Below are 46679 nucleotides of genomic sequence, written 5' to 3' on the forward strand. Positions count from 1 at the left end.
TCGAGCCCCCCCGCCACCAGTTCGCGTGTCCTGGGGACGTACGCGGGTCAGACCTCCACGACGACCGGGAGGATCATCGGCCTGCGCCGGTAGGTGTCCGAGACCCACTTGCCGAGGGTGCGGCGGATGAGCTGCTGGAGCTGGTGGACCTCCGCGACGCCCTCCTGGGCGGACTTCTCCAGCACCTCCGCGACCTTCGGGAGGACCTCGGCGAAGGCGGAGTCGTCGATGCCCGAGCCGCGGGCCTGGACGTGCGGGCCGCCGGTGATCTTGCCCGTGGTGGAGTCGACCACCACGAAGACCGAGATGATGCCCTCGTCGCCGAGGATCTTGCGGTCCTTCAGCGCGGGCTCGCCCACGTCGCCGACCGAGAGCCCGTCGACGTAGACGTAGCCGGCCTGGACCTTGCCGGAGATCTTGGCCTTGCCCTCGACGAGGTCGACGGTCACGCCGTCCTCGGCGATGACGATCCGGTCGTGCGGCACTCCCGTGAGGGCGCCGAGTTCGGCGTTGGCCCGCAGGTGGCGCCATTCGCCGTGGACCGGCATCAGGTTCCGCGGGCGGCAGATGTTGTAGAAGTACAGCAGCTCGCCGGCCGAGGCGTGGCCCGAGACGTGGACCTTGGCGTTGCCCTTGTGCACGACGTTGGCGCCCCAGCGGGTCAGTCCGTTGATGACCCGGTACACCGCGTTCTCGTTGCCCGGGATCAGCGACGACGCAAGGATCACCGTGTCGCCCTGGACGATGCGGATCTGGTGGTCCCGGTTGGCCATGCGGGACAGGGCCGCCATGGGCTCGCCCTGGGAGCCGGTGCAGACGAGCACGACCTCGTGGTCGGGCAGGTCGTCCAGGGTCTTGACGTCGACCACCAGGCCCGGCGGGACCCTCAGGTAACCCAGGTCCCGGGCGATGCCCATGTTGCGGACCATGGACCGGCCGACGAAGGCGACCCGGCGGCCGTACTCGTGCGCGGCGTCCAGGATCTGCTGGATGCGGTGGACGTGACTGGCGAAGCTGGCCACGATGATCCGCTTGCGGGCGCCGGCGAAGACCTGGCGCAGCACGTTGGAGATGTCCCGCTCGTGCGGGGTGAAGCCGGGGACCTCGGCGTTGGTGGAGTCGGTGAGGAGGAGGTCGATGCCTTCCTCGCTGAGCCGCGCGAACGCGTGGAGGTCGGTCAGGCGGTTGTCCAGCGGCAGCTGGTCCATCTTGAAGTCGCCGGTGTGCACGACCATGCCCGCGGGGGTGCGGATGGCGACCGCGAGGGCGTCCGGGATGGAGTGGTTGACCGCGATGAACTCGCAGTCGAAGGGGCCGACGCGCTCACGCTGTCCTTCCGCGACCTCGAGGGTGTACGGGCGGATGCGGTGCTCCTGGAGCTTGGCCTCGATGAGGGCGAGGGTCAGCTTGGAGCCGATGAGGGGGATGTCCGGCTTCTCGCGCAGGAGGAACGGGACACCGCCGATGTGGTCCTCGTGGCCGTGGGTGAGGACGATGCCCTCGATGTCGTCGAGGCGGTCACGGATGGACGAGAAGTCCGGCAGGATCAGGTCGATTCCGGGCTGCTCCTCCTCGGGGAAGAGCACTCCGCAGTCGACGATCAGCAGGCGGCCGTCGTATTCGAAGACGGTCATGTTGCGGCCGATCTCGCCGAGACCGCCGAGGGGGGTGACCCTCAGACCGCCGTCGGAAAGGCGCGGGGGCGAACCCAGTTCGGGATGCGGATGACTCAAAAGACTCTCCTCAACCACGCGCGCCACGTACCGGTGGGCACGTGGCGCGCGTGACGTTCGTGCAGAAGCAGTTGTCATGGTGGGATGCGGGCACCGGTGTGGCCCGCTTATTCAGTTGTCAGGCCTCGGGTGGTGCGGGGTGGTGCGAAGTCTCGTTGTCAGAGCTGTACCCCGCCGGCGGCAAGATCGATCTTGAGCTGCTCGATCTCCTCGGGCGTGAGCTCGACCATCGGGGACCGCAGCGGCCCTCCGGGCAGGCCCTGGAGGGCGAGCGCGGCCTTGGTGGTCATGACGCCCTGGGTGCGGAACATGCCGGTGTACACCGGGAGCAGCTTCTGGTGGATCTCGGTCGCCTTCTGGACCTCACCGGCGGTGTACGCCTCGACGAGGGCGCGCAGGTCCGGGGTGACGACGTGGCCGACGACCGAGACGAAGCCGACCGCGCCCACCGAGAGCAGGGGCAGGTTCAGCATGTCGTCGCCGGAGTACCAGGCGAGTCCGGAACGCGCGATGGCCCAGCTCGCCCGGCCGAGGTCGCCCTTGGCGTCCTTGTTGGCGACGATCCGCGGGTGCTCGGCGAGGCGGACGATCGTCTCGGTGTTGATCGGGACGCCGCTGCGGCCGGGGATGTCGTAGAGCATGACCGGCAGGCCGGTGGCGTCGGCGACGGCCTTGAAGTGGCGGTACAGGCCCTCCTGCGGGGGCTTGTTGTAGTACGGCGTGACGGTCAGCAGACCGTGCGCGCCGGCCTGCTCGGCGGCGCGGGCCAGTTCGATGCTGTGGCGGGTGTCGTTGGTGCCGACGCCCGCCACGACGTGGGCGCGGTCGCCGACCGCGTCCAGGACCGCGCGTACCAGGTCCGTTTTCTCCGCATCGCTGGTGGTGGGGGACTCGCCGGTGGTGCCGTTGACGATCAGGCCGTCGTTGCCTGCGTCCACCAGGTGGGCGGCGAGCCGCTGCGCGCCGTCGAGGTCGAGTGCGCCGTCCGCCGTGAAGGGCGTGACCATGGCGGTGAGGACCCGCCCGAAGGGGGTCTGCGGAGTCGAGGTCGGAGCCATGGGTAACACGCTACTCGCTGCTCAATGTGGGGGCTGCCCTCGGGGGGCGGGCCGGCGGGTGGTGGCAAAGGTGGAGCCCGGCACTGCCTGCTCGGGGGTTCAAGCAGTGCCGGGTCCGTTTGATCAGGCTAGATGAACTTCTCCAAAGCCCGCAATCCGGACACTTCACACGGCTGAACCGTACATCTGTACCGGCTCGGGCAAGCGATCGCCGGCTACGGCGCGACCCTGCCGTTGGCGTTGAAGGCGGCGTAGGTCAGCGGCATGAGCCTCGCCCACTCGGCCTCCATCTTCTCGCCCACCATCTCGATCTCCCGCTGCGGGAAGGACGGCACCTTGGCCAGCTCGTGCTGGGTGCGCAGACCGAGGAAGTGCATCAGCGAGCGGGCGTTGCAGGTGGCGTACATCGACGAGAACAGGCCGACCGGCAGGACCGAGCGGGCCACCTCGCGGGCGACACCGGCCGCGAGCATCTCCTGGTAGGCCTCGTACGCCTCCCGGTAGGAGTCCGCCATGACCCGGCCGACCAGCTCCTGCTGGGCCTGGGTGCCCTCCACGAACCGGTACTTGCCCGGGCGCCCCTCCTGCACGAGCTTGCGGGACTCGTCCGGAACGTAGAAGACCGGCTCCAGCTCGCGGTAGCGACCGCTCTCCTCGTTGTACGACCAGCCCACGCGGTGCCGCATGAACTCGCGGAAGACGAAGATGGGGGCGCTGATGAAGAAGGTCATCGAGTTGTGCTCGAAGGGGCTGCCGTGCCGGTCGCGCATCAGGTAGTTGATCAGGCCCCTGGAACGCTCGGGGTCCTTGTCCAGCTCGGCCAGGGACTGCTCGCCGAGGGTCGAGACACGGGCCGCGAACAGCACGTCGGCGTCCGACGCGGTCTGCTTGACCAGTTCGACGGTGACATCACTGCGGAAGCTGGGCTTCGGGTCGTCGGCGGGGGTGGCGGTCACGGCTCGGAGGGTCCCTTCCTTCACGTCTGCGGGGCGGCGCCCACTCTACGGCCCGGCCCTGACATCGGGGCGATCGGTGCCGACGCGCGACATCTTCGGTGAAGAACTGCGATTTCGGCGGAACAGGGCACCATTTGGGACACTCGGTCGTCTGTATGGGTGAGACACCTGTATGGGTGAGACCCCTCAGTTCGACCCCCGGAAGGAGTCGTACCCCCGATGCCCCGTCGGCGCGAACCCGTACCGTTCGCCTTCGTCGCCGAAGCCGATCGGTTCCGCAGCAATGTCGCTCCCCCGCCCCGCGAGCGCGCGTCCACCGGCCGAATAGCCGGGCGCTGCCTGCTGGGGCTGACCATCGTCGCCGCGCTCGTGGGCTCCGTGATCCTGGGGACGCCCGCGCTGACCATCAGCCACTCCCCCGCCGAGACGCAGCAGTCCCAGGTCTCCCCCGGGCACTGAGCGAGTACGGGCCCCGCGCCAGCGGGACCGACGGCACCGGCGGCGTCTCCCGGCCCCCGCGGCTGGTGGGCACGGGCACAGGCGGATAGCCTCACCGGGCACAGCCCATGCATGGATTTGAGTGAGGACCAGCCGTGCCCCTGTCCTTCCTGACGGCCGACCGCACCTTCGACGCGGCGGACGACGAAGCGCTGCCGTTCGACAACCGCGAGCGCTGGCGACGTCCCTACCGGCCCGGGCCGTGGCGCGTGGGGGCGGCCGCCCTCCTGCTGCTGCTCGCCTCCTTCGTCCTGCTCGCGGGGGTCGTCACAGCGCTCACCGCCACACTCTCCTCCGCCGGTTTCTGCTTCGTCCTCGCCCTGGTCGTGATCGCCGGCGCGCTGCGGCTGCTGCGCATGGGCGTCTGGGTCGGTGCGCGCGGGCTGCGCCACGTGAGCCTCCTCGTCACCCGTACGACGCCGTGGGCGCAGGTCGCCGGCGTGCGGACCGTGCAGCAGCCGGTGCGCTGGCTGGGGCTGCCGCGCACGGTGCAGGGGCAGGCGCTGGTACTCAGCCGCAAGAGCCGTGCGCAGCAGGGGCTGCCGCCGCTGCTGACCACGCACAACGCCGACTTCCTGGGACGCGCCGAGGCGTTCAACCGGGCGGCGGACGCGGTGGAGGCGTGGGCGGCGGAGAACAGGAAGCGCTGACCCCGGCCGACGGCATGCCGAAGGGGCCCGGTCCGCGTGCGGACCGGGCCCCTTCGCGTTCACGGGGTGTCGTGGGTGTCAGGCGGCCTGCACCGGTTTGCCGTCGTGCAGCGCGATCGCCCGCTGCATCGCCTTGCGGGCACGGGGGGTGTCCCGGGCGTCGTGGTAGGCGACGGCGAGGCGGAACCAGGTGCGCCAGTCGTCGGGCGCCGCCTCCGTCTCGGCCTTGCGCCGGGCGAAGACCCGGTCGGCCGAGTCGCGGTCGACGCGCCCGCTGGGCGTGCGCGCCAGCTCGTCGACGGGCAGGCCCCCTTCGGCGTCGAGTTCGGCGGCGAGCCGGTTGGCCCGGCGGACGAACTGGGTGTTCTTCCACAGGAACCACAGGCCGATCACCGGCAGGATCAGCACGGCGATGCCGAAGGCGACGGTGACGGGTGTGCCGTACTGGATGAGCATGACGCCGCGGCTGCCGACCAGGACGAAGTAGAAGACCAGGACGGCGGCCGTGACGAGGTAGGTGATCTTCGCGCGCATGAGGGGCTTCAGGGGCTCAGTTCAGGTCGAGGAAGTGCTCCAGGCCGACGGTCAGGCCCGGAGTGGTCACCACGCGGCGCGCGCCGAGCAGGATGCCCGGCATGAAGCTGCTGTGGTGGAGCGAGTCGTGGCGGATGGTGAGCGTCTCGCCCTCGCCACCCAGCAGGACCTCCTGGTGGGCGAGCAGTCCGCGCAGGCGCACGGAGTGGACCGGCACCCCGTCGACGGCCGCGCCGCGCGCTCCGTCCAGGGCGGTGACGGTGGCGTCCGGCGCCGGGGCCGAGCCCGCCTCGGCCCGGGCCGCGGCGATGAGCTGTGCGGTGCGGGTGGCGGTGCCGGAGGGGGCGTCGGCCTTGTTCGGGTGGTGCAGCTCGATGACCTCGACCGACTCGAACCAGGGCGCGGCGATCTGCGCGAACTTCATGGTGAGCACGGCGCCGATGGAGAAGTTCGGGGCGATGAGCACACCGGTCTGCGGGGACTGGGCCAGCCAGCCCCGCAGTTGCGCGAGGCGCTCGTCGGTCCAGCCGGTGGTGCCGACAACGGCGTGGATGCCGTGCCGTACGCAGAAGTCGAGGTTGCCCATGACCGACCCGGGGGTGGTCAGTTCGACCGCCACCTGGGCGCCCGCCTCGGCGAGGGTCTCCAGCTTGTCGCCCCGGCCGAGGGCGGCGACCAGTTCCATGTCCTCGGCGGCCTCGACCGCCCGTACCGCCTCGGACCCGATCCGGCCCTTGGCTCCGAGGACCGCCACGCGCAGCTTGCTCATCTCTTGCTTCCTTACCACCGACGGACGGGACAGAGGTTAGGCGACCGCGTCGTCCAGCCGTGCGGCCTGCTTGTCCTTGAGCGGGCCGATGACCGACAGCGACGGGCGCTGTCCCAGGATGTCCCGGGCGACGGAGCGGACCTCGTCCGGGGTGACCGCCGCCATCTTGGTCAGCATGTCGTCGACGGACAGCTGCTCGCCCCAGCACAGTTCACTCTTGCCGATACGGTTCATCAGCGCACCCGTGTCCTCCAAGCCGAGGACGGTGGAGCCCTGGAGCTGGCCGATGGCGCGGCCGATCTCGTCGTCGGTCAGGCCGTTCTCGGCGACGTGGTCGAGTTCGTCCCGGCAGATCCGCAGCACGTCGTGCACCTGGCTCGGGCGGCAGCCGGCGTAGACGCCGAACAGTCCGCAGTCGGCGAAGCCGGAAGTGTAGGAGTACACGCTGTAGGCCAGACCGCGCTTCTCCCGGACCTCCTGGAAGAGGCGGGAGGACATGCCGCCGCCGAGGGCGGTGTTCAGCACGCCCAGGGCCCAGCGCCGGTCGTCGGTGCGGGCGAGTCCGGGCATGCCGAGGACGACGTGCGCCTGCTCCGTCCTGCGGTTCTGCAGCTCGACCCGGCCGGCGGTGCGCAGGGTGCGGCGGCCGTCACGCGGGGCGATGGGGGTGGCCAGGGTGTTCTTGAGGGCGCCGGCCTTTTCGAAGGCGGCGCGGACCTGACGTACGACCTTGGCGTGGTCGATGTTGCCGGCGCAGGCGACCACCAGGTGGGTGGGGTCGTAGTGCTTCTTGTAGAAGCGGCGGATGCGGTCGGCGGTAAGGGCGTTGACCGTGTCGACCGTGCCGAGGACGGGGCGGCCGAGGGGGTTGTCGCCGAACATGGTGTGCGCGAACAGGTCGTGCACACAGTCGCCGGGGTCGTCCTCGGTCATGGCGATCTCTTCGAGGATCGCGCCGCGCTCGACGTCGACGTCCTCCTCGAGGATCAGCGAGCCGGTGAGCATGTCGCAGACGACGTCGATGGCGAGGGGCAGGTCGGTGTCGAGCACGCGCGCGTAGTAGCACGTGTACTCCTTGGCCGTGAACGCGTTCATCTCGCCGCCGACGGCGTCGATCGCGGCGGAGATGTCCAGGGCGGACCGGCGGGACGTGCCCTTGAAGAGCAGGTGCTCCAGGTAGTGCGTGGCGCCGCCCAGCGCGGGAGTCTCGTCGCGGGAGCCGACGTGCGCCCAGATGCCGAAGGTGGCCGAGCGCACGGAGGGCAGCGTCTCGGTGACGACGCGCAGGCCGCCCGGGAGGGTGGTCCTGCGGACGGTGCCGATGCCGTTCTGGCCCTTGATGAGGGTTTGGGTACGGGCGACGGCCCGCGCCTCCGAGGAGGTGCGGGCCGTCGCCTTGAAGCCACGGGACGTCACTTGTCGGCGTCGTCCTTCTTGTCGTTGCCGTCTTCTTCCTCGCCCTCGATCACGGGGACCAGGGAGAGCTTGCCGCGGGAGTCGATCTCGGCGATCTCGACCTGGACCTTGTGGCCCACGCCGAGCACGTCCTCGACGTTCTCCACGCGCTTGCCGCCGGCCAGCTTGCGGATCTGCGAGATGTGCAGCAGACCGTCCTTGCCGGGGAGCAGGGAGACGAACGCGCCGAAGGTGGTCGTCTTCACGACCGTGCCCAGGTAGCGCTCGCCGACCTCGGGCATCGTCGGGTTGGCGATGCCGTTGATCGTGGCGCGGGCGGCCTCGGCGGACGGGCCGTCGGCGGCACCGATGTAGATGGTGCCGTCGTCCTCGATGGTGATCTCGGCGCCCGTGTCCTCCTGGATCTGGTTGATCATCTTGCCCTTGGGGCCGATGACCTCACCGATCTTGTCGACCGGGATCTTCACGGTGATGATCCGCGGCGCGTTCGGGGACATCTCGTCCGGCCTGTCGATCGCTTCCATCATCACGTCGAGGATGTGGAGGCGGGCGTCGCGGGCCTGCTTCAGGGCGGCGGCCAGCACGGAGGCCGGGATGCCGTCCAGCTTGGTGTCGAGCTGGAGCGCGGTGACGAACTCCTTGGTGCCGGCGACCTTGAAGTCCATGTCGCCGAAGGCGTCCTCGGCGCCGAGGATGTCGGTCAGCGTCACGTAGTGCGTCTCGCCGTCGATCTCCTGGGAGATCAGGCCCATGGCGATACCGGCGACCGGGGCCTTGAGCGGCACACCGGCGTTCAGCAGCGACATGGTCGAGGCGCAGACCGAGCCCATCGAGGTCGAGCCGTTGGACCCGAGGGCCTCGGAGACCTGACGGATCGCGTAGGGGAACTCCTCGCGGGCGGGCAGCACCGGCACGAGCGCGCGCTCGGCGAGGGCGCCGTGGCCGATCTCGCGGCGCTTGGGGGAGCCGACGCGGCCGGTCTCACCGGTGGAGTACGGCGGGAAGTTGTAGTTGTGCATGTAGCGCTTGCGGGTCACCGGGGAGAGGGTGTCCAGCTGCTGCTCCATGCGGAGCATGTTCAGGGTGGTGACGCCCAGGATCTGGGTCTCGCCACGCTCGAACAGCGCGGAGCCGTGCACCCGCGGGATGGCCTCGACCTCGGCGGCCAGGGTGCGGATGTCGGTGACACCGCGGCCGTCGATGCGCTTCTTCTCCTTGATGACGCGCTCACGGACCAGGGTCTTGGTCAGCGAGCGGTACGCGGCGGAGATCTCCTTCTCGCGGCCCTCGAACTCGGGCAGCAGCTTCTCGGCGGCCAGCCCCTTGACGCGGTCCAGCTCCGTCTCGCGCTCCTGCTTGCCGGCGATGGTGAGTGCCTGGGCGAGCTCGGGGCGGACGGCGGCGGTGAGCGCCTCCAGGACGTCGTCCTGGTAGTCGAGGAAGATCGGGAACTCGCCGGTCGGCTTGGCGGCCTTGGCGGCGAGGTCCGACTGGGCACGGCAGAGCACCTTGATGAAGGGCTTCGCGGCGTCCAGACCGGCGGCGACGACCTCCTCGGTGGGGGCCTCGACACCGTCCTCGACCAGCTTGATGGTCTTCTCGGTGGCCTCGGCCTCGACCATCATGATCGCGACGTCACCGTCCTCCAGGACACGGCCGGCGACCACCATGTCGAAGACGGCGTCCTCGAGCTCGGTGTGCGTCGGGAACGCGACCCACTGGCCGCGGATCAGCGCGACGCGGACGCCGCCGATCGGGCCGGAGAAGGGCAGGCCGGCCAGCTGGGTGGACGCGGACGCGGCGTTGATCGCCACGACGTCGTACAGGTGGTCGGGGTTGAGCGCCATGACGGTGCAGACGACCTGGATCTCGTTGCGCAGGCCCTTCTTGAAGGACGGGCGCAGCGGGCGGTCGATCAGGCGGCAGGTGAGGATCGCGTCCTCGCTGGGCCGGCCCTCACGGCGGAAGAAGCTGCCGGGGATCTTGCCGGCGGCGTACATCCGCTCCTCGACGTCCACCGTGAGCGGGAAGAAGTCGAGCTGGTCCTTGGGGTTCTTGGAGGCGGTGGTGGCCGACAGCACCATGGTGTCGTCGTCCAGGTACGCCACGGCGGAGCCGGCGGCCTGCTTGGCCAGGCGGCCCGTCTCGAAGCGGATGGTGCGGGTGCCGAAGGTGCCGTTGTCGATCACGGCTTCGGCGTAGTGGGTCTCGTTCTCCACTAGCGTTTTCTCCTCGTCGTCGTCCTCCCGCCCGTGTGGCGGGGGGACGGTGGCGGAGAGGCGCTCCGTCTGGTGCGGGCCGGTCTTCGATCGAAGCACCCGGGGTTCTTCTCCCGGGGGCCACTACCGAGGACCGGCGGCGGCGAGGTGCGCTCCTCCTCGTTCGTCAGGCGCGATGACGTACCGTGCCCTCCTCGGGCAGGCGGTATCACGCCGTGTCATGGGGTACTGCGTCTACTGCGTCGTGCTACCACACTACAAAGCGGCACCGACACTCCGCACGTTCCCGTACGTTCCCGCATCCACTCCGCACGCTCCCGCGCGGTTCCTGGCTCGCGTTCCCGTATGTACGGCAAAGGGAGCGGTCCCCTGTCTCCCGGGAACCGCTCCCCTCACGACGTCTTACTTGGCGCCCGCCGCACCACGGCGGATGCCGAGGCGGTCGACCAGCGCACGGAAGCGCTGGATGTCCTTCTTGGCGAGGTACTGCAGCAGGCGGCGACGCTGACCGACCAGGATCAGCAGGCCCCGGCGGGAGTGGTGGTCGTGCTTGTGGGTCTTGAGGTGCTCGGTCAGGTCGGAGATCCGACGGGACAGCAGAGCGACCTGGACCTCGGGGGAGCCGGTGTCACCCTCCTTGGTACCGAACTCGGTGATGATCTGCTTCTTCGTTGCGGCGTCGAGCGACACTCGTACTCCTCGTGCTCCGTGAGTGGCCTCCGAGTGCCCCCGGTCTTCGTCTCGGGGGACCTTCCGTTACTCGGGAGGCGGGGATCCGCTGGGCGCGGCCTCCAGGACCCGCAGGACTTCCTGCGCGGGCTCCGGGGGTGCGTACACAAACGGCCGTCACACAGGGTACCAGGACACGACGGCCCGTTTTCCCCCGGTTCTCCGACCACGACGAGACAGGCCGGCGGGCCACTAGGGTGAGCCCGGCACCGTAGGGCACGTCTGGAAGGGGTCGCGGCGACATGGCGGAGACGGAAGCGGAGATCAAGGCCCGCAAGGAGCGCGAGCGCGACGAACTCTACGCGCTCGACATCTCCGGTGTGCGGTGGCACTGCGCGCCGGGTACGGAGGAGCACGAGGAGCGCGTCGAGATCGCCTACCTGCCCGACGGCGCCGTCGCCATGCGTTCCTCGCTCGACCCGGACACGGTACTGCGCTACACGGAGGCGGAGTGGCGGGCGTTCGTGCTGGGTGCACGGGACGGTGAGTTCGACCTGGAGCCGGCGCCGCACAACGGGGGTCTCGCTTCCGAGTGAGGGGTGCGCGAACGCGCGAGGGGGCGGCACGTGCGCGTGCCGCCCCCTTTTTTGTGTTTTTCTGTCAGCTTTCCGTCAGCCATGCCGGTCGACCCGTCAGATGTGTGCATCACATGTGCGTCATGTGTGCGCCATAGGCGTGTGGTTGACGGGTCGGGCCTTCAATGGACCGGCCGCACGGGCCGGTTCGTGAGCCCTGGTGCATCGGGTTCAGTGTTCATCTTCTGTACGACCTGGCCACGGTTGTGTCCGGTTTGCTGACGGATGCCTTGCCGCGTACGGCGATTCCGGGCCGGTTGTCGTCAAGTGGGCGGGCACCACGAGACGGACGGGCCTGCCATGGTGAGTCTCCTGGTGATTAGGCTGGTACATGGGGGCGCGATGTCAGAACCCGTGGACCGGACATCGTCGTCACGGGGGGAAGTCGGTGGATCGGACGACCTCGAACGACCAAGGACGACGAGTAATGGTCGCCCCCGCACGGCATTGAGGGTGCTCGACCACACCAGGAGGAACTGTGAGCAGCGATCGGGACGGGATCCGCGGGGGCTGGGCCACGCCCGGCGACGACCAGCCCGACACGGCGTCCTCCATCGAGACGACCGGCGAGTTCACGATCGACTACGCACCGCCCGCCTGGTACACGCAGAACGCGTCGAGCGGTTCGGGATCGGGGTCCGGGGCGGAATCCGGGGCAGGGCAGGGGGCCAACGCGGGTGGTGCGGCCCCCGGGGGTCCTTCCTCCGATGCGCCGGCTTCTCCGGGCGGTCCCCTGCGGCCCGCTGGCCCGAGCGGTCCGGTGCCCGGGCTGACTCCGCCGCCGCACGCCACCGCGACGCCCGGCGCTCCCTTCACGCCTCCTCCGCCCGCGCCGGGTGCGCCCTTCACTTCGCCGGCTCCCGCGCCGGGGGCGCCCTTCACTCCGCCGGCTCCCGCGCCGGGCGCGCCCTTCACGCCTCCCCCGCCGCCGGTGGGGAGCCCGATCGCGGTGCCGAAGCTGCCGGTGGGGAGCGGGTTCGAGCCGCAGGGGGCGGCCTCGCCGGACACGGATCCGGCCGGTGCCGGGTCCCCGACGGCGGTGCCGAACATTCCGGTGGGCGGGTTCCCGTCGCCGGGAGCCCGGACGGCGCGGCCGCAGGGTGAGCAGGGGGCGGGTGCCGGAGTCGGTGACCTCGAGAGCGGTGCCACCATGCGGATCTCCGCCGTCGCCGTGCGGCGGGAGGTGACGGAGGCGGCCGAGGAACAGGGGGAGGCGTCCGGCGCCGAGGGCCGGGAGGACGAGTCGGCCGCGGCGACGGACACGGAGCCCGGGGCCGAGACGGCCGAGGCCGAGACCGCGGTTGACGAGGCCGACAAGGCGGACGACGACGCCGGGGAGTCCGGGGCCGGAGAGTCCGGGTCGAGCGACGTGGCCGAGGTGTCCGGGCTTCGAGGCGGAGCCGACGCGGAAGCGGAAGCGGGAGCGGCCGAGGAGGTCGACTCGGCCGACGTGGACACTGCTCCGGCAGACTCCGCCGCCGAGGTGGACGACGAGGACCAGGTGACGGAGACGGCATCCGCCGCATCCACATCCACGGAATCCGGGGAATCCAAGGAAACCAAGGAAACCAAGGAATCGGACGAGGCTGAGGCGGAGGCTGAGGAGGCGGAGCTCGAGGGTGCCCCGGACGCCTCGGCGTCCGACGTCGAGCCGGCCGACGGGGCGCCCGAGGACTCCGCTGCCGCGATCTCCCTGCCTGTCCCCGCCGAACCCCGGGACGCCGCTCTCGAGGACTCCACGCCCACCGCGGAACCGCAGGACGCGGAACCACGGGACGCCGCCCCTCAAGATGCGGAGCCGCAGGACGCCGTTCCGCAGGAGTCCGCACCCGAGGACTCGGAGCCGCAGGACGAGGCTCCTCAGGACGCCGTGGCCCGGGCCTCGGCGGCCCAGGACATGGTGTCCCAGGAAGTCGCCCCGGCCCCGGCCGCCGAGGCTTCGCAGGGCGCGCCCGCCGCCTGGGCTCCGCCGCCGGTCCCGCAGGGTCCGGTGCCGCCCCTTCCGCCGTCCTACCGGCCCGCCGCGCCCACGGCGGCGGCCCAGTGGCCCAACGAGCCGCAGTCGGCCGCTCCGCAGGGGCAGCCGCACGTGCCGGCCCAGCAGCCGCCCTTCCAGCCGCAGGCACCTCAGCCGGCCCCCGCCGCCTGGAATCCCCCCGCCGCGCCGACACCGCCGCCCCCGGCGGCCCCGCAGCAGGGTTACGGCTTCCCGTACCCCGGCGCGCAGCAACCGCCTGCCCAGCAGCCGGCGCCCGGCCCCACCGCGCCCCCGGCCAACCCCCAAGCCGGATACGGCTTCCCCCCACCCGGCACCCCCGGCGCACAACCCTCGCCGGCGAGCCGGCCGCCGGTCGGCCCCACCACGTCCCCCGCCAACCCCCAACAGCCCGGTTACGGCTTCCCCCCACCCGGCGCGCAGCAACCGCCTGCCCAGCAGCCGGCGCCCGGCCCCACCGCGCCCCCGGCCAACCCCCAAGCCGGATACGGCTTCCCCCCACCCGGCACCCCCGGCGCACAACCCTCGCCGACGGGCCAGCCGCCGGTTCCGGGTTCGGTGGTCGCGGAGCAGCCGCACGGCTACGGATTCCCCCAGGCGCAGGCCGCCGCGCCCGGTGTCCCCAACCCGCCCGCGCAGCCCGACGGGTACGGCTTCCCGCAGCCGCCCGCACAGCCCGACGGCGCTCAGCCCCAGCCGCCGGCCGCCCCGCAGCAGCCCGTGGATCCCCGTCTCGGGGCCAGTTGGCCGCAGCCGATACAGCACGACCAGCGGCAGCCGATCAACCCTGGGGCGGCGCCGCTCGGTTACACGGCGGCCGTGGAACTGTCCTCCGACCGGCTGCTCAACAACAAGAAGCAGAAGGCCCGCAGCACTCGGCCCGCTGGTCCCGGGCCGCGGTTCCGGATCGGCGGGAAGAAGGAGGAGGCCGAGCGGCAGCGGAAGCTGGACCTGATCCGTACGCCGGTGCTGTCCTGCTACCGCATCGCGGTCATCAGCCTCAAGGGCGGCGTCGGCAAGACGACCACCACCACCGCGCTCGGCTCCACGCTCGCCACCGAGCGGCAGGACAAGATCCTCGCCATCGACGCCAACCCGGACGCCGGCACGCTCGGCCGCCGGGTGCGCCGGGAGACCGGGGCCACCATCCGTGACCTCGTCCAGGCGATCCCGTACATCAACTCCTACATGGACATCCGGCGGTTCACGTCCCAGGCGCCCTCGGGCCTCGAGATCATCGCCAACGACGTCGATCCGGCCGTGTCCACGACGTTCAACGACGAGGACTACCGCCGCGCGATCGACGTGCTCGGCAAGCAGTACCCGATCATCCTCACCGACTCCGGCACGGGTCTGCTCTACAGCGCCATGCGCGGTGTGCTCGACCTCGCCGACCAGCTCATCATCATCTCCACGCCGTCCGTGGACGGTGCCAGCAGTGCCAGTACGACGCTGGACTGGCTGTCGGCGCACGGGTACGCCGATCTCGTCGCCCGTTCCCTCACCGTGATCTCAGGGGTGCGCGAGACCGGCAAGATGATCAAGGTGGAGGACATCGTCGCGCACTTCGAGACCCGGTGCCGCGGCGTCGTCGTGGTGCCCTTCGACGAGCATCTCTCCGCCGGCGCCGAGGTCGACCTCGACATGATGCGGCCGAAGGTGCGGGAGGCGTACTTCAACCTCGCGGCGATGGTCGCGGAGGACTTCGTCCGGCACCAGCAGGCGCACGGGTTGTGGACCTCCGACGGCAACCCGCCGCCGGTCGCGGCCCCGCCCATGCCGGGCCAGCCGATCCCGAACCAGCCGTACCCCGGTCAGCCGTATCCCGGTCAGCCGGTTCCGGGACAACCCGTCCCCGGCCAGGCCGCCCCCGGGCAACCGGTTCCGGGCCAGCCCGGCGTCGGCCAGGCCTACCCCGGGCAGCCCGTCCCCGGTCAGCCTGCCCCCGGTCAGCCGTACCCGGGCCAGCCGCAGCCCTATCCCGGCCAGCCCGGCCAGCCCATTCAGCCGGGCCAGTCCGAGCAGCCCTACCCCCAGGCTCCTCACCACCCCCAGTACCCGCAGCACCCGCAGTACCCGCAGTACCCGCAAGGGCAGACCCCGCCTCCTCCCCCGCCCCACCAGTAGCTCGGCCGCACCGCTCAAGGGCCCGCGTCGTCTCCCACGGCGCGGGCCTTCGCGTGTTCGCAGTCAGAACCGGTCGAATTCCGCCGCCACGCCCTCACCAGCGAGGCTTCAGTGGTCTCAACCAATGGGAGCAAGATCGCGGTCAAGTCGTTATTTCCGCAGGCCACATGGGGTTTGACATACCGTTGACGCGCGCAGACTGGCGCTGGTAGACACTCACTTCATTCCGACGGCGTCACCCGATCAAGCCCGTTCAAGCCCGCCCGGCAGGAGGCGCAAACCGTCTTCTGCGTGCGACGACGCGAGGTCACCGAGCCATGAAGACACATGATCAGCACGGCAGAGGACGTACCGGCCCCCGCCTGAAGGGGATACGGCTTCTGGCCGCGGGCGCCGCCGCGCTCGTCCTCACGGCCGGGCTCGCGTCCCCGCTCGCTCCGGCCTCGACGCAGGCCCACGCCGCGGAGAGCGCGCAGAGCACCAAGGACACCAAGGGCAAGAAGGTCCTCACGGTCGCCGTCGCGCAGAGCGTCGACTCGCTCAGCCCGTTCCTGGCGGAACGCCTGCTCAGTACGAGCATCCACCGGCTGATGTACGACTTCCTGACCAACTACGACCCCAAGGACGCCCACGTCGTCCCGGGTCTGGCCACCAAGTGGGAGACGTCGCCGGACAAGCTGACCTGGACGTACACGATCCGCTCCAACTCCAAGTGGTCGGACGGGCAGCAGGTCACCGCCGAGGACGCGGCGTGGACGTTCAACAAGATGATGACGGACGAGGGCGCCGCGACCGCCAACGGCAGCTTCGTCAGCAACTTCGCGGAGGTCACCGCTCCCAGCCCCACCAAGCTGGTGATCCGGCTCAAGGAGCCGCAGGCCACGATGACCGCGCTCGACGTGCCGATCGTGCCCAAGCACGTCTGGGAGAAGGTCACCGACTTCTCCAAGTTCAACAACGACACGAGCTTCCCGATCGTCGGCGACGGACCGTACATCCTCACCGACTACAAGCCCGACAGCTATGTGCGGCTGGTGCCCAACAAGAACTTCTGGCGGGGGGCGCCGAAGTTCGACGAGCTGGTCTTCCGGTACTACAAGGACCAGGACGCCGCCGTGGCCGCCCTGCGTAAGGGCGAGGTCTCCTTCGTGGCCGGGTCCCCGGCGCTGACGCCCGCCCAGGCCGCCTCCCTCAAGGGCGAGAAGAACATCCGGGTCAACGAGGGCCCCGGCCGCCGCTTCTACGCCATTGCCGTCAACCCGGGCGCGCAGGCCAGGAACGGCGAGAAGTTCGGTGACGGCGACCCGTCGCTGCTGGACGAGCGGGTGCGGCACGCGCTGTTCATGGCCGTGGACCGGAAGACCATCGTCGACAAGGTCTTCCAGGGCCACGCGGTGGAGGGCCAGGGCTACATCCCGCCGCGCTTCCCGTCGTACTTCTGGGAGCCGTCGGCGGACCAGAAGCTGGCGTACGACCCGGCGAAGGCCGCCCAGCTCCTCGACCAGGCCGGCTACAAGAAGAACGCCGACGGCAAGCGGGTGGGCAAGGACGGCAAGCCGCTGAACTACCGCATGCTGTGCCACGCCACCGACCCCAACGACAAGGCGGTCGGCCAGTACCTCCAGGAGTGGTGGGGCAAACTCGGCATCGGGGTCACGCTCAACTGCCTGGACAACGTGACCGACCCGTGGCTCGCGGGCAAGTTCGACCTCGCCTTCGACGGCTGGTCGGTCAACCCCGATCCCGACTACGTGCTGTACATCCACACCTGCGGCGCTCGCCCGGCGACCCCGAAGGACACCGACGCCACCGACGACTTCATCTGCGACAAGAAGTACGACGAGCTGTACAGCCAGCAGCTCTCGGAGTACGACCCCGCCAAACGGGCCGACCTCGTCCAGCAGATGGAGTCCCGGCTGTACGACCTCGGGTACATGAACGTCATGGCGTATCCGAACGCGGTCGAGGCCTACCGCACGGACCAGATCGAGTCGATCACCACCATGCCGTCCGCGGCGGGCAACATCTACGGCCAGGACGGCTACTGGAGCTGGTGGTCCGCCGTTCCGGCGAACTCCGGCGACTCCTCGGGCGGTTCCACGTCCACGGGGGTCATCATCGGGATCGCCGCCGGTGTCGTCGTCCTCGCCGGCCTCGGAGTGCTGTTCACGGTGCGCCGCCGGGCCACCGCGGAAGAGCGTGAGTAGACAGTGAGTGCGCATGACCGCTGAAGCGACTCCCGCGCTGGTCGAGGAGTCCGCCGCCGACCCGGGAAGCTCCGGGCCGGCGGCGGGCCGCGGGCCACGGGCACGGACCGGGACCGCGTATCTTCGGTACCTGGTGGGCAAGCTGGCCGGCGCCGCCATCTCGCTGCTGGCCGTCCTCGTCACCAGCTTCTTCCTCTTCCGGCTGATCCCGGGCGACCCGGTGAAGTTCATGACCGGCGGGCGTCCGGTCTCCGAGCAGCAGATCGCCATCTACCGGCGGGAGTTCGGGCTCGACCTCCCGCTGTGGCAGCAGTTCACGGACTACTGCGGCAAGGCGCTGACCGGGGATCTGGGCACCTCGTACCAGTTCCGCGCCCCGGTCATCGACAAGATCACCGAGGCGCTGCCGAACACCCTGCTGCTGACCGTGACGGCCTTCGTGCTGTACACCGCCCTCGGCATGTTCCTCGGTACGCGCTCCGCCTGGCGGCACGGCCGGCTCGGCGACCGGTTCAACACGGGGCTGGCGCTGACGCTCTACTCCATTCCCGCGTTCTGGCTGGGGCTGCTGCTCATCATCGTGCTGTCGGTCGGCGTGGGCCCCATCCCGGGTCTGTTCCCGACCGGAGGCATGGAGTCGGTCGGCAAGGAGGGCTTCGCGTACGTCCTCGACGTCGCCCACCACCTCGTCCTGCCGGTGGTGACGCTGGTCGCGGTGGAGTACGGGCAGACGCTGCTGGTGACGCGGTCGGCGCTGCTGGACGAGATGGGCGGCGACTATCTGACGACCGCGCGCGCCAAGGGACTGCGGGACGACGTCGTACGGCGTCGGCACGCCGTGCCGAACGCGCTGCTGCCGACCGTGACGCTGATCTTCGTCAATCTCGGCCGGACCGTCGCGGGTGTGATCCTCGTGGAGACCGTCTTCTCCTGGCCGGGCCTGGGCGGACTGTTCTTCCAGGCGCTGAGCGTGCCCGATCTGCCGCTGGTGCAGGGGCTGTTCTTCGTCTTCGCCGCAGCGGTGATCCTGATGAACACCCTGGCCGACCTCCTGTATCCACTGCTCGACCCGAGGGTGGGCCGATGACCGCCGACACCGCCACGACCACGGGCCCGCGCACGCTGGCCTGGCAGCGCCGCCGGGCCTCGGCCCTGCGCTTCTGGAGGGAGTACCGGACCCACCGCGCGGGCCTGTTGGGCCTCGCCGTGCTCGTGCTGTGCGCGCTGATCGCGCTGACGGCGCCGCTGACCGTCGGCGCGGACGTGCAGAGTGTGACCGAGGCACCCGGCAAGGCACTGGAGGACCCGAGCGCCCGCTTCCCCCTCGGCACCGACCAGTTCGGGCGCAACCTGCTGGGCCTGGTGATCTGGGGATCGCGCGTGTCGCTCCTGGTCGGGCTGCTGGCGGCCGTGCTGTCGGTGGCGATCGGGGCGCTCATCGGGATCACCGCGGGGCACTTCCGCGGCTGGTACGACACGGTGATGATGCGGATCACGGACTGGTTCCTGGTGATGCCCACGCTGGTGCTGGCCATCGCGCTCGCCACCGTGTTGTCCCGCTCGCTGGGCACGATCATCCTGGCGATCGGCGTGACCACCTGGCCGACGACCGCCCGGCTGGTGCGGGCGCAGACGCTGGCGGTGGAGTCACGGCCGTACATCGAACGCGCGAAGGCGCTCGGCGGCGGCCACGGACACGTGATGTCCCGGCATGTGCTGCCCAACGTCATGCCGCTGGTGCTCGCCCAGACGACCCTGATCATCTCCTCGGCGATCCTGGCCGAGGCGACGCTGGCCTTCCTCGGGCTCGGCGACCCGACGGTCGTGTCCTGGGGCGGGCTGCTGCAGAACGCGCGGGAGGCGGGGGCGGTCAGCTCCGGCGACTGGTGGTACCTGGTGCCGCCGGGCATCGCCATCGCGGTCGTCGCGCTGGCGTTCACGCTGTGCGGCCGTGCCGTCGAGTCCGTTCTCAACCCCAGGCTGGGGGTGTCCCGTTGAGCCTGCTCGACGTCAGGAACCTCGAAGTGACCTACCCCGGCGGGGTGGCCGCGGTGCGCGGCGCCGACCTCTCGCTGGAGGCGGGCGAGAAGCTCGGCATCGCGGGCGAGTCCGGCTGCGGCAAGTCCACACTGGCGCTGGCGCTGCTGCGGCTGCTGCCCGCCGGCACCCGGGTCGGCGGCGAGATCCTGCTCGACGGCGAGGACGTGCTGGCCATGAAGTGGGGCCGGGTGCGGGCGGTGCGCTGGGCGGGGGCGTCCATCGTCTTCCAGGGCGCCATGCACTCCCTCAACGCCGTGCACCGCGTCGGCGACCAGATCGCCGAGCCGATCCTGCTGCACCGCAAGGCGACCGCGGCGGGCGCGAAGAAGAAGACCGGGGAGCTGCTGGAGCAGGTCGGCCTGCCCGCGGCCCGGGCGGGCGCCTACCCGCACGAGCTCTCCGGCGGTCAGCGGCAGCGCGTGATGATCGCGATGGCGCTGGCCTGCGATCCGCGTCTGATCATCGCCGACGAGCCGACCACGGCGCTCGACGTGATGATCCAGGCCCAGATCCTGCGCCTGATCGAGGGGCTGGTGAGCGAGCAGGATCTCGGTCTTGTCATGATCAGCCATGACCTCGCCGTGCTGGCCGACACCTGCGACCGGCTGGCGGTGATGTACGCGGGCCGCGTGGTGGAGGAGGGTCCGGCCCGGCAGGTCTACGACGACGCCCGGCACCCCTACGGCAGGGCCCTGTCGGAGGCGTTCCCGCGCATCGGCGACCCGTCGTCGCGGTTCGCGCCCCGCGGCCTGCCGGGCGACCCCCCGGACCCGGCCGCCGTGCCCGCCGGATGCGCCTTCCACCCGCGCTGCCCGGTCGCGCTCGACCTGTGCGCCACCCAGGACCAGTCGCTGCGGGACGCGGGACCGGCCCGGCGGGCGGCCTGCGTGCACGTGGCGCAGGAGGCGCAGGAGGCGCAAGCGGTGACGGTGGAGAACGACGCGAGGAGCAGTAACCGATGAGCAATGCGCCGCTGCTGAGCGTCGAGGGCCTGCACGTCACGTTTCCCGGGCGGCACGGTGCGGCGACCGCCCGGGCCGTGGACGGGGTCGACCTCGACATCCGGCCGGGCGAGATCGTGGCCCTGGTCGGCGAGTCGGGCTGCGGAAAGACGACCCTGGCCCGCTCGCTGCTCGGTCTGGTGCCGCCGACCGCGGGCCGCGTCACCTTCGACGGCGCCCCGCTCGACTACTCGTCGCGCGCCCTGAAGGCGTACCGCAAGCGGGCCCAGCTGGTGCTCCAGGATCCGAGCGGCTCGCTCAACCCGCGGCACACGGTCTACGACGCGGTGGCCGAGGGGCTGCGCATCCACGGGTACGGCGGTGACGAGCGGGCGGCGGTCGCCGATGCCCTGGCCCGGGCGGGGCTGCGGCCGCCCGAGCGGTTCTTCCTGCGCTACCCGCACGAGCTCTCCGGCGGTCAGCGCCAGCGGGTGGTCATCGCCGGCGCCCTGGTCCTGGAACCCGAACTCGTGGTCGCCGACGAGCCGGTGGCCTCCCTCGACGCCTCGGTCCGCGGCGAGATCCTCGCCCTGCTGCTGCGGCTGCGCACCGAACTCGGCCTGGCCGCGCTGGTGGTGACCCACGACCTGGGCCTGGCCTGGAACATCGCCGACCGGGTCGCGGTGATGTACCTGGGCCGGATCGTGGAGACCGGCGAGGTGGAGCAGGTCCTGACGGCGCCCCGCCACCCGTACACCCAGGCCCTGCTGTCCGTCCTGCCCGAGGCGCCCGGAGAACCGGTCGTCCTGTCGGGCGAGCCTCCGGACCCGTCCCGGATCCCCTCCGGCTGCCGCTTCCACGCCCGCTGCCAGATCCTGGCGAGCGGCGAGGCCGAGCGGGCGGGCGTCGCACAGGCGTGCCGCGGCCGGGACCTGGAGATCCTGGGCGGGGGCGGGGAGGCACAGGTGGCGTGCCACTGGGCACGGGCCCAGGCAACCGCCGAGACCGTCCCGGAACCGTCGTAAGCCGGACCCGCAAGCCGGTCGCGCCGTCGTAAGCCGGTCGCCGGAACGGCAGCCGACGCAAGGAGGCACCCGGGACGAGCGGCCGGTCCGGAACGGCCCCCCGAACGGGCGGGCCGTTCCGGAACCGCCAAGCCGGATCCGCCATCGCAAGCCGGTCGCCGGAACGGCAGCCGACGCGGGCAGCCCCCGGGATGGGCAGCCGACGCAGGACAGCCCCGGGATGGGCGACCGGCGCAGGACAGCCCCCGGGGCGGTTACGCGCGGGCGATGTCCGCGGTGATGATCTCCCGGCACTTCTCGACGTCCTTGGCCATGGTCGCCAGGAAGGCCTCCAGCGAGTCGAACCTCGCCTGGCCGCGGACGAAGTCGAGGAAGTCGACGCCGACGTGCAGGCCGTACAGGTCGAGGCCCACCCGGTCGATGGCGTACGCCTCCACCGTGCGCTCGGTGCCGTCGAACTGCGGGTTCGTGCCCACGGAGATCGCGGCCGGCATGACCTCGCCCTGGGCGTGCAGATAACCGGCGTAGACGCCGTCGGCGGGGATCGCGGTGTGCGGGAGGGTCTCGACGTTGGCCGTCGGGAAGCCGAGCTCGCGGCCGCGCTGGGCGCCGCGGACCACGACACCCTCGACCCGGTGCGGGCGGCCCAGGATCTCCCGGGCGCCCCGGACGTCGCCCTCGGCGACCAGGCGGCGGGTCAGAGTCGAGGAGAACGGCCGGCCGCCGCCCGCCTCGCCGGTGACGTACAGCTCGACGACCTCCACCTCGAAGTCGTAGGTCTTGCCCTGTTCGGCCAGGAAGTCGACGGTGCCCGCGGCCTTGTGCCCGAAGCGGAAGTTGGGGCCCTCGACGACCGCTTTGGCGTGCAGCTTGTCGACCAGCACCTTGACGACGAAGTCGGCCGGCGACAGCTTCGAGAACTCCGCGGTGAAGGGCAGTACGAGGGTCGCGTCCACGCCCAACTCGGCCATCAGCTCGGCACGGCGGTGGTGCGGGGCGAGCAGCGGCGGGTGGCTGCCGGGACGCACGACCTCGCTCGGGTGCGGGTCGAAGGTGACGACGACGACCGGGACACCCAGCTCGCGGGCGCGGGCCACGGCGTGTTCGATGATCAGCTGGTGTCCGCGGTGGACTCCGTCGTAGGAGCCGATGGTGACGACGCTGCGCCCCCAGTCCTGGGGGATGTCCTCCAAGCCACGCCAGCGCTGCACTGTGACCGCTCCTCGTCGAACCCGTGTCCGTGTTGCCTTGGTTGTCTTGCTGTCTTGCTGCCTTGTCCGCAGGTCTAAGGGTGCCATGCCCGACGGTCGCCGCCTGCATCGGCATGGGGAGCTGTGACCGGGCGCACGTCGCCGGGCGAGGGCCGGTCCGCCGTCAGACGGGGACGGGTACGCCCGCGATGTTCTCGATCATCCGGCGGGTGCTGGGGCCCACCACCACGGCCCAGTCCCGCGGGGCGTCGGTCAGCCAGCCGGCCACGCGGGCGGCGAAGCCGGGCACCTGCCGGCCCAGCTCCACGAGGGCCCGGTCGAACACGGCCGCGCCGTCGGGGGTGCGGAGGAGGAGCAGGCCGACACGGTGGACCAGGCCGGGGAGGTCCTCCTCGGCCGTGGAGGCGGCGGCGCGCAGCACGGCATCCAGGACGGCCGGGGCGTCCTCGTGGGCCAGGAGGAAGTCCAGCAGCTCCCGGCGCAGCGGACGGGAGGCCGGGGTGCCGGGCACGGCGAGCACGCCGGCCAGCGCGGAGCGCAACCGCTCGGGGCCACCGGGGCCGCCCTCGTCATCCTCCCCGGCGCCGCCTCCGTCCCCGCCTCGCCCGCCGTTGCCGTCGCCCTCGAGGAGGCCCGCGACCAGGGAGAACAGCACCGAACGGGCGGCCAAGTCGTCGTCCAGGCGCTGATCGACGTACGCCGCCACCGGTCCGGCGGCCTCCGGGTCCCGCGTCACCGCCTCGCGGACCAGGACGGCGACCCTGCGGGCGAGCGCCGGCGTGGCGACGTCGCTCAGGGCGCGCAGTACCTCACCGATACCGATACCGGGACCGGCTCCTCGGTGCAGGCACGCGCCGATGGCCGTGAGGACCGCCTCGGGATGGGTGACCAGGGCGGGCGCCAGCGCGCTCGGCGGCAGGTGCGGGTCGCCCGCCGCGAAGTGCCGCAGCGCCTGCGGCAGATGGCGGGCGCGGGTGTGCGGGTCCCGGACGAGGAGGGCGAGCGCGCCGCCGTGCAGGGCGGAGTCGTCGGGGTGGTCGAGCAGGGTGAGGGCGGCGTGGCGCAGCAGCTCGCGGTCGGCCCCGCTACGTACCTGGGGCGCGGTGCGCAGGCCGTACGTCAGGGCCGCCGCCCGCAGCGCGGGGCTGTCGTCGTGCGCCCACCGGTCCACGGCCCGGCACAGCGCCGACGGCTCCTCCTCGGCGAGCACGGTCAGCAGTTCCTCGGCGCGCGGGTGCGCGCATGCGGCCAGTGTGTCGGTGAGGTCGTCCAGGGCGCGGTCGCGGTGGGTGTGGAGCAGGGCCTGGGCGGCCGTGGCCACGGTGGCGTGCGGCGCGGCGGGCAGCGGGCGCTCGTCCGCGAACCAGCGTGTGAGCTGCGGTTGCACGGCGGCGGGGTCGGCGGTGAGAAGGTGTGCGACGGCGTCCAGGTAGCGGGACGGACGGCGGGGTCCGGCGCTCGCGCCGCGGCCGTCCCGGGGTGCGCCGTCGGCGAGGAGGAGACGCCTGAGCAGGTCGCAGCGGTCGGCGTCGGACAGTTGGAGCGCGGTCCAGAAACCCGGCCCGAAGCCGGACGGCACGGGCAGGTCGCACTGCTGCCACACCACGATCCGCTCGGCGAGCAGCCGCAGCACGCGGACGTACGGTGTCGCGTCCGCCGCGCGCAGCAGTACGGCGGCGAGGAGGCGGGACGCCCACCAGGAGTGCGGGTCGGAGTCGAGGGCGCACAGCAACTCCTCGAGCCGGACGGCCAGTCGGCGGGTGCCGTGCTGGCGGGCCAGGAGAAGCAGGGCCTGGACGACGGGGCCGATGCGGTGGTGCGGGACGGGCTGTGCGGGGCGCGGCGATCCAGGCGTGTGCTGTCGGTGCACCAGGACGCGCAGGGCCTCGTCCAGGTCGAGGTGCATGCCCTGGATCCAGTCGGCGATCTCCTCGTGCGCGAAGCGGTAGCCGCCGCCCACCGGGACGAGCAGGCCCTCGGTGAGGACGGCCGCCGCCCAGTCGCTGCCGCCGCCGAGGCGGGCCGGGGCGGGGCCCTGCGGGAACACCTCCTCGAACGCCGCCCGGTCCAGTTCCCCCCGGCCGAGACTGCGGCGGGCGGCCTCGTGCACCTGGCCGGAGACCTTCGCCGCCAGGCGCCGTACGGCGGTGCCGCGCAGGCCGTTCTCTGCGGCGAGGCGGACGGCGATACGCAGGCACATCAGGTCCAGGTGGGCCGCGAGGACGTCGTCACGGGCCAGCGGGGGATGGCCGGCGGCGTCGGGGAGGGCCGCGCGGACCTCCGACAGGAGCCGGAGGGTGAGCGGGTGGCGGGCGGCGGCGTCCGCCAGTGTGCCGTCCGGGATGCCGTGGCGGGCACGGGCCGCGTGGGACTCGGCGGGGGTGAGGCCGCCGAGGGGCAGGCAGGGCGGCAGATGGCCGGTGCGGCCGTCCGGGCCGGCCGCCGCGGTGACCGGGGTGTGGAGCAGGTCGGCCGGGAACAGCGCGCCCGCCGTCTCCCAGTAGGCCTCCTGGCAGGCCACCACCAGCCGCGCCCCCGTACCGCTCAGCCACCGCGCGGTGTGCTCGGTCCACTCGGGGAGCCGGTCGGCCAGAGCGGGCGGCATCTCCTCGGGGCCGTCGAGTAGGAGCAGGAGGGGACGGCCGTGGGCGCGGGCGAGACGGGCGACGCGCTCCGGGGTGAGGTCGGTGCGCTCGGTGGGCAGGGGCGACCGAGCGGACGCGACGATCCGGGCCGCCCGGTCCAGCGCCCGGCCCACCGCGTCCGCGACCGAGGCGTCGGTGCCCAGCAGATCGGCCCCGCGCAGCCACAGGGTGGGCGCCGGCGAACCGCCGCGGGCACGGCGGCCGGCCTGCGCGGCGAGCTCCGTCGTACGCCCGCTTCCGCACTCCCCGACGAGTCCGAGCACAGTGGCCCGGCCGGCATCGAACGCGGCCAGTTCCCCCGCCACGGCGGCGCGCTCCACCGGTCCGGCGGGCGACCCGGGCCCGCCCGGTTCCGGACGGGGGAACGGCAGGGTTCCGGCGGGGCCGTCCTGGGCCAGGGAGGTGGCCGTGAGTTCGAGGACGGCCGCCAGGTTCAGATCGGGGCCGTAGGCGGCGACCGTGGCCTCGTTGCGGGCGAGGAGGTCGGCCAGTGGGCCCTCGCCGGGGCGGTGCAGCGGCACCGCGAAGCCGGCGTCGCCGCGGCCGGAGCGCAGTGCCGTGCCGAGGACGGCGACCACGGCGCCGGTCTCCACGTCCAGGACCGGTCCCCCGGCGGCCCCGCCGCCCGGCCGGAGCGCGTCGCGGCCCGCCGTGCCGATCGCCAGCTCCGTCACGCCGTCGAGGAGGTGGGGGCGGTCCGTGGCCGTGTCCGTGGCCCTGTACGTCACCGCGGCCGCGCCGAGCACGCGGGCCTCGCGCCAGCCGTCGGCCGCGATCCGGACGTAGGTGCCGCCGCGGACTGCGTCGCGCACAGTGACGGGAAGCGGCTCCACGCCGAGGCCCTCGGCGCGGACGAGGGCCAGGTTCAGGGTGGGCAGCGCGGTGATCGCGTCGGATGTCACCACGCAGGAGCGCCCGCCCACGCCGGGGGCGTGCAGCACGAGACGGGGCAGGCCGTCGACGGCCTCGTGGCTGGTGATCACCGTGCCCTGGTGGTCGGCCGCGAAGCCGGTGCCGCGGGGTCGTCCCGCCAGGTCGTGGATGCGGATGAGGGAGCGGTCCAGGGCGCGGTCCCGGGCATCCGCCGTCACCCGCCGCCGGATCGTGTCAGCTGGTTCCCGCCCGTTCGGGGCCGGCTGGAGCGCGCGGGGGACGGAGCCGGATCCCTCTGATCCGTGCGCCTGTGTGGATTCATGGAGGCCCCGCCCCGCCATGCCCGAACCTTCCCGCCGTACCGCCGTGCCTGCCCTCGACGGTAGGCGGCTGATGATCAGCGGACCAGGGCATGCCGCGAACGCGCCCCCCTGCACTCCCCCTGTTCACTCCGAGCGCCCGCACGGCCGGGTGAATGGACGCGTGCCGTTGGACAAAGCTCATGGGTGGGGGAACCGAGGGGGGACGGGACCGTGGAGCGGCGGCCGGGGAGCACACCCCGTGTCCGCCGCTCTACGGGCACCGCCGCGTGGTCAGCCGAAGACGGCCAGACTCTTGGCCTTGCCCCGCTGCTCCTCCACGAGCGCGAGGAGGCGGCCGTCGGGGCCGTAGACGGCGATGGCACCGGCACCCGCGTACTCGTCGGGCACCTCCAGCCGTACGCCGTTGGTGAGCAGCCGGGCGCGCCGGGCGTCGACGTCCCAGCGGGGGAACGCCGCCGCGGCCGCCTCGGCGATCGGCATCACGGTCAGTTCCTTCTGGAGCTGGTCGAGCGTCCTGGCGGAGTCCAGCTTGTACGGGCCGACCCGGGTGCGGCGCAGCGCGGTGAGGTGGCCGCCGACGCCGAGGTCGGCGCCCAGGTCACGGGCGAGGGCGCGGATGTAGGTGCCGGAGGAGCAGACCACGGACACCACGAGGTCGAGCACGGGGGTGCCGTCGTCGGCGACGGCGTCGCGGACGTCGTGGACAGCGAAGGAGGAGACCGTCACCGGCCGGGCCGGGATCTCGAACTCCTCACCCTCCCGCGCCCGCTTGTACGACCGCACGCCGTTGATCTTGATGGCGCTGACCTTGGACGGCACCTGCATGATGTCGCCGGTGAGCTTGGCGACGGCGGCGTCGACGGCGTCCCGGGTCACCTTGGAGGCGTCCGTGGCGGAGGTGATCTCGCCCTCGGCGTCGTCGGTGAGCGTGTTCTGGCCGAGCCGGACGGTGCCGACGTACTCCTTCTCGGTCAGCGCGAGATGGCCGAGGAGCTTGGTGGCCTTCTCCACGCCGAGCACGAGCACACCGGTCGCCATCGGGTCGAGGGTGCCCGCGTGGCCGATCCGGCGGGTCCTGGCGATGCCGCGCATCTTGGCCACGACGTCGTGCGAAGTGAAGCCCGACGGCTTGTCGACGATGACGAGGCCGTCGGGCGGGGTGGGCTTGCTGGTCATGCGGTGGTGTCGTCCGTCCCGTCGTCGGACCCCGGCTTCTTGTACGGATCCGCCTCACCGGCGTAGGAGGCACCGGCGGACGTCTCGCGCACCTTCGCGTCGGAGGTGCGGGCCTTGTCGAGGAGGTCCTCGATGTTCCGGGCGGTGTCCGGCAGGGCGTCCGCGACGAAGGCGAGGGTCGGGGTGAACTTCACTCCGGCCGCCCGGCCGACCTCGGAGCGCAGGATGCCCTTGGCGCTCTCCAGGCCGGCGGCGGCGGCCTTCCGCTCCTCTTCGTCCCCGTAGACGGTGTAGAAGACGGTCGCCTCCCGCAGGTCACCCGTGACCCGGGTGTCCGTGATGGTGATGTGCGAGCCGAGCCGCGGGTCCTTGATCCCGCGCTGCAGCTTCTGGGCCACCACCTCTCGGATGAGGTCCGCCAGCCTTTTCGCCCGCGCGTTGTCGGCCACTGGTCCGTCTCCCGTTCTTTCTTCTTCTGCTGCTTGTGCGGTGTGGATGGTGCGGTGGGTGCGGTCTAGTCGTCCTCGCCGTGGAAGCGGCGTCTGACGGACAGCAGCTCCACCTCGGGATGGCCGGCGACCAGTCGTTCGCACCGGTCCAGCACGTCGGTCAGGTGCGTCGCGTCGCCGGAGACCGCGGCGAGACCGATGACGGCCCGCCGGTGGAGGTTCGTGTGGTCCACCTCCGCCGCGCTCACCGCGTACTTGCGCTGGAGCTCGGCGACGATCGGGCGGACGACGGAACGCTTCTCCTTCAGCGAGTGGACGTCGCCGAGGAGCAGGTCGAAGGACAGAGTCCCCACGTACATGTGTGTTTCCGGGTTGCCCGCCGGTACGGGGTCGATGGTCCTGCCTTCTTGGTGGGCAGGGACATCAAGAACGGTACCGCGAACCATGCCGGTGACTCGACGGGTTTCCCGCCGCCCCGGTGGGACGGGGATTCCCGCCCCCCGGTCACGGCCCGTGGGGCCCGTGTCCGGAGCCTCGCGGCCCCGGACACGGCCGTGCCGGCCGACGGGAACTGGTCCCGCCGGCCGGCACGGGGTGTCTGCGGCGTTACGCCCGCGGCTTCTCGCGGAGCTCGTACGTCGCGATGACGTCGTCGACCTTGATGTCGTTGAAGTTTCCGAGGTTGATACCACCCTCGTAGCCTTCGCGGATCTCGGTGACGTCGTCCTTGAAGCGGCGCAGACCCTCGATGTTGAGGTTCTCCGCGATGACCTTGCCATCGCGCAGGAGGCGCGCCTTGGTGTTGCGCTTGACCTCGCCGGAGCGGATGAGCACACCGGCGATGTTGCCCAGCTTGGACGAGCGGAAGACCTCGCGGATCTCCGCCGTGCCGAGCTCGACCTCCTCGTACTCGGGCTTGAGCATGCCCTTGAGGGCCGCCTCGATCTCCTCGATCGCCTGGTAGATGACCGAGTAGTACCGGACGTCCACGCCCTCGCGCTCGGCCATCTGCGCGGCACGCCCGGCGGCGCGCACGTTGTAGCCGATCACGATGGCGTCCGAGCCCATCGCCAGGTCGATGTCCGACTCCGTGACCGCACCGACGCCGCGGTGCAGGACGCGGATGTCGACCTCTTCGCCGACGTCGAGCTGGAGCAGCGAGGACTCGAGGGCCTCGACCGCACCGGACGCGTCGCCCTTGATGATGAGGTTGAGCTGCTGCACCTCGCCGGCCTTGAGCACCTTGTCCAGGTCCTCGAGCGAGACGCGGCGGACGCGCTTGGCGAACGCGGCGTTGCGCTCACGGGCGGCGCGCTTCTCCGCGATCTGACGGGCCGTACGGTCCTCGTCCACCACGATGAAGTTGTCGCCCGCACCCGGGACGTTGGTCAGACCCAGGACCTGCACCGGCGTCGACGGTCCTGCCTCGGCCACGTTGTTGCCGTTGTCGTCGAGCATCGCCCGGACACGGCCGTACGCGTCGCCGACCACCATGGTGTCGCCGACCCGCAGCGTGCCTCGCTGGACGAGCACCGTCGCCACGGCACCGCGGCCGCGGTCGAGGCGGGACTCGATCGCGATGCCCTGCGCGTCCTGCGTCGGGTTGGCCCGCAGGTCGAGCGAGGCGTCGGCGGTCAGGACGACCGCTTCCAGCAGCGAGTCGATGTGCAGACCCTGCTTGGCGGAGATGTCGACGAACATGGTGTCGCCGCCGTACTCCTCGGCCACCAGGCCGTACTCGGTCAGCTGACCGCGCACCTTGGTCGGGTCGGCGCCCTCGACGTCGATCTTGTTGACCGCGACGACGATCGGGACGTCGGCCGCCTTGGCGTGGTTGAGCGCCTCGACCGTCTGCGGCATGACGCCGTCGTTGGCCGCGACGACCAGGATGGCGATGTCCGTCGACCGGGCACCGCGGGCACGCATGGCGGTGAACGCCTCGTGACCCGGGGTGTCGATGAAGGTGATCGCCCGGTCCTCGCCGTTGACCTCGGTCGCGACCTGGTAGGCACCGATGTGCTGGGTGATGCCGCCGGCCTCGCCCGCGATGACGTTCGTCTTGCGGATGGCGTCGAGCAGGCGGGTCTTGCCGTGGTCGACGTGACCCATGACGGTGACGACCGGCGGGCGGACCACGAGGTCGTCCTCGCCGCCCTCGTCCTCGCCGAACTCCAGGTCGAAGGACTCGAGCAGCTCGCGGTCCTCCTCCTCGGGGCTGACGATCTGAACCTGGTAGTTCATTTCGTCGGCGAGGAGCTGGAGCGTCTCGTCGGACACGGACTGCGTGGCCGTGACCATCTCGCCCAGGTTCATCATGACCGCGACGAGCGACGCCGGGTTGGCGTTGATCTTCTCCGCGAAGTCGGTGAGGGACGCACCGCGCGACAGGCGAATGGTCTCGCCGTTGCCGCGAGGCAGCATCACGCCGCCGACCGACGGGGCCTGCATGGCCTCGTACTCCTGGCGCCTCTGCCGCTTCGACTTGCGGCCACGACGCGCGGGACCGCCGGGACGGCCGAAGGCGCCCTGCGTGCCACCACGGCCACCGGGACCACCCGGACGGCCGCCGAAGCCGGGACGGCCACCGCCGCCACCGAAGCCGCCGCCACCGCCGGGACGGCCGGCGAAGCCGCCACCGCCACCGGGACGACCGGCACCGCCGCCGCCACCGCCCGGACGACCGGCGAAGCCGCCGCCGCCACCGGGACGACCGGCACCGCCGGGACGACCCGCACCACCCGGACCGCGACCGCCGCCACCGGGGCCGGGACGCGGGCCGGCAGCGGGACGCTGCGGCATCATGCCGGGGTTCGGGCGCGGACCGCCCGGACGCGGACCGCCCTGCGGACGGGGCATCGAGCCCGGGGTCGGGCGCGGACCGCCCGGAGCCTGCGGACGCGGACCGCCGCCCTGGCCGCCGGGGCCCTGCGGACGGGGACCGGCGCCGGGGGCACCGGGGCCACCGGGACGCGGACCGCCCTGCGGACGCGGCGCCTGCGGACGCGCCATGCCGGTGGAGCCACCGGAGGTGAAGGGGTTGTTGCCCGGACGCGGACCGGCCGGACGGGCACCCGGACGTCCACCCTGACCACCGGGGCGCGCGGCACCCTGGCCCGGACGCGGGCCCTGGCCCTGGCCCTGACCGGGACGGGAACCGGGCTTGGGACCGGCGGGACGGGCGCCGGGCTTCGGCGCGGACGGAGCCGGGGCCGACGGCGGAGCGGTGAACTCCGGCGTGGTCGGCGCTGCCGGAGCCGGACGCGGCGCGGGCTTGGGACCCGGCACCGGACGCGGACCGGGGGCCGGCGCGGACGCCGACGGGGCCGCGGGCTGCGCCGGGGCGGGCCTGGGCGCGGCCGGCGGCTTGGGCGCGGCCGGACGCTCACCCGCCGGCTTGGCCGCGCGGGAGGGACCCCCGGCCTGCGCCGGCGAGGGCGCGGGGGGCCTGGGGGCGGCCTTCCTCGGGGCACCCGGCTTCGCGGCGGACCTGCCGCTGCCGTTGCCCTGCTGGAAGGCGTCAGTCAGTTTGCGTACTACGGGCGCCTCGATCGTCGAGGACGCCGATCGGACGAATTCACCGAGTTCCTGGAGCTTGGCCATGACGACCTTGCTCTCCACGCCGAACTCCTTGGCGAGTTCGTATACCCGGACCTTAGCCACTTCGCTCCTTTGAGGTCCGGGTTGCGGCCGGACCGTCGCTAGTTCATGGGCGTACTCATCGCGTACTCATCGAGTGCTCATCGCAATCTCGACCTGCTTTCGACTCGCGAGGTACCAGGCCGCACGGGGGCTTCCGTACGGCACGTTTTCCTTGCCGTGTTGCCTCAGCAACCTTGTGCCTGCTCGACGTACCGGCGCAACGCCAATACGTCGAGCGGTCCCGGGACGCGGAGTGCCCGCGGGAACGCCCGGCGGCGCACCGCCTGGTCGAGACAGACCGGGGCGGGATGTACATAGGCACCCCGGCCGGGCAGCGTACCGCGAGGATCGGGGACGCACTCTCCCGCGACCACCACGGTCCGCAACAGTTCGTTCTTGGCCGCTCGCTCCCTGCATCCCACACAGGTACGCTCAGGGCATGCGCGGGCACGCGTCCGGCCAGACACAGCTAAGTCTACCTCCCCGCACCGACCTCACCCCCGCGGGGCAAGGATCGAACGGCCGTTGTCGTATTCCGAGCGACCTGTGGCCCGGTTTCCATTCCCCCCGTACGGGTGAACTCCCCCCGCGGCCCCGCCCGAACGCCCGGGGGCGCCTACTCGGACGCCTGCTCGGTGTCCGGGCGGATGTCGATCCGCCAGCCGGTGAGCCGGGCCGCCAGCCGGGCGTTCTGGCCCTCCTTGCCGATCGCCAGCGAGAGCTGGTAGTCCGGCACGGTGACGCGGGCCGACCGGGCGGCCAGGTCCACGACCTCGACCTTGGAGACGCGGGCCGGCGACAGCGCGTTCGCCACCATCTCGGCCGGGTCGTCCGACCAGTCGACGATGTCGATCTTCTCGCCGTTCAGCTCGCCCATCACGTTGCGCACCCGGCCGCCCATGGGGCCGATGCAGGCGCCCTTGGCGTTCAGGCCCGAGCGGGTGGACCGTACGGCGATCTTGGTGCGGTGACCGGCCTCGCGGGCGATCGCGGCGATCTCCACGGAGCCGTCGGCGATCTCCGGGACCTCCAGGGCGAAGAGCTTCTTCACCAGGTTCGGGTGCGTACGGGACAGGGTCACCGAGGGGCCGCGGACGCCCTTGGCGACCCGGACCACGTACGACCGCAGCCGCAGGCCGTGCGGGTAGGTCTCGCCCGGGACCTGCTCCTGCACCGGCAGGATGGCCTCCAGCTTGCCGATGTCGACGAGCACGTTCTTCGGGTCGCGGCCCTGCTGGACGACCCCGGTGACGATGTCGCCCTCGCGGCCGGCGTACTCGCCGAGCGTCGCGTCGTCCTCGGCGTCGCGCAGCCGCTGCAGGATGACCTGCTTGGCGGTGGTGGCGGCGATACGGCCGAAGCCGGACGGGGTGTCGTCGAACTCGCGGGGCTCCTGGCCCTCCTCGAGGTCCTGGGGGTCCTCCTTCGCCCACACGGTCACATGCCCGGTCTGCCGGTTGAGCTCCACGCGCGCGTGGCGGCGGCTTCCCTCGGTGCGGTGGTAGGCGATGAGGAGGGCCGACTCGATCGCCTCGACCAACAGGTCGAAGGAGATCTCCTTCTCTCGTACCAAGCCCCGCAGGGCACTCATGTCGATGTCCACGGCTACGCCTCCTCTTCCTTCTCGTCCTTGCGGCTGAACTCGACCTGCACCCGCGCCTTGACGACGTCCGCGAAGCCGAGTCTGCGGGTCGTGGGCCTGCGCCCCTTCACTCCGGGCACTTCGAGGTCGAGGCCTTCGTCGTCGACCTCGAGGATCCTGGCCACCAGCTCGCCGCCGTCGGCCAGCTGGAACTTCGCCAGCCGGCCCGTGGCGCGCACGTAGTGCCGGTGTTCCCTGAGGAGGCGCTCCGCGCCCGGGGTGCCGACCTCGAGGGTGTACTCGCCCTCGCCCATCGCGTCCGTCTCGTCGAGCCTCGCCGAGAGCGCACGGCTCACATCGGCGATCCGGTCCAGGTCCGCTCCGGTGTCGGAGTCGACGACGACGCGCAGCACACGCCTGCGTCCTACGGAGTCCACGGCGATCTCTTCGAGATCCAGGCCCTGGGAGGTGACGAGCGGTTCCAGCAGTTCCCGCAGCCTCTCGCTCTGGGTGGTGCTCATCCGGGTGACTCCTCGGCCGCGTGTGCTGTTGTGGGGTGGTCGCGTGTCTGGTCAAAGGGTATCCGGTCGAAAGGGGTGTTGCCGTCCACCTGGCCAGGGACGGTGCCGCTGGGTGGTGCGCGCGCGGGGCGCGGGTACCGTGATCATGGGCGAGCCGCCCTGCCCCTCCCGTCCATTTCGTTCGTACGCACCCGAGGACGTCTGCCGTGCCGTTCCCCTCACCTCCGCGCGCCCTGGCGGGCCCGCGCAGAAGGAGCCTGCTCGCCTCGGCCGCAGGGGCCGCCCTGCTCGTGGGCTGCTCCACCGGTTCCGACGACCCCGACCGCACGGGCAAGGTCCCGTCGCCCGACGAGCGCGCACGCGCGCGTGCGGCGCGCGACAGCGAGGAGCTCGCCGGGATGTACGACGCGGTGATGGCCGCGCATCCGGCGCTGGCGGAGCGGCTGCGGCCGCTGCGCGCGCAGGTCGCGGTGCACGTGGAAGCGTTCGGCGGCACCGCGAAGGCCTCGCCGGGCACGACGGCGTCGACCACACCGAGCACGGCCTCGACCGCGCCGTCGACGGACTCGGCCACGCGGTCGACGGACTCGGCCACGCCCGAGGGCTCCGGCTCGCCCGAGGACTCGACGGCACCGGCGGGCGCCGAGGCGTCGGGCTCTCCGGCCGCCCCGGAGACCGCGAAGTCCGCCCTGGCCTCTCTCGCCGCCGCCGAGCGCTCCCTGTCCGACCGGCGCACGGCGGCCCTGCTCCAGGTGTCCGGCGAGCTGGCCCGCCTGCTGGCCTCGGTGGCGGCGGCCGGGGCCGCCCACGCGTATCTCCTCACGGAAGGTGACAAGTGAGCCAGGTGACGGATCGTCGGCGGCTGGAGGCCCTCCAGGCGGCGCTCGCCGCCGAGCACGCGGCCGTGTACGGGTACGGCGTCGTCGGGGGGCGGATCGGCGAGAGCCGGCGGGCCGAGGCACGGTCGGCGTACGACGCCCATCGGGCCCGCCGGGACGCCCTGGTGCGCGACGTGCGGGACCTGGGCGGGCAGCCGGTGGCCGCGGCGGCCGCCTACGCGCTGCCGTTCCCGGTGCCGGACTCCGCGGCGGCGGTACGGTTCGCCGCCGAGCTGGAGGAACGCGTGGCCGGGGTGTACTCCGACCTGGTCCGGGCCGGCGCGGGCGAGCGGCGGCGGGAGGCCGCCGGGGCGCTGCGCGAGGCGGCGGTCCGGGCGGTGCGCTGGCGCGGGGAGAGCGTAGCCTTCCCTGGTCTCGCCGAACGGTCCGGTGCGGCGGGCAGGCCCACGGCCTCGACGGCACCGACGCCGTAGAGCGTGCGGATCCCACGGATCGGCGGGGACGGACGGGACGGCAGGGGCAGGAGAAACCGGACATCACAGCAGGCGCCCACGGCACACCGCGACAGCGGAGAACGCGTCCGCGAAGTCCAGGAAGGCCAGGAAGGAGCGACTCGACATGGCTTTCGAACCGCCGCGGCGTCTGGTGCGGGCGATGGGTGAGACCGCTCCGGAGGGGGACGACTGGCTGGAGAAGCTGCCCGGACTGGCGCGGCAGGCCGTGGCGCTGCGCGAGCTGACCGTCGAGCGCGTGCAGATGCCCGGCGGACGCAGCAGCCTCGTCGTCCTGGTGCGGACGGCGGACGGGACGCCGGCCGTGCTCAAACTCGCCCCTGCCCGGGCCCGTCCGGAAAGCGAGCGGGTCGCGCTCGCGCACTGGGGCGGGCGGGGCGCCGTGCAGTTGCTGGAGGACGGTCCGGTCCCGGTCGAGGGTGTGCTGCTGCTGGAGCGACTGCACCCGGACGTGTCGGTGCGGTCGCTGCCGGAGGCGAGGGCGCTGCTGGAGGCGGCGGGCACCTTGCGGCGCCTGTGGGTCGAACCGCCCGCCGGGCACTGCTTCGAGACGGTCGAGGAGCGGACCGGGCGGCAGGCCGAGGCGATGCGGGCGGACGCGGAGACCGACGCTGAGGTGGCGCCGCTGGTCGAGGCGGCGCTCGCGGCCCGCGCGGAACTGCTGACCGCGCCGCCCGAGCGACGGCTGCTGCACGGCACGTTCCGGCAGAGCAAGGTGCTCGCCGGGGACCGGATGCCGTGGCTGGCCGTGGGCCCGGACCCGGTGGTCGGCGAGCCCGCCTTCGACCTGGCGCGGCTGGTCCGCGACCGGGTGGAGGACCTGATCGCCGCACCGTCCGGAGCCGCCACCGCCCGGCGCCGGATCAAGCGGCTGGCGGAGTCGCTGGAGGTCGACCGGGACCGCCTGCGCGGCTGGACGCTCTTCCGGGCCGTGGAGTCCGGCGTGCGCGCCCGCCGCGTGGGCCGCCCGAAGGACGCGGAACTCCTCCTGGAATTCGCCACCTGGCTCTGACCCCGCGGACGTGGACACGGCGCCGGTGCCGGGCGGGGGATCGTGATCCGCACGCGGGCCCGGGTGCGTCCCTGGTCGCCTTGCGGCTGGACGCACCCGGCCCCGCGTTGCGAGGGACGGACCGTGAGTGTCGCTCTCCCGTGACCCTGGCCCGGTGTCGCCGGGCGGGACTACGCGGTGAGGCGGGTGATGGCGTCCTCGATCGGGAGTTCCTCGCGCTCGCCGGTGCGGCGGTCCTTCAGCTCGACCACGCCCTCGGCCGCGCGGCGGCCGACGACCAGGATCTGCGGGACGCCGATGAGCTCGGAGTCGGTGAACTTCACGCCCGGGGAGACGCCGGCCCGGTCGTCGACCAGGACGCGGACGCCTGCCGCGGCCAGCTTCTGGGACACCTCCAGGGCCACCTCGGTCTGGAGGGCCTTGCCGGCGGCGACCACGTGCACGTCGGCCGGGGCGACCTCCTTCGTCCAGACCAGGCCCTTGTCGTCGGCGTGCTGCTCGGCGAGGGCCGCGACGGCGCGGGAGACGCCGATGCCGTAGGAACCCATGGTGACGCGGACCGGCTTGCCGTTCTGGCCGAGCACGTCGAGCTTGAGGGCGTCGGCGTACTTGCGGCCGAGCTGGAAGATGTGGCCGATCTCGATGGCCCGGTCCAGCTTGAGGCCGGTGCCGCACTTCGGGCAGGGGTCGCCGTCCTGCACGACGACGACGTCGACGTACTCGTCGACGTCGAAGTCGCGCCCTGCGACCACGTTCTTCGCGTGCGTGTTCTCCTTGTTGGCTCCGGTGATCCAGGACGTACCGGGCGCCACGCGCGGGTCGGCGATGTACGTCACCTTGTCCAGGCCCTGCGGACCGACGTAGCCGCGGACCAGGTCCGGGCGGCCCACGAAGTCCTCGGCGGTGACCAGCTCGACGGCGGCCGGGGCGAAGTGCTCCTCGACCTTGCCCATGTCGACCTCGCGGTCACCGGGGACGCCGATGGCGACGATCTCCCCGCCGACCTTGACCAGCAGGTTCTTCAGCGTGGCGGAGGCCGGCACGCCGAGGGAGGCGGCGAGGGTCTCGATCGTGGGGGTGTCCGGGGTGGGGATCTCCTGGGCCGCGGGCACGGCGGAGCCGTCCACCGGCACCAGCTCGTACGTGATCGCCTCGGTGTTGGCGGCGAAGTCGCAGTTCGGGCAGTCGGCGAAGGTGTCCTCGCCGGCGGCGGCCGGGGCGAGGAACTCCTCCGACTTGGAGCCGCCCATCGCACCCGAGGTCGCGGCGCAGATCCGGTAGTCCAGGCCCAGGCGCTCGAAGATCCGCTGGTAGGCCTGGCGGTGCAGGGCGTAGGACTCGGCGAGGCCCTCGTCGGCGAGGTCGAAGGAGTAGGAGTCCTTCATCAGGAACTCGCGCCCGCGCAGGATGCCCGCGCGGGGCCGCGCCTCGTCCCGGAACTTGGTCTGGATCTGGTAGAGGATGACCGGCAGGTCCTTGTAGGAGGTCGCCTGGTCCTTCACCATCAGGGTGAAGATCTCCTCGTGGGTCGGTCCGAGGAGGTAGTCGCCGCCCTTGCGGTCCTTCAGGTGGAACAGCTCGGGGCCGTACTCGTCCCAGCGGCCGGTGGCGTCGTACGGCTCACGGGGCAGCAGCGCGGGCAGCAGCACCTCCTGGGCGCCGATACCGTCCATCTCCTCGCGGACGATCCGCTCCACGTTGGCGAGGACCTTCTTGCCCAGCGGCAGCCAGCTCCAGATCCCGGCGGCGGTGCGCCGCACGTAACCCGCGCGGACCAGCAGCTTGTGGCTCAGGACCTCGGCGTCCGCCGGGTCGTCGCGCAGCGTCTTCGCCAACAACTGGGACATGCGCTGGACCGGTGCGTTGGCCATGGTTCTCGTACTCCTGCCGATGGTGGCCCCCGCTCGGGCGGGGCCGAGAGTGGGGGAAGCTGATGGCTAGGAGGTTAGCCGGGCTTGCCGCGCCGGTGGAAATCGGTTAAAGCCGACCGGGCGCCGCGTCCGGACGGCGGCGCAGCGGCAGCGGGGCGCCCATCACGGCGTACGGTTTCGGCGCACTCGGGAAGAGCACCTGGCGGGCGAGGTCCTCGTAGCCCAGGGAGTGGTAGAGGCCGCGGGCCGGGCTGTCGGTGTCGATCGCGGAGAGGATCGAGCGGGGCTCGCCCGCACCGTCGGTGATGGTGGTGATCAGGGCCCGTCCGATGCCGCGGTTCTGGTGGCTCGGGTGGACGTGCAGCTCGGTGATCACGAAGGAGTCGTCGAGCCAGTCGCCGTGACCGCGGGCGCGCAGGTAGGGCTCGACGACGGTGGACCACCAGTGGGTACGGTCGTTGGGCATGCCGTAGACGAATCCGACGAGCCGGCCGTCGGCCGTGGTGGCGCCGAACGCGCGGGCCCCCCGGCAGGTCATGTGGCGCAGCACGATCTGCCGGCGAACGGCCACCTCGTCGGCGCCCAGACCGAAGGCGACGGCCTGCACGGCGAGCGCCTCGTCGACGTGGGCCGATAGGTCGAGGGGGCCGATCACGACGTCGTCGCGGCGGCGGTGTCCGCGATCGGGGAAGTGCGCCATGCCGGGGAGACTACAGGGCGTGCACGGGGCTCTGAACGGCGCAGTGAGGCGCAGGTCAGAACAGGACGCTCATGAAGGCGCCGACCTCGCGGAAGCCCGTCCTCAGGTAGGTCCGCCGGGCCGCGGTGTTGAAGTCGTTCACGTACAGACTGACCACCGGGGCCACGTCGGCCAGCGCGTACCGCAGGACCGCCGCCATGCCGGGGGCCGCCAGACCGCGGCCGCGGTACTCGGGTGCCACCCACACTCCCTGGATCTGGCAGGCCTCGTGGGTCGCGGCGCCGATCTCCGCCTTGAACATCACCTTGCCGTGCTCGTCGAGGCGTGCGAAGGAGCGGCCGGAGCCGACGAGTTCGGCGACCCGGGCCTGGTAGAGCAGGCCGCCGTCCCCGGCGAGCGGGGAGACGCCGACCTCCTCGGTGAACATCGCCACGCAGGCCGGCATGATCGTCTCCACCTCGTCCTTGCGGATGCGGCGGACGTAGGGATCGGGAGCGATGTGGGCCGACATGCGGTCGGTGACCATGAGCGGCTGGTGCGCGCGGATCTCGCGGGCCGGGCCCCAGCCGGGTTCCAGGAGCCGCCACAGCTGGGCGGTGGGTTCGGCCGGTCCGACGATGGAGGAGCAGCGGCGGCCGGCCCGGCGGGCGCGGTCCGCGAAGGCCCTCACGGCCCGGGGGGTGGCACAGATAGGGACGAGGTTGGCCCCCGCGTAGCACAGGGACGTCAGTATGCCGCCCTCGTACCAGCCCCACATCTCGCCGCCGAGCCGCCACGGGTCCAGTCCGGCGACCTGAACGCGGGATGTCACGAAGGCGTTCGCGACCGGCTCGCGGCCGAGGACCGCGAGCGCGGCGTCGAGGTCGCTCGGTCCGAGGACCGTGGTGGTCGTCTGGGTCAACACGTCGGCGGGGCCTCACCACGAGGGTCTACTGGTTCCCGCACTGTACCTGCCAGGAACGGGGGACGCCGCCCGGCGGTGAACAGCACCGGACGGCGTCCCCCTGCCCCTGGGGACGGCCCGTCTCCTACCCGGACCGGTCCTCCTTGACACGCGTCACCAGCTGGGTGGGATTGACGAAGCGCAGCGCGATCACGAGCAGCACGAGCATCGACAGCGTGTACATCACGGCCATCGCGTCGATGGACTGCTGGGTGCGGATACCGGCCGAGAAGACGGCGTAGTAGAGCGCCACGACGAGGGTCTGGCTGTCCGGACCCGCGGTGAGGAAGGTGAGTTCGAACATGCCGACGGTGCGGACCAGGACCAGGACGGAGGCGGCGAGGATCCCGGGCACCAGCAGCGGTGCGAGGACGCGCAGCAGGACGGAGCCGGTGCGGGCCCCGCACATCCGGGCGGCCGCCTCGATCCTGGGGTCGATCTGCTCGATGAACGGGGTCATGGTCAGGACGACGAACGGCACCGACGGCACCAGGTTCGCCAGCACCACCCCGGTCAGGGTCCCGGCGAGCTGGAACTTGTACAGGACGGTGGCCAGCGGGATGCCGTAGGTGAGCGGCGGCACCAGGATCGGCAGCACGAACAGCAGCAGCACGGCCTTCTTGCCGGGGAAGTCCCGCCGGGCCAGCGCGTAGGCGGCCGGCACCCCGATCACCACGGACAGGACGACGACGAGCACGGACACCAGCGCCGTGGTCCAGAAGACCTGGCCGAGCTGGAACTCCCGCCAGGCGGAGCCGTACCACTTCGTCGTCCAGCCCTGCGGCAGCCAGCTGGTGAACCAGCGGGTGCCCAGGGAGTCGACGAGCGGGACGCCGATGACCCCGGCGAGCTGGAGGAAGAAGAACCCGAAGACGACGGCGGCGATCCAGGTGCCGGGGCGGATCCGGCGCCACCGGGAGGGGGCGGCCGGATCCGGTCCGGCCTGGGCCGCGGGGGTCTGGACGAGGTCGGCCATCAGCCCTTGCCTCCCGTCGCGCCTCGGTACAGCAGCGACCGCCAGGCGAGCACCAGGACGACGACCGCGAGCATCACCGCGGCCATGATCATGGCGATGGCGGAACCGAGGGAGTAGTCGAATTTCTGGAACGCCGCCTGGTACGCCTCGATCGAGATCACATGGGTGGACTTGCGCGGGTCACCGACCAGTTGCGCGGACGGGAACACCGCGAACGCCAGGACGAACGACAGGCAGAAGGTGATGGCCAGGCCCGGTGCGAGCAGCGGCAGGAGCACGTACCGCAGCCGCTTGCGCCAGTCCGCGCCGAGCGTCGCGGCGGCCTGCTCCAGGCTGGGGTCGATACCGGTCAGGTACGACAGCGTCAGCAGGTAGGAGAAGGGGAAGCCGGTGATGATCAGCGAGGCCAGCACACCCCAGTAGTTGTGCACCAGGGCGAGCGGTTCGTCGATGAGGCCGAGTCCCAGCAGGGCCTTGTTGAACCAGCCGTTGGGGCCGAGGTAGCCGAGCAGGCCCTGGGCGGTGAGGACCGTGCCGAGCGTGATCGGCATCACCAGCAGCGTCGTGATCAGCCGCCGGCCCCGGAACGGTCCGCGGGTGCGGAACGCGACCGGCACGGCGGCAAGGCAGTTGATCAGCGCGGCGGGCACGGCCAGGCCCAGCGTGATCCACAGGGTCTCCCGCAGGTACGGATCGCTGAAGAAGAGCCGGTAGTTGGCGAACGGCCCCCCGCCCTGGGCGGGTTGGAAGGACAGTCCGAGGCCGTAGAAGAACGGGTAGCAGAACAGCACCGCGAGGAAGAGCACGCCCGGGACCGCGAGGAGCAGGAGCCGGTCGACCCCGCGCTCGGCCAGCCGGTGGCGCAGCGCGGGCCGGGCCGCCGGGGGTTCCGGCGGCGCGGGCGGCGGGGCCGCGCGGGTGTCGGTGGCGCTCATGTCGCCACCTGCTTCGGGGTGTCGCGCCCCTCCCGGGGCTCGCGCGACGTCCCGGCCGTGCTCTCGCCCGCCGGTGCGCCCGCCGGGCTGTGCGGGTCGGCGGAGTCCGGCTCCCCGCCCTCGGGGGAGGACGGTCCGGCCTCGGCGCCGGGGCCGCGGGACGGCCCGTCACCGCTGTCGCCCGGCTGTCCGCCGCCGTCGTCGGCGGCGAAGACCAGGACCCGGTCGGGCGGTGCGACGAGCCGTACCGAGTCGTCGGGCGCGAGCCGCTTCCCGGTGCGGAAGTGGACCCGGCGGCCGTCCGTCAGCCGTGCCTGGACGGCGAGTTCGCGTCCGTGGTACTCGACGACCTCCACCGTCGCGGGCAGTCCCGTCGTGCCGGAAGTACCGTCGGCTCGCTCGTCCCCGACCGCCACGTCCAGGTCCTCGGGGCGGATGGCCGCCGTGACCCGGCCCCCGGCCGCCACACCGTCCCGGTCGAGCCCGACCAGCGGGCTGCCCGCGATGTCGACGACCACATGGGAGCCGCGGATCCCGGTGACGGTGGCGTCCAGCAGGGTGCGGTAGCCCATGAAGGAGGCGACGTAGCGGTTGGCCGGGCGGCTGTAGACCTCCTCGGGGGTGCCGATCTGCTGGGTGCGGCCGTCGCGCAGCACGACGAGCCGGTCCGCGAGGGAGAGGGCCTCCTCCTGGTCGTGCGTGACGTACACGGTGGTCAGTCCGAGCCGCTGGTGCAGGCGGCGGATCTCCGCCCGCATCTCCAGCCGCAGCGCGGCGTCGAGGTTGGACAGCGGTTCGTCCATCAGCACCAGGCGCGGCTCCAGGACGATGGCGCGGGCGATGGCGACCCGCTGCTGCTGGCCGCCGGAGAGCTGACCGGGCCGCTTGTGGGCGTGCGCGGTCAGCTGCACCATGTCCAGGGCCCGGGTGACCCGTTCGGCGGCCTCGGCCCTGGGGACCTTCGCCATCTTCAGGCCGAAGCCGACGTTGTTCCGGACGGTCATGTGCGGGAACAGGGCGTAGTTCTGGAAGACCATGCCGAACCCGCGCCGCTCGGGGGCCAGTTGGTCGACGCGTTCCCCGTCGAGGAAGATCTGGCCGCCGGTCAGCGGCAGCAGTCCGGCCAGGCAGTTGAGGGCGGTGGACTTTCCGCATCCGGAGGGGCCGAGCAGCGCCACGAACTCGCCGCCCGAGATCTCCAGGTCCAGTCCCCGCAGGGCCTGGTGTCCGCCGAAGCTGCGGGTGACCCCGGCCAGGCGCAGGGTCGAGATGCGGGCCCCCGTCACTGGCCGGCCACCTGACGGTTCCACAGGTCGAACGCCTTGACCTGCGCCTGCGAGGACAGCGACGGCTTCTTCGGGAACTGGTCGATCCAGGTGTCGAACTCGGGGACGCCGTACTCCTTGATGACCTGCTGGGACTTGGCGGGCGCCATCGACAGGGGCACGTCCTTGACGGCCGGGCCCGGGTAGAAGTAGCCGTCGTCGTAGGCCTTCGCCTGCTGCTCGGGGGTGAGCATCCAGTGGAGCAGGTTGAGCACCGCGGACATCTTGTCGGCGCTGACTCCCTTGGGGACCACCGCGTACTGGGCGTCGGTCACCCAGGTCATGTCGTCGAAGTGGCCGGCCTTCATCTTCTTCGGCACGGTGCCCAGGGCACGCGGGTTGATGTACCACCCGGTGGTGCTCATGACCATGTCGACCTGACCGGTGGCCAGGTTCTTCATCGTCTCGGACGTGCCCGAGGCGTACACGTCGACGTACTTGTCGAGTTCCTTCAGGTACGCCCACGTCTTGTCCCACCCCTTCTCGGGGTCGGACGGGTCCTTGTCGCCGAGGAGGTACGGCAGCCCCATCAACCAGGTGCGCCCCGGGCCCGAGTTGGCCGGGTCGGCGTACTGGAAGCGCTTGGGGTGCGCCTTGGCCCAGGCGAGGAGTTCCTGCGGGGTCTTCGGCGGGTTGGGCACCTTGGCCGGGTCGTACTCGAACAGCGGCCCCGACGGGTAGTACACGACGGCCGTGCCCTTGCCCTGCGCCAGCGCGGCCATGTCCGCCGCCGGCGGCAGGTAGTCCGGGTTGCCGATGGCGTCCTGGTGCGCGGACATGTCCGCCCAGAGGTCCTGTTCGAGCCCGGCGGCGAGACCGTCGGTGCCGGTGAGGACCATGTCGATCTGGACGCGTCCGGCCTGCTGCTGGGCCTTGATCTTGCCGGCGAGTTCCGGCGCGGGCGCCTTGGAGTACGAGATCTTGCTGACGATCTCCGGGTGCTTCTTCTGGAACTCGTCGATCATGCCCTGGGTCAACTGGAGGTTCCCCGCGACGTCGAGGATCTCCAGGGAGACCGGCTTGCCGGGCTTGTCCGGCACCTTCTGGGTGGACTGCCCCTTGTCCCCCGACGACTGACTGCTCGGCGCGCTGCATCCGACCACCGTGACCGCGAGCAACAAGCCGGCGGCCACCAGGCGCTGAACGGACGGCATACGAAGACTGGCTCTGTGGACGGTGCGGGACACAGCAACTCCCTGCGGGCGTCGGCCCGATATTCGTCAGCGATGGTGAGGAAACGCTTTCTCGGCCTTGTGCCCGAACAAAATCCTGCCAGCCATCGGATCTGTCAAGAAGGTGCGCCGGTCGAACCACGGACGTGCAGGTCAACGGGGATGGACTCGCACTCGATATCGCCCTCGCCCGCCATCAGCCGCAGCAACGCGGCACCGGCCGCCTGCCCGAGCCTCCCTCGGGGAATCGCTACCGTGGTGAGGGGCGGCGCCGAGAAGCGCGCCATGTCGATCTCGTCGAAGCCCGTCAGGGACACGTCGCCGGGCACCCGGACGCCGAGTTCGGCGAAACGCGCGAGCAGACCGAGCGCCACGAAGTCGTTGTAGGCCATCACGGCGCTCGCGCCGGTGCCGAGGGCGGCGTCAGCCGCCGCGTATCCGTCGTCGGCGGTGGAGCCGCCGTCGACCGTGCGCACCCGCAGTCCGAAGTCCTCCGCGGCGGCGAGGGCGCGCATCCGCTCGTGGTGGGCCCAGGCCTGCCCGGGCCCGGCGACGTAGACGACGTCCCGGTGTCCGAGTTGGGCGAGGTGACCGCACAGAGCGAGGACGCCGCGGAAGAAGTCGACGGTGATCGCCCGCAGTCCGAGGCCGGGCTCCTGCCGGTTGGTGACCAGGATCGGGGTGTCGCGGCCGGTCAGCGCGACGACGTCGGCGCGCGGCATGCGCGGGGAGCAGAGCAGCAGGCCGTCCGCGTACCGGACGAGGTCCTCGGCCAGTTCCCGCTCGGCGGCGGGGTCCTCGTTGGAGTCCATGACCAGGACGCGGGACCCGTTGGATCTGGCCACCGCGGAGAGGGCCTTGATGATGTCGTGGAAGTACTGGTTCGCCAGGTCCGGGACGAGCACCCCGAGCGTGCCGGAGCGTCCCCTGGCGAGGCCCTGCGCCGCGGCGTTCGGGCGGTAGCCCAGCTCGGCGATGGCCTCGCGGACGCGGTCGGCGAGGTCCGGGGCGACGGTGCCGACCTGGTTGATCACCCGCGAGACGGTCGACACGGAGGCGCCGGAGGCGCGGGCCACATCGGCGATGGTGACGCGTTTGCGCCCCCGGCCCGAGGACCGTTTCGCGGGCCCCTCGCCGCCGTGTCCGGCGCGCTCTCCGGTGCGCCGCGCTGTGGTCATCGCATCCCCCCTGGAGTCGTCCGGTGCCGAGATAGCGGTTTCTCAGCCTGCTCGTTGGCAAGTTAGCAGTCACAGGCGAGCGGGAAGAGAGCGTGGACGGCGGTGATGCGTGAACCGTCGCAACATTTCGGTGACGACGCTTTCCGGAGAACCGGACAGCCCCGCCCTTGAGGGGCGGGGCTGCGGTGTGGCGCGGCGGGTGCGGCGAGGTGGGACGAGGCTGCGGTGCGGAGGTCAGCCGCTGACCGAGATCTCCGGCTCGCCCGAGGCGACGCCGTCCTGCTCCATCTGCTCGGCGAGCTTCATCGCCTCCTCGATCAGGGTCTCCACGATCTTCGACTCGGGCACGGTCTTGATGACCTCGCCCTTCACGAAGATCTGCCCCTTGCCGTTGCCCGACGCGACCCCGAGGTCGGCCTCGCGGGCCTCACCCGGACCGTTGACGACGCAGCCCATCACCGCGACGCGCAACGGCACCTCCATGCCGGTCAGACCGGCCGTGACCTCCTCGGCCAGCTTGTACACGTCGACCTGGGCACGGCCGCAGGACGGGCAGGAGACGATCTCCAGGCCACGCTGCCGCAGGTTCAGCGACTCCAGGATCTGGATGCCGACCTTGACCTCCTCGACCGGCGGCGCGGACAGCGACACCCGGATGGTGTCGCCGATGCCCTGGGAGAGCAGCGCGCCGAAGGCGACGGCCGACTTGATCGTGCCCTGGAAGGCGGGACCGGCCTCGGTGACACCGAGGTGGAGGGGGTAGTCACACCTCTCGGCGAGCTGCCGGTAGGCCTCGATCATCACGACCGGGTCGTTGTGCTTGACCGAGATCTTGATGTCGCGGAAGTCGTGCTCCTCGAAGAGGGACGCCTCCCACAGGGCCGACTCGACCAACGCCTCCGGAGTCGCCTTCCCGTACTTCTGGAGCAGCCGACGGTCCAGCGACCCCGCGTTCACACCGATACGGATCGGCGTGCCGTGGTCCTTGGCCGCCTTGGCGATCTCCCTGACCTTGTCGTCGAACTGCTTGATGTTGCCCGGGTTCACCCGGACCGCCGCGCACCCCGCCTCGATCGCCGCGAACACGTACTTCGGCTGGAAATGGATGTCCGCGATCACCGGGATCTGCGACTTGCGCGCGATCGTCGCCAGCGCGTCCGCGTCGTCCTGCGTCGGACACGCCACCCGCACGATCTGGCACCCCGACGCCGTCAGCTCCGCGATCTGCTGCAACGTCGCCCCGACGTCCGACGTACGCGTCGTCGTCATCGACTGCACCGACACCGGCGCGTCCCCGCCCACCGCCACCGACCCGACCTGGATC

38 protein-coding genes and 1 pseudogene are annotated in these 46679 nt (G+C 71.9%); 13 read left to right on the forward strand and 26 right to left on the reverse strand.

Features of this window, described 5'->3' with window-relative positions; genetic code table 11:
• Positions 1 to 47: 47 nt before the first annotated feature.
• The 3 genes from ACTYVM_RS35630 to thyX all read right to left on the reverse strand — a co-directional run bounded on the left by ACTYVM_RS35630 (position 48) and on the right by thyX (position 3747).
• Positions 48 to 1733 carry a ribonuclease J gene (locus tag ACTYVM_RS35630; RefSeq protein WP_445529931.1) on the reverse strand — a complete coding sequence of 562 codons (1686 nt, stop codon included), beginning with the start codon at positions 1731 to 1733 and terminating at the stop codon, positions 48 to 50.
• A 158-nt stretch (positions 1734 to 1891) separates the two neighbouring features.
• Positions 1892 to 2791 carry a 4-hydroxy-tetrahydrodipicolinate synthase gene (dapA, locus tag ACTYVM_RS35635; protein WP_400034474.1) on the reverse strand — a complete coding sequence of 300 codons (900 nt, stop codon included), beginning with the start codon at positions 2789 to 2791 and terminating at the stop codon, positions 1892 to 1894.
• A 215-nt stretch (positions 2792 to 3006) separates the two neighbouring features.
• Entirely contained in the window at positions 3007 to 3747 is a 741-nt protein-coding gene (gene thyX, locus ACTYVM_RS35640; protein WP_400034476.1) for an FAD-dependent thymidylate synthase, read from the reverse strand.
• A gap of 219 nt (positions 3748 to 3966) precedes the next feature.
• Here thyX and ACTYVM_RS35645 point away from each other — a divergent pair, with 219 nt between their 5' ends.
• Both ACTYVM_RS35645 and ACTYVM_RS35650 read left to right on the forward strand, forming a co-directional pair.
• The gene (locus tag ACTYVM_RS35645) at positions 3967 to 4206 is read left to right on the forward strand and encodes a hypothetical protein (protein WP_400034478.1); all 240 of its coding nucleotides are present in this window, start codon (positions 3967 to 3969) and stop codon (positions 4204 to 4206) included.
• Positions 4207 to 4340: 134 nt separating this feature from the next.
• Positions 4341 to 4895, forward strand: a complete 555-nt coding sequence (locus tag ACTYVM_RS35650) for an SCO5741 family PH domain-containing membrane protein (protein WP_445529932.1) — start codon at positions 4341 to 4343, stop codon at positions 4893 to 4895.
• Positions 4896 to 4973: 78 nt separating this feature from the next.
• Here the strand turns inward: ACTYVM_RS35650 and ACTYVM_RS35655 are convergent, their stop codons facing one another.
• The 5 genes from ACTYVM_RS35655 to rpsO all read right to left on the reverse strand — a co-directional run bounded on the left by ACTYVM_RS35655 (position 4974) and on the right by rpsO (position 10523).
• Positions 4974 to 5429, reverse strand: coding sequence for a tetratricopeptide repeat protein (locus tag ACTYVM_RS35655; protein ID WP_445529933.1), 456 nt, complete (start codon positions 5427 to 5429; stop codon positions 4974 to 4976).
• A 16-nt stretch (positions 5430 to 5445) separates the two neighbouring features.
• A complete protein-coding gene (gene dapB, locus ACTYVM_RS35660; protein WP_400034484.1) occupies positions 5446 to 6198 on the reverse strand; it encodes a 4-hydroxy-tetrahydrodipicolinate reductase in 753 nt (250 codons plus the stop codon).
• 36 nt (positions 6199 to 6234) lie between these two features.
• A complete protein-coding gene (locus tag ACTYVM_RS35665) occupies positions 6235 to 7614 on the reverse strand; it encodes a M16 family metallopeptidase (protein ID WP_445529934.1) in 1380 nt (459 codons plus the stop codon).
• Positions 7611 to 9833 (reverse strand): polyribonucleotide nucleotidyltransferase, encoded by a 2223-nt coding sequence (locus tag ACTYVM_RS35670; protein WP_445529935.1) that lies wholly within the window; start codon positions 9831 to 9833, stop codon positions 7611 to 7613. The genes ACTYVM_RS35665 and ACTYVM_RS35670 overlap by 4 nt, the downstream gene beginning before the upstream one ends.
• Before the next feature lie 402 nt (positions 9834 to 10235).
• A complete protein-coding gene (gene rpsO / locus ACTYVM_RS35675; protein WP_100571636.1) occupies positions 10236 to 10523 on the reverse strand; it encodes a 30S ribosomal protein S15 in 288 nt (95 codons plus the stop codon).
• A 281-nt stretch (positions 10524 to 10804) separates the two neighbouring features.
• Here rpsO and ACTYVM_RS35680 point away from each other — a divergent pair, with 281 nt between their 5' ends.
• The 8 genes and pseudogenes from ACTYVM_RS35680 (at position 10805) to ACTYVM_RS35715 (ending at position 21473) form a co-directional block, all read left to right on the forward strand.
• Positions 10805 to 11098, forward strand: coding sequence for a DUF397 domain-containing protein (locus ACTYVM_RS35680; protein ID WP_400034488.1), 294 nt, complete (start codon positions 10805 to 10807; stop codon positions 11096 to 11098).
• A gap of 517 nt (positions 11099 to 11615) precedes the next feature.
• Positions 11616 to 11747: pseudogene (locus ACTYVM_RS35685) on the forward strand (SCO5717 family growth-regulating ATPase); the annotation flags it as partial.
• Between the two features lie 339 nt (positions 11748 to 12086).
• Positions 12087 to 15260 carry a MinD/ParA family ATP-binding protein gene (locus ACTYVM_RS35690; RefSeq protein ID WP_445529960.1) on the forward strand — a complete coding sequence of 1058 codons (3174 nt, stop codon included), beginning with the start codon at positions 12087 to 12089 and terminating at the stop codon, positions 15258 to 15260.
• Positions 15261 to 15577: 317 nt separating this feature from the next.
• On the forward strand, positions 15578 to 17467 hold the full coding sequence (locus tag ACTYVM_RS35695; protein ID WP_445529936.1) for an ABC transporter substrate-binding protein: 1890 nt from the start codon (positions 15578 to 15580) through the stop codon (positions 17465 to 17467).
• Between the two features lie 13 nt (positions 17468 to 17480).
• On the forward strand, positions 17481 to 18554 hold the full coding sequence (locus ACTYVM_RS35700) for an ABC transporter permease (protein ID WP_445529937.1): 1074 nt from the start codon (positions 17481 to 17483) through the stop codon (positions 18552 to 18554).
• Complete coding sequence (locus tag ACTYVM_RS35705; RefSeq protein WP_400034494.1) at positions 18551 to 19465, forward strand: ABC transporter permease; 915 nt, start codon at positions 18551 to 18553, stop codon at positions 19463 to 19465. The genes ACTYVM_RS35700 and ACTYVM_RS35705 overlap by 4 nt, the downstream gene beginning before the upstream one ends.
• Entirely contained in the window at positions 19462 to 20469 is a 1008-nt protein-coding gene (locus ACTYVM_RS35710; protein ID WP_445529938.1) for an ABC transporter ATP-binding protein, read from the forward strand. Before ACTYVM_RS35705 ends, ACTYVM_RS35710 begins: the two co-directional genes overlap by 4 nt.
• Positions 20466 to 21473 carry an oligopeptide/dipeptide ABC transporter ATP-binding protein gene (locus tag ACTYVM_RS35715; protein ID WP_445529939.1) on the forward strand — a complete coding sequence of 336 codons (1008 nt, stop codon included), beginning with the start codon at positions 20466 to 20468 and terminating at the stop codon, positions 21471 to 21473. The genes ACTYVM_RS35710 and ACTYVM_RS35715 overlap by 4 nt, the downstream gene beginning before the upstream one ends.
• A 254-nt stretch (positions 21474 to 21727) precedes the next feature.
• Here the strand turns inward: ACTYVM_RS35715 and ACTYVM_RS35720 are convergent, their stop codons facing one another.
• From ACTYVM_RS35720 to rimP, 9 genes are all read right to left on the reverse strand, one after another.
• Positions 21728 to 22684 carry a bifunctional riboflavin kinase/FAD synthetase gene (locus ACTYVM_RS35720; protein WP_445529940.1) on the reverse strand — a complete coding sequence of 319 codons (957 nt, stop codon included), beginning with the start codon at positions 22682 to 22684 and terminating at the stop codon, positions 21728 to 21730.
• Between the two features lie 163 nt (positions 22685 to 22847).
• Positions 22848 to 26543 carry a trypsin-like peptidase domain-containing protein gene (locus ACTYVM_RS35725; protein ID WP_445529941.1) on the reverse strand — a complete coding sequence of 1232 codons (3696 nt, stop codon included), beginning with the start codon at positions 26541 to 26543 and terminating at the stop codon, positions 22848 to 22850.
• 252 nt (positions 26544 to 26795) lie between these two features.
• Positions 26796 to 27701, reverse strand: coding sequence for a tRNA pseudouridine(55) synthase TruB (truB, locus tag ACTYVM_RS35730; RefSeq protein WP_445529942.1), 906 nt, complete (start codon positions 27699 to 27701; stop codon positions 26796 to 26798).
• Positions 27698 to 28150 (reverse strand): 30S ribosome-binding factor RbfA, encoded by a 453-nt coding sequence (gene rbfA, locus ACTYVM_RS35735; protein ID WP_445529943.1) that lies wholly within the window; start codon positions 28148 to 28150, stop codon positions 27698 to 27700. Before rbfA ends, truB begins: the two co-directional genes overlap by 4 nt.
• Positions 28151 to 28215: 65 nt before the next feature.
• Positions 28216 to 28509, reverse strand: a complete 294-nt coding sequence (locus tag ACTYVM_RS35740) for a DUF503 domain-containing protein (protein ID WP_445529944.1) — start codon at positions 28507 to 28509, stop codon at positions 28216 to 28218.
• Positions 28510 to 28756: 247 nt separating this feature from the next.
• Positions 28757 to 31810: a translation initiation factor IF-2 gene (gene infB / locus ACTYVM_RS35745; protein WP_445529945.1), complete on the reverse strand. Its 3054-nt coding sequence runs from the start codon at positions 31808 to 31810 to the stop codon at positions 28757 to 28759.
• A gap of 164 nt (positions 31811 to 31974) precedes the next feature.
• Positions 31975 to 32256 (reverse strand): YlxR family protein, encoded by a 282-nt coding sequence (locus ACTYVM_RS35750; RefSeq protein WP_445529946.1) that lies wholly within the window; start codon positions 32254 to 32256, stop codon positions 31975 to 31977.
• Between the two features lie 149 nt (positions 32257 to 32405).
• Positions 32406 to 33392 (reverse strand): transcription termination factor NusA, encoded by a 987-nt coding sequence (gene nusA, locus ACTYVM_RS35755; RefSeq protein ID WP_400034513.1) that lies wholly within the window; start codon positions 33390 to 33392, stop codon positions 32406 to 32408.
• A 2-nt stretch (positions 33393 to 33394) separates the two neighbouring features.
• Positions 33395 to 33892, reverse strand: a complete 498-nt coding sequence (gene rimP, locus ACTYVM_RS35760) for a ribosome maturation factor RimP (RefSeq protein WP_445529947.1) — start codon at positions 33890 to 33892, stop codon at positions 33395 to 33397.
• 206 nt (positions 33893 to 34098) lie between these two features.
• Between rimP and ACTYVM_RS35765 the strand changes: the two genes are divergently transcribed.
• The 3 genes from ACTYVM_RS35765 (at position 34099) to ACTYVM_RS35775 (ending at position 36255) form a co-directional block, all read left to right on the forward strand.
• Positions 34099 to 34731 (forward strand): hypothetical protein, encoded by a 633-nt coding sequence (locus ACTYVM_RS35765; RefSeq protein ID WP_445529948.1) that lies wholly within the window; start codon positions 34099 to 34101, stop codon positions 34729 to 34731.
• Positions 34728 to 35204 carry a ferritin-like domain-containing protein gene (locus ACTYVM_RS35770; protein ID WP_445529949.1) on the forward strand — a complete coding sequence of 159 codons (477 nt, stop codon included), beginning with the start codon at positions 34728 to 34730 and terminating at the stop codon, positions 35202 to 35204. The genes ACTYVM_RS35765 and ACTYVM_RS35770 overlap by 4 nt, the downstream gene beginning before the upstream one ends.
• Before the next feature lie 145 nt (positions 35205 to 35349).
• Positions 35350 to 36255, forward strand: a complete 906-nt coding sequence (locus ACTYVM_RS35775; protein ID WP_445529950.1) for an aminoglycoside phosphotransferase family protein — start codon at positions 35350 to 35352, stop codon at positions 36253 to 36255.
• Between the two features lie 170 nt (positions 36256 to 36425).
• On the opposite strand, the gene ACTYVM_RS35780 is transcribed toward ACTYVM_RS35775, so the two are convergent.
• From ACTYVM_RS35780 to ispG, 9 genes are all read right to left on the reverse strand, one after another.
• Positions 36426 to 38126 carry a proline--tRNA ligase gene (locus ACTYVM_RS35780; protein ID WP_445529951.1) on the reverse strand — a complete coding sequence of 567 codons (1701 nt, stop codon included), beginning with the start codon at positions 38124 to 38126 and terminating at the stop codon, positions 36426 to 36428.
• A gap of 106 nt (positions 38127 to 38232) precedes the next feature.
• Positions 38233 to 38826: a GNAT family N-acetyltransferase gene (locus ACTYVM_RS35785; protein ID WP_445529952.1), complete on the reverse strand. Its 594-nt coding sequence runs from the start codon at positions 38824 to 38826 to the stop codon at positions 38233 to 38235.
• A gap of 55 nt (positions 38827 to 38881) precedes the next feature.
• Complete coding sequence (locus ACTYVM_RS35790; RefSeq protein ID WP_445529953.1) at positions 38882 to 39730, reverse strand: GNAT family N-acetyltransferase; 849 nt, start codon at positions 39728 to 39730, stop codon at positions 38882 to 38884.
• A 124-nt stretch (positions 39731 to 39854) separates the two neighbouring features.
• Positions 39855 to 40745 (reverse strand): ABC transporter permease, encoded by an 891-nt coding sequence (locus ACTYVM_RS35795; RefSeq protein WP_445529954.1) that lies wholly within the window; start codon positions 40743 to 40745, stop codon positions 39855 to 39857.
• Positions 40745 to 41680 (reverse strand): ABC transporter permease, encoded by a 936-nt coding sequence (locus ACTYVM_RS35800; RefSeq protein WP_445529955.1) that lies wholly within the window; start codon positions 41678 to 41680, stop codon positions 40745 to 40747. Before ACTYVM_RS35800 ends, ACTYVM_RS35795 begins: the two co-directional genes overlap by 1 nt.
• Entirely contained in the window at positions 41677 to 42966 is a 1290-nt protein-coding gene (locus ACTYVM_RS35805; protein WP_445529956.1) for an ABC transporter ATP-binding protein, read from the reverse strand. The genes ACTYVM_RS35800 and ACTYVM_RS35805 overlap by 4 nt, the downstream gene beginning before the upstream one ends.
• On the reverse strand, positions 42963 to 44159 hold the full coding sequence (locus tag ACTYVM_RS35810) for an ABC transporter substrate-binding protein (RefSeq protein ID WP_445529957.1): 1197 nt from the start codon (positions 44157 to 44159) through the stop codon (positions 42963 to 42965). Before ACTYVM_RS35810 ends, ACTYVM_RS35805 begins: the two co-directional genes overlap by 4 nt.
• A gap of 134 nt (positions 44160 to 44293) precedes the next feature.
• A complete protein-coding gene (locus ACTYVM_RS35815) occupies positions 44294 to 45355 on the reverse strand; it encodes a LacI family DNA-binding transcriptional regulator (RefSeq protein ID WP_445529958.1) in 1062 nt (353 codons plus the stop codon).
• Positions 45356 to 45589: 234 nt separating this feature from the next.
• Complete coding sequence (gene ispG, locus ACTYVM_RS35820) at positions 45590 to 46678, reverse strand: flavodoxin-dependent (E)-4-hydroxy-3-methylbut-2-enyl-diphosphate synthase (RefSeq protein WP_445529959.1); 1089 nt, start codon at positions 46676 to 46678, stop codon at positions 45590 to 45592.
• Position 46679 lies beyond the last annotated feature (1 nt).

The sequence above is a fragment of the Streptomyces cyslabdanicus genome (genome assembly GCF_052663305.1).

What these genes read in the sequence shown, in the direction of transcription:
- dapA (WP_400034474.1), bottom strand. Translation starts at nt 2,791, where the DNA reads ATGGCTCCGACCTCGACTCCGCAGACCCCCTTCGGGCGGGTCCTCACC.
- ACTYVM_RS35645 (WP_400034478.1), top strand. Translation starts at nt 3,967, where the DNA reads ATGCCCCGTCGGCGCGAACCCGTACCGTTCGCCTTCGTCGCCGAAGCC.
- ACTYVM_RS35655 (WP_445529933.1), bottom strand. Translation starts at nt 5,429, where the DNA reads ATGCGCGCGAAGATCACCTACCTCGTCACGGCCGCCGTCCTGGTCTTC.
- dapB (WP_400034484.1), bottom strand. Translation starts at nt 6,198, where the DNA reads ATGAGCAAGCTGCGCGTGGCGGTCCTCGGAGCCAAGGGCCGGATCGGG.
- ACTYVM_RS35680 (WP_400034488.1), top strand. Translation starts at nt 10,805, where the DNA reads ATGGCGGAGACGGAAGCGGAGATCAAGGCCCGCAAGGAGCGCGAGCGC.
- ACTYVM_RS35695 (WP_445529936.1), top strand. Translation starts at nt 15,578, where the DNA reads ATGAAGACACATGATCAGCACGGCAGAGGACGTACCGGCCCCCGCCTG.
- ACTYVM_RS35700 (WP_445529937.1), top strand. Translation starts at nt 17,481, where the DNA reads ATGACCGCTGAAGCGACTCCCGCGCTGGTCGAGGAGTCCGCCGCCGAC.
- ACTYVM_RS35705 (WP_400034494.1), top strand. Translation starts at nt 18,551, where the DNA reads ATGACCGCCGACACCGCCACGACCACGGGCCCGCGCACGCTGGCCTGG.
- ACTYVM_RS35715 (WP_445529939.1), top strand. Translation starts at nt 20,466, where the DNA reads ATGAGCAATGCGCCGCTGCTGAGCGTCGAGGGCCTGCACGTCACGTTT.
- ACTYVM_RS35725 (WP_445529941.1), bottom strand. Translation starts at nt 26,543, where the DNA reads ATGGCGGGGCGGGGCCTCCATGAATCCACACAGGCGCACGGATCAGAG.
- truB (WP_445529942.1), bottom strand. Translation starts at nt 27,701, where the DNA reads ATGACCAGCAAGCCCACCCCGCCCGACGGCCTCGTCATCGTCGACAAG.
- ACTYVM_RS35740 (WP_445529944.1), bottom strand. Translation starts at nt 28,509, where the DNA reads ATGTACGTGGGGACTCTGTCCTTCGACCTGCTCCTCGGCGACGTCCAC.
- rimP (WP_445529947.1), bottom strand. Translation starts at nt 33,892, where the DNA reads ATGAGCACCACCCAGAGCGAGAGGCTGCGGGAACTGCTGGAACCGCTC.
- ACTYVM_RS35775 (WP_445529950.1), top strand. Translation starts at nt 35,350, where the DNA reads ATGGCTTTCGAACCGCCGCGGCGTCTGGTGCGGGCGATGGGTGAGACC.
- ACTYVM_RS35780 (WP_445529951.1), bottom strand. Translation starts at nt 38,126, where the DNA reads ATGGCCAACGCACCGGTCCAGCGCATGTCCCAGTTGTTGGCGAAGACG.
- ACTYVM_RS35785 (WP_445529952.1), bottom strand. Translation starts at nt 38,826, where the DNA reads ATGGCGCACTTCCCCGATCGCGGACACCGCCGCCGCGACGACGTCGTG.
- ACTYVM_RS35795 (WP_445529954.1), bottom strand. Translation starts at nt 40,745, where the DNA reads ATGGCCGACCTCGTCCAGACCCCCGCGGCCCAGGCCGGACCGGATCCG.
- ACTYVM_RS35800 (WP_445529955.1), bottom strand. Translation starts at nt 41,680, where the DNA reads ATGAGCGCCACCGACACCCGCGCGGCCCCGCCGCCCGCGCCGCCGGAA.
- ACTYVM_RS35810 (WP_445529957.1), bottom strand. Translation starts at nt 44,159, where the DNA reads ATGCCGTCCGTTCAGCGCCTGGTGGCCGCCGGCTTGTTGCTCGCGGTC.
- ACTYVM_RS35815 (WP_445529958.1), bottom strand. Translation starts at nt 45,355, where the DNA reads ATGACCACAGCGCGGCGCACCGGAGAGCGCGCCGGACACGGCGGCGAG.